Here is a 57,671-nt window from a genome sequence, read left to right as displayed (position 1 = left end):
GCACAAGATCGGCACTGCCGTTCACGCCTACAGGCGCCGGCGGAAGTTCCGCAGGTTCGGGGCTTTCCGGAAGGACCAGGCGATCCGGTCCGGAACTGCCCGAGCCGTCAACACGATCGTAAATCAGTTTGCCCGACTGGTTGCCATCTGCTGCGGCCACTTTTTCCGGATAGATCTTCAGGGGCTCCTGCAGGCCGCTGATCACCGGCGGCGGACCGCTGGGAACCTGGATCGCATCACCATCCATCATGAAGAACCCGACAGCCCCGATGACGGCGATGCCAAGAACGCCACCGGCAACAAACAGGCTGCGCCGCGACTTTTCCCGGGCATGTGGCATGGCGGCTTTTTCCGCCGCCGTATGCGGCGGCAACACCCCTGCCCCGGCAAGGCTCGGGTCACTTTCCTGCATCGCCCGTGCGACGGCATCAAGATCGTAACCTTCCGGCGGAGGAGGTGTTTCCTCCTCCTCGGTTTGCGGCACGGCTTCGACCGCGGCCGGCCAGGTCAGGTCATCAATTTCAGCAGCCGATACGCTGGCGGTTGCCGAGTTTGCTTCACCCACCACAGCGGCAGATTTGCGGTTCGCCGGGTCGGGAAAGTCCAGATCGGCAAACAGGGAATCTATTCCTGCCGGATTTTCGCCCTCCGCTCCCGCCCGGACAGAAGGTGCCCCATCGGCTTCGGCATGCGTGTCGTTCAACGCTGCAAAGAGATCGTTTTCGTTGATCGCCGGACGTCTGACAGGAGCAACCGGCTCAGGTTCGGCAGCGCCTTCAGACTGACGGCCTTCCGAAAACGCGGATGCTTCACGGAGAGCCTCGCCCATACCGGCAACAGGGTCTGAGGGAAAAGCGCCGACGGCATGTCCAACAGCAGGCGCTGCACTCCACTGATCCACATGGTCCGTTTCATCACTCTGGCCGGTTTCAACGCCGACACCGAGTTCCGGTTCCCTGTAACCGGTTTCCGGATGAACGGCATAGGCAGTGAGGTCTTCGGACCGGTAGCCGGGTTCTTCAAAGTGAGCTTCCGGCGCGGTGGCCGTGGCCGTCTCGTCGACGGACTGACGCAGGGCACCGATCAGCTCATCCTCAAGTTCCGCGGTTAGATTCTGTTCAAGATGCAACGATACGGAGGGGGCCAGACCTGTCCGTTCATCGACTTCCGACGCTTCCGGAGAAGCCGTGTCGTACTGATAGCCCTGATAGGGATCTGCGGGATTGACAGGCTCGTGCTCCGCATGGACGGAGGCCTGAGAGACCTCCGGTTCGCCGGAGACCCGCACATCCGGCTGCTGCGGCCAGAGAGCCGAAACATCGGCTTGCCCGTCCATGGACATTTCGCCGGCAGCCGGGATGGTTAGCCCGTGAATTTTCTCCGGTTCCGATGGCACCGCACCGGCGGCTTCCTGGTAGAATCCTGCCTCGGCGCCGGAATCCGAATGCGCACGGGGTGTCGCCGCGTCGCCGAAACTCGGTTCGATCCGTCCTTGCTCAGCATCCGGACGGACCTGCGGCTCCGCCGCGACATCATCCAGTGCAGCAAAATAGTCGGTATTTTCAACCCGGCCGCTCACATGTGCCCCCGATTGCTTGTTCCTGTTGACAATCCGGGCCAGTTCCACCAACGGATCTTCCACAGACGGGCGTTCATTGCCGCGAGAATCATCGGGCACTAGCGATTCCGTTCGTTTTGCTTCGTAATCTTCTGACATGAGCCTTACGAAAACCGGTCCCGTTTCATTACCTGGTACTGACGTTTCGCCAGCCGCGGCAATATGTTTAAACTAGCGCATTTCCTCAGGAGCATTGACGCCAAGAATCGACAGACCCGAAGCGAGCACCAAAGATATTGCACGAACCAATGCAAGACGTGCCAGGGTTAATTTGGCGTTACTGCCGTCAATAAAGCGTAAATGCGGCAATTCCTTGCCTCTATTCCAATGGCCGTGCAGAGAACTTGCCAGCTCATGCAGATAAAAAGCGATTCTATGCGGCTCATGTGTTTCGGCCGCAGCCTCCACCACCTTCGGCCATTCGGCCATCCTGGCGATCAGCTCGAGCTCGCCCCTGTCTTCGAGCAAGGTGAAGTCCGCCTTTGCGAACTCGGCATCATCCAGCGTGATCCCGGCAAACTCCTCCGCCGCCTGGCGCAGAACCGAACAACAGCGGGCGTGGCCATATTGAACGTAGAAGACCGGGTTATCCTTTGACTGTTCGGTGACCTTCTTGAAGTCGAAATCCAGAGGCGCATCGTTCTTGCGGAACAGCATCATGAAACGGACAGGATCGGAACCGACCTCATCGACGACTTCGCGCAGGGTGATGAAATCCCCCGAACGCTTGGACATCTTCACCGGCTCACCGTCGCGCATCAGTTTCACCAATTGGCAGAACCGCACGATCACTTCGGTTTTTCCGTCCGATATGGCCTTGCCCACAGCCTGGAGCCGCTTTGCATAGCCGCTGTGATCGGCCCCCAGGACATAAATCACTTCCTGGAAACCGCGCTCGAACTTGTCCTGGAAATAGGCGACATCCGCAGCGAAATAGGTGTAGGAGCCATCGGACTTCTTGAGGGCCCGATCGGTGTCGTCGCCGAAATCGCTGGCCCGGAACAGGGTCTGCTCCCGGTCTTCCCAGTCATCCGGAACCTGGCCCTTCGGTGGCGGCAGGGTACCCTGGTAGACAAGGCCCTTGTCGCGGAGTCCATCGAGCATCAGATCGATTTTCGAACCGTTGCCTTGCTCGCGCTCATGAAGGGACTTTTCCGAAAAGAAGACCTCATGTTCCACGCCGAGCGCCGCCAGGTCCTCGCGGATCAGGTCAAGCATCGCGGCTATCGCCCGTTCCCTCACGAGCGGCAACCACTCTTTCTCGTCCATGTCGGTCAGGGCCGCGCCGAATTCCTGCTTGAGGCGCTCTCCGACCGGCTTGAGATAGTCCCCCGGGTAAAGCCCCGCCGGAATCACGCCGATATCGTCACCGAGAGCCTCGCGATAGCGCAGGAAAACGCTGCGAGCGAGGGTTTCGATCTGCGACCCGGCGTCATTGATGTAATATTCCTTGACCACATCGTTGCCGGCGAATTGCAGCAGGTTGGCCAGGGCATCGCCGACAACGGCGCCCCGAATGTGCCCGACATGCATCGGTCCGGTCGGGTTGGCGGACACATATTCCACATTCACCTTCGGCGCCGGAGACTGCTCGATTGACCCGAAGGCCGTGCCCTCCTGCAGCACACTGCCCAGGATGCGCTGCCAGACGACCGGTGCGACCCGCATGTTGATGAAACCGGGACCGGCGATGGCCGTTTCGGTGATTTCCGGATCCCCGTTCAATTGTTCGGCCAGTTTTTCGGCCAGATCGCGCGGCTTCATGCCCAGGGGCTTGGCAAGCACCATGGCGGCATTGGTGGCCAGATCGCCATGCGCACGATCGCGCGGAGCCTCGACAACCACGCGTGACAGATCCGGGGCTGCTCCATTTGCATCTTTGAGATCAATTGCCTGGAGAGCTTCTTTGACACGCTGAGTGAAGTCCGCGAAGATATTCATTGAACACCGATCAGATTTTCTGGCTTTAAAACACAAATCCCCCGCGCGCTGCAAAGACAGAGCCTTCGGCGTCGAGGGGCATGTCGTAATTCGTTCCTGCGCCTACCCCAAATCGGGGGTGTCGTCAAACAATCTGCGATGTTCCTCTATGGCGTAGCGGTCCGTCATTCCGGCAATGTAGTCGCAGACCCGTCTGGCAACGTCGTCTTCGCTCAACTCCTGCAGCCCCTCGTTCCAGGGCGACGGCATCAGGGCGGGGTCTTCCTTGAAACCGCTGAACAGGTCCCTGACCACACGGGCGACAAGCCTGCGGACGGCCAGAACATCCCGATGGCGGTATACCCGGGCGAAGAGGAATCGCTTCACGTCCTTTTCGGCAACTGCCATTTCCTCGGAAAACCCGACAAGACAGCGGCCCGCCATGCGGATGTCCTCGGCGCTGCCGGGATTGACCCGGGCAATGTTGCGAACGGCCTCATGAATCACATCCTCCACCATGCGGGTGATGGAGCGGCGCACGATCTCATGGATGCGGCGGCTTTCCTCCAGACCGGGATATTTCGCATCCACCTCGGTGAGAATGTCAGCCAGAAACGGCACGTCCCGCATGTCGTCGATCGCGAACAGGCCGGCCCGCAGGCCGTCATCCAGATCGTGGGCGTCATAGGCTATGTCATCGGCGATCGCCGCCGCCTGCGCTTCCCCGCCCGGCCATGTGCCCAGCAGCAGATCCTGCTGCCCGGCATATTCCCTGATGGCGAACGGCAGCTCCGCGCCCCTGAATTTTCCGAGCGGTGCGCCGTCGGCAGCGACAAGCGGTCCATTGTGCTTCACAAGACCTTCCAGGGTCTCCCAGGAAAGGTTCAGTCCGTCGAATTCCGCATAGCGCTGCTCCAGATGGGTCACGACCCGCAGGGACTGGGCGTTGTGGTCGAAACCGCCGAAGGGAGCCATGGATTCATGCATGACATCCTCCCCTTCATGACCGAAGGGCGTATGTCCCAGATCGTGGGCCAGGGCCAGGCTTTCGGCAAGGTCCTCGTCCAGACGCAACGCTCGCGCCAGAGACCGGGCAATCTGCGAGACCTCGATCGTGTGGGTCAGCCGGGTGCGGAAGTGGTCGCCTTCATGATAGACAAACACCTGGGTCTTGTGCTTCAGCCGCCGGAAGGCGGAGGAATGGATGATGCGGTCGCGATCCCGCTGGAAGGGCGTGCGGGTCGGGCTCTCTGATTCCGGAAACAACCGGCCCCGGCTGTTTGCCGGGTTTTCCGCGTATACGGCGCGGGACTGCGCCCCAAAGCCTATTTCCGCCGTCATTTGCTTCCAGCCTCCGCTCACGGTGTCACCGTGTCTAACTTGGATACTTCCCATGCCGCTCATTGACGGGAGCGGCGGCAAACCATACTTAAACCTTTAAATCAGGTTTAAAGCTCTGCCACGCGGCAGACGCAAAGCGAGTCGGCGGACCATGACCGAAACACTTGAAAATCGAGTAACAGTCAGCGACCGCGCTGCCAAGCGGATCGCGGCAATATTGTCGAAAGAACCGGACGGAAGCATGCTTCGCGTGAGCGTGGAAGGCGGCGGCTGTTCGGGGTTGCAATACAAATACGACGTTGTCGACAGCAGGGAAGACGACGATCTCGTGATCGAAAAGTCGGGCGCCACGGTGCTGATCGATTCCATTTCGCTGCAATATATGGGCGGAGCGGAGATCGATTTTGTCGACGACCTGATCGGACAGGCCTTCCAGATAAACAACCCGAACGCGACTGCCGGCTGCGGCTGCGGGACCAGCTTTGCGGTCTGACCGGGCCTGCGGCAACGGCAACCGGCCGGTCGGCCCGGCATGTTCAGAAATCGAGGCAACCGGCTCATGAAAATCGCGACCTGGAACATCAACGGCGTCAAGGCCCGTATCGATACGGTGCTTGAGTGGCTCAAGGAGACCTCCCCGGAGGTCGCCTGCCTGCAGGAAATCAAGTCGGTTGACGAGAATTTCCCCCGCCAGCCCTTCGAGGATCTCGGCTATAATGTCGAAACCCATGGCCAGAAGGGTTTCAATGGCGTCGCGATTCTGTCGAAATCGCCGCTTGAAGACGTGCAGCGCGGCCTTCCCGGCAATGAAGCCGACGAGCAGGCTCGCTATATCGAAGCCGGTGTTTCCACGACAGACGGAGCCGTGCGGTTCGGATGCCTCTATCTTCCCAACGGCAATCCGCTCGGCACGGAAAAATTCCCCTACAAGCTGGAGTGGATGGACCGTCTGATCGCCCATGCGCAAACGCGACTGGCGGAAGAGACCCCCTTCCTGCTTCTGGGCGACTTCAACGTCATCCCCGACCCCATCGATGCGAAAAACCCCGAAAACTGGCTCGATGACGCGCTCTTCCAACCAGAGAGCCGGCAGAGATTCAGAACCCTGACACATCTAGGCCTGACCGAAGCAGTCCGCTCCTGCAGCGATGCAGCCGATATCTACACGTTCTGGGACTATCAGGCAGGTGCCTGGCAAAAGAACAACGGCATCCGCATCGACCATATTCTCCTGTCGCCCCAGGCCACCGACCGGATGACCGGTTGCGGAATCGACAAGCATGTTCGCGGCTGGGAAAAACCTTCCGATCATGTGCCGGTCTGGGTGAAGCTCGCCGCGTGAGCGGTGAGGGATAGATACGTCCCCCTCTTCTTTTCTGCAACGCGTCCCAGGCGCAATGCGCCAGTGCCGTCACCATGGCACGAGCTTGCAGTTCCCCGGGGCCATGGTAAGCTTTGGGGATCATGGGATGACGCCTCGCCGCATTTCGTCCGCACAGGCTGCCCGCGGACATGCCTTATCGCTCCTGCGCAAGCGTGCAGGCGGCACATGTCCTGTTCGCCGACTGGCGTTCTTTTCCGCTCTGATGGTTGTGTTCGGTTCCCTTGGCGGCAGCCTCGTCAAGGCCCAGACCGTCTCCTGCACCTGCAGATACAAGGGACAGGACTACAGTCTTGGGGAATCGATATGCCTCAATGGATCGGACGGTTCGCGCATGGCGACCTGCAGCATGGTGCTGAACAACACCTCGTGGCAATTCAGCAACGCGCCCTGTCCCGTGACCCGGCTTCAGCCGGCCGGCTCGAAGCAAGGTGACAGAACCGTGCCTGTGGTGCCGGAGCAAGCCTCGCGGGGATAGCCCGTCTCGAGAGCTCCTGACAGTCTGTCGACTGTGGAAGGCATGTGGCCCATCATTGATGTCAGTGGGAATTCACGGCCGTCACTGCGGCAGGGGAACCTGCTGAGCGGTCTGCATGTCCGGCCGGTTCTGCTGCAGCCAGCCATCGGCCAGCGATCGTGCCATCTGCCTGACCGGTTCCGGTGACACGGCAAAATACTGTTCGTGCATGGAATTGATCCAGCCGGCATCCGGGCCGGCGGCCTGTTCCCGTGCCACGGTCAGCCACATGAGACCGCGGGCCTTCTTCTTGTCCGAGGAGCCGAGGGAATAGAGCGTCTCGCCGAGCCTTGCCTGCGCGCCGACATGCCCTTTCAGGGCCGCCAGATTGTACCAGCGGACAGCCATCCGGCTGTTGGTGCTCTGGTACATCCGGCCCAGCTCATATTGCGCATCCGCATCGCCGAAATAGGACGCGGCATGAGTAAAGATCTGTCTGGCCCGGGATTCGTTTTTCGGCACCGCCCCATCGATACCGTTCAGATAATAGGAGCCAAGCGCAACAAAGGCACTGGACACGAAAGGCGCATCGGGTGCGTCCGGCCGGTCTTCCCCATGCTCGCGCACAATCTGGCTGTAATACTGGAACGCCTTCAGGTCATCTTCCTGAACGCCGTCGCCCTTGGCGTACATTTCGCCGAGCTTCCAGGCCGCCATGGGCTGCCCGTTTTCAGCCGCATACCGCAATGAGCCGAGAGCCCCGGTCTTGTCGCCTGAGTAATATTGCCGGGCCCCTGCCCGGAGAGCTTCCATCGGCGACAGGTCGTCCGGGCCTATCGCCCTGGTGGATGCCGGCTGGCCATCGAATGCCAGAGCCGGTCCGGCCGCGGTCATCATTGCCAGAAGGCCGAGCGCAAGTCCTGTCATGCCAAGACGTTGACGCATTGAGCTGTTGTTTCGCATCCCGGTCACACTATTACCCGCCGGCCAAATGACATTGATCCGGCGGACGATCTTTCCGATCTCGTTTTTTGTCCGCGCCAAGCGCATCTTCAAGTCTCTATCATCCCGCCGAGCCCGGCTCCTGCAGGTTTCCCGTTTCGGTTCGTCCTGCGGCATCCCGGTTCAACTGAACACTGAATGCGCCGGCACATAAGGGCCGATCGACCCGTCTGCTTTCCCGTCAGTTCACACGAAAGCCGGTCGATCTACAGTGGCCAATCAATTCGGCCTTAGTTGGGCCGCAGCGCGTCCAAATAAGACCATTTGTTGGTTCCCTGCGTCTCACCCGGACAATCGAACCGGAGGGCTGCAAACGGCGCCGGATCAGACAATACTCAAGGATAGGCGGGCAAACATGGCCGAACCTTGGCAGCTCGATCAATCCGGGGCCGCGTGAATGACTCTCTCGGCCAGTGTTGCGGAATAGGCACATTTTCCCACCCTTGCTTCCTTCATCAAGCGCGGGCTATTAGATCACCTCCGGGTTGACGATGTGTTTCCGGATCGAATTGTGCCCGCGGACTCTGTTGAAAACGGGGGCTTCGCGCCAAAACCCTTTGCCGTTCTATCTTTGTCCTTCAAACTGGAGCGCGATTCGGTGTAGGTAACGGCGCCAGGTGCCGGCAATTCGCGCACAAGGAGCCATCAGGGAAACGGAATGAGCGCAAAAGACGATCTATTTGCAGGCAACGCGGCGATTTCAACTCCGGCAACCGGAGACACCCCCGCCCCTGCGCCGCGAAAAACCCGTCCGGTTGCAGCCGTTGCCGTTCCCGATGACTATTCGGCCGCGGATATCGAGGTTCTGGAGGGGCTGGAGCCTGTTCGCCGGCGCCCCGGCATGTATATCGGCGGCACCGACGAAAAATCGCTCCACCACCTGTTTGCGGAAGTCATCGACAACTCCATGGACGAGGCGGTTGCCGGCCATGCGACCTGGATCGACGTGACCCTGTCCGCCGATGGATTTCTGTCCGTCACCGACAACGGACGCGGCATTCCGGTCGATCCGCACCCTAAGTTCAAGGACAAGTCCGCGCTCGAGGTCATCATGACCACACTGCACGCCGGCGGCAAGTTCGACAGCAAGGTCTATGAGACTTCCGGCGGTCTGCACGGCGTCGGCATTTCCGTCGTGAACGCGCTGTCCGAGGAACTCGTCGTCGAGGTTGCCCGGAGCCGCAAGCTCTATCGTCAGACGTTCCGCCGCGGCCACGCGCAGGGTCCGCTGGAGTTTGTGGGCGACACGCAAAACCGCCGCGGTACCCAGGTGCGCTTCCGGCCGGACGAGCAGATCTTCGGCAAGGGCGCGAAATTCCAGCCTGCCCGACTACTGAAGATGGCCCGCTCCAAGGCCTATCTGTTCGGCGGCGTCGAAATTCGCTGGCACTGCGACCCCGAACTGCTGACGGAAAAGGACGAGACACCGGCAGAGGCCGTCTTCCATTTCCCCGGCGGCCTGAAGGACTTTCTGGCCGAACGGCTGACCAAGGAGCGCCGTGTCGTCGATGAGATCTTTGCCGGACGGACAGACAAGACGGGCAAGCACGGTTCTGTTGAGTGGGCGGTCAGCTGGTTCGCGGGCGACGGGTTCGTCAATTCCTACTGCAACACGGTGCCCACACCGGAAGGCGGAACGCACGAAGCCGGCTTTCGCTATGCGCTGCTGCGCGGTCTGAAAGCCTATGGCGAACTGACGAACAACAAGAAGGCGGCCATCATCACGGGTGATGATGTCATGACCTCCGCTGGCGGGATGCTGTCGGTCTTCATCCGGGAGCCGGAATTCGTCGGCCAGACCAAGGACAGGCTTGCGACCAACGAAGCCACGAGAATTGCCGAGACTGCGGTCCGGGATGCATTCGACCACTGGCTGACCGCCTCGCCGAACCAGGCCAACAAGATCCTCGAATGGGTGATCGACCGTGCCGAGGACCGGCTGCGGCGCCGGCAGGAAAAGGATGTGGCGCGCAAGACCGCCGTCCGCAAGCTGCGCCTGCCGGGAAAACTCGCCGATTGTTCCGCCAATCAGGCCGAAGGCACCGAACTCTTCATTGTCGAGGGCGATTCGGCTGGCGGGTCAGCCAAGCAGGCGCGTAACCGCGCCAATCAGGCGATTCTGCCCCTGCGCGGCAAGATTCTCAACGTCGCCAATGCCGGCCGGGACAAGCTGGTCGCCAACCAGCAGCTCGCCGATCTCATCCAGGCCCTCGGCTGCGGCACACGTTCGCAATACAGGGAAGCGGATCTGCGCTACGAGAAGATCGTCGTCATGACCGACGCCGACGTCGATGGCGCCCATATCGCTTCCCTTCTGATCACCTTCTTTTTCCGCGAGATGCCTGAGCTGATCCACGGCGGACATCTTTATCTTGCCGTTCCTCCTCTTTATCGGCTCAGCCAGGGAGGCAAGACGCTCTATGCGCGCGACGATGCGCATAAGGACGAATTGCTGGCAACGGTTTTCAAGGGCAAGTCAAAGGTCGAAATCGGCCGGTTCAAGGGCCTCGGCGAAATGCTTCCTTCCCAGCTGAAGGAAACGACCATGGATCCCTCGAAACGGTCTCTGCTGAAGGTCGGCGTTGATGAAGTGTCGGAAGGCGAAACCAACGACACGGTTGAACGGCTCATGGGCAACAAGCCTGAAGCCCGCTTCCAGTTCATCCAGGAGAACGCGGAATTTGCGGATGACCTTGATATCTAGCTGCGGAAACGCGTAACTTGTAGCCTGGATTTCAGTCCCTGGAGCGCAATACGGAGCGTTTGATCCTCGGCTCCGCCCCCAGGAATGCCTACCGGACCAGTATTATGTTAAACCGGGTTTATACAATTTTCGACAAGCGCCGCCGTCCGTTGCGTAATCATGTGTATCTGGCCTTTCCCGAGCATGACATCGCCTTTGCGAGGATCGCGGAACCGGCATTTCATGCGCTTGCACCGGTTCTTCACCGTCTGGCGGGCAACGATTTCAACTTCCCCTCAACGGCCAGGTCAGCCGAAGCCAATGAGATTTCGGACAGAAGCCTGTTCCACGGAAACGTGGAACTGCTCACGGCGCGTGAGCTGAAGCGGCGCCACCCGGACATGAAGATCGTGGCCTGGGTGCAGGATCCGCTGCACAGGCTCGCCTATTGCTACGAGAAGATCATTCTTACCGACCTCCCGCTGCCCTCCTACTATCAGGAAAGCTATTTCGACAAATCCATGTCGCCACCGGATTTCGTCGCGCATGTGGCTTCCATCTCCGATCTGGAGGCGGATAATCTCTTCCGCAGCCAGACCGCGGCTCTGACCTACAAGGGGGCACTCACGGCGGACCTTATCCTGCTGCTGGAGCATTTCGAACAATCCCTGGATACCTTTCTGAGCGCCAGCTCGCTGGACTACCAGCCCACTCCGTCGCTTACCTACAGGGCGCTGGATCATGTGTCGGCCGCGACCCTGCGCTCCTTCGAGGACGAAGACCTGTGCCAGAAACTCAGGCGCCGATACAAAGCAGACTATGAATTGTTCTACGCGCAAGCGGCTGTCTCTGCGTAACCGGGCTCAGCTTCGCCCGCGATATATTCGCAGGATTTCGGCATGCTTTTGCAATACGGTGGCCAGCGGATAGGCCCTGCCCCGGACTTCGGACGGATCGTTCCTGGCGGGAATTTCTGTAACCTGTATTGAAACTTGCTGCCTATTTCATGAGCTTGATGCCGCTGTATTAACTGAGATGGCAAAACATGCGCAGAAATACTCGCTTTTCTTTACATTTTACCTCTTCGACGCATTGACACCGGAGCGCATGGTTGTAGGGTGCGCACGTTGGCTGCGACGGTTCCCACCTCGCCGCCAGACAATTCACGACATCTGAAATAACATCCGGGCAAAGCGCTCCATGGCATTTGATACTCTCGGTCTTAGCGAGAAGGTCCTCGCTGCAGTTGAAGCAGCAGGTTATAAGGAACCCACGGCAATCCAGGCGGGCGCAATCCCACAGGTTCTGGAACGGCGTGACGTGCTGGGCATCGCACAGACGGGCACCGGCAAGACCGCGAGCTTCACGCTGCCGATGCTGACGCTCCTCGAAAAGGGGCGCGCACGGGCGCGCATGCCGCGTACACTCATTCTCGAACCGACGCGCGAACTCGCTGCGCAGGTCGAGGAGAATTTCGAAAAATACGGCACCAATCACAAGCTCAATGTCGCTCTGCTCATTGGCGGCGTCTCGTTTTCCGAACAGGACAAGAAGCTGGATCGCGGCACGGATGTGCTCATCGCGACGCCGGGGCGTCTGCTCGACCATTTCGAACGCGGAAAACTGCTTCTGCAGGGTGTTGAAATCCTGGTGATCGACGAAGCCGACCGCATGTTGGACATGGGTTTCATTCCCGATATCGAGCGTATCTGCAAGCTGATCCCCTTCACACGCCAGACCCTGTTTTTCTCGGCAACCATGCCGCCGGAAATCCAGCGGCTGACGGAAGCCTTCCTGCAAAATCCTGCAAGGATCGAAGTCGCGCCGACGTCCTCCACCTCCGACAATGTGACCCAGCTGCTCAAGGCGACGGGCTCCAAGGATTTCGACAAGCGCGCGGTGCTGCGCGAGTTGCTCGAAGGCGCGGAAGATCTGCAGAACGCGATCATCTTCTGTAACCGCAAGCGCGACGTCACGACGGTGTTCCGCTCTCTGGAACGCCACGAGTACAATGTCGGCACCCTTCACGGTGACATGGACCAGCGTACGCGCATGACAATGCTCGACAACTTCAGAAAAGGTAACATCAAGATTCTTGTTGCCAGCGATGTTGCCGCGCGCGGCCTGGATATTCCAGAGGTCAGCCACGTCTTCAATTACGATGTTCCGATCAATGCCGAAGACTATGTTCACAGGATCGGCCGCACCGCCCGTGCAGGCCGGAAAGGCACGGCCTACACTCTTGTGACCGAAGACGACCACAAATATCTGTCCGCGATCGAAACCCTGATCAACAAGTCACTCACCTGGGTGGGCGAACCGATCGATTTCGAAACCGCGAACAAGGAACGCAAGGCCCGTCGGAAGACCGGGAAAGCGGCGAAAAGCGTCAAGTCGAGCAACGACAACGAGGCCGAAAAGCCGCCCGCACCAAGCCGCAGGCGTTCGCCGCCCAAGCCCCGACAGGTGGTTGAAAGCAGCGTTGAGGAAGATCAGGACGCTCTTGCCCCGATCCCGGTTCCCAAAAATCCGGAGCCTTCGGGAAACAGAAAGTCCAGAAACGAGAAGCAGGAACCGGCATTCAGCCCGGGCGTTCACATTCCCGCATTCCTTCTGCGCGAACCCCGGCCCAAGAAAGCCTCCTGACCAAAAGTCCCCTAAAGGATTCCGCCCGGATTTAACGGCTCCTTAAACCTTCCGGCAGAATCTGGAACCAGTTCTTGCAGCCGTGTGGGGCGGTTCGCGGGACTTAGGCGAGAGTAGCTTGATGTCGGATTCTGACGACCATAAGCGGACCATCGGGTATGGTGCGTCCGCCATCAATTACATCAAGAAAAACACGCTGCCGGCTTACCCGCGTTGCTATGAGCTGTGGTACACTTATTCCGCCGGATACAATCAGGGCCTGAACCGGGCCATCAACGAGACCATCAAGGCAAACGGTCGGGTCAGCACCGAGGAAATGCTGACGCTCTACGGCCGCTTCCTGTCCCCCATCCGTCTGGGCGACCGGCTTGATGAAGTCGGCACCAAGGTGTCCCGGGAAGTCGAGGAGCTGGTCGATTCTCTCAAACTGAGCGCCGACGCGACCTCCGACTATGGCACGGCGCTGGAACGGGCCGTCGACAAGATCAAGTCCGTCTCGGATCCGAAGAAACTCCAGCATTACGTAACGCATCTGGTCAAATCGACCCAAAGTGCGGTCGCCTCCAACCGCAAGCTTGAAAGCCAGTTGCTGGAGTCAAAAAAGCACATCGAAAACCTTCAGTCTTCCCTCGAAGCGATCCGGTACGAATCGCTGACAGATGAACTGACAACACTCAGCAACAGAAAACACTTCGACAACGCGATCGAACGGGCCATCGAAAAGGCACAGACGGGCGGGGCCGGATTTGCGTTGCTGATGACCGATATCGATCATTTCAAGAAATTCAACGACACCTACGGCCACCAGACCGGTGATCAGGTGCTGCGTCTCGTCGCCCTGGCGGTGAAACAGAACATCAAGGCCCAGGACGTCGCCTGCCGGTATGGCGGTGAGGAGTTCGCGATCATTCTCCCGCAGGAAACGCTGGAATCAGCCTCTGAGATCGGTGAGCGTATTCGTGTGGCCGTGATGTCCAAGGAGTTGGTAAAGCGGTCCACCGGCGAAAATCTCGGCCGGGTCTCCATATCCGTGGGCATCGCCACATATCAGGGCACGGACAACGTCCACTCCATCGTTTCACGGGCGGATGAAGCCCTTTATGCGGCAAAGAACGCCGGCCGCAATCTCGTGAAGAGTGAAAAGGATCTCGCGTCCGAGCAGACCGACGTTGCCTGATGCTGCTTGAGTCACATTGAATTCAGGCAGTGCGCGAACGGACACGCTCGCAAAGCCGGTGGATGCAAAGGTTTGCGTGCACCGCAGTCCTTCGGTACCGACCACATAGCTGCCCGGAAATCCGTCGCGATATTATCAGAGTGTCAGAGAAACCGCTTCCCTCAGGATTCGCTCTGCGCAACATCCAGCCCCATCTGCCAGAAATCGGCTTCCAGGCGGCAAGCCTTCTCGAATATGGACAGAACACGGGGATAGCGGTTTTCGGTCAGGACCTGATCCGCGGTCCCATCCAGCCAGGCGGCAAATCCGCCTGCGAGCTCCTGATAGGCCTCACCGGCGTATTCCCGGATCCAGCTCCGGTACGGATTTTCCGCATGATCCGCGCCCTCCGTGTGAAGACGCGCGCCGATCTCCGCATATCCCATGACACAGGGCGCAAGGGCAGCCTGAAGATCCAGAAGATCACCGGACATGCCCGCATCGAGAACGAACCTGGTGTAGGCCATCGTCGGCGTGTCTTCCGGGGCGTTTTCGATCTCGTCCCTGGACATGCCCCAGCCGGCGCACAGGCTGACATGAAGATCGAGTTCGGTATCGAGAATCGCCTTCACGCCGGCCAGAGACTGACGCATGTCGGCCATGGTCGGGCTCTTGTAGACCCCGAGCGCATAGGCTCGGGCGAACTGGATCAGAAACAGATAGTCCTGCACCAGATAATGCCGGAAGCATTCCTGCGGCAGGGAGGCGTCGCCAAGCTGCGTTACGAAGTCGTGTTGCGTATAGGCCGCCCATTGCGGCGCCGCATCGGCCTTCAGGCGTTCAAACAGTGTCATGAAGGATCCGTGGGAACAGAGAGAGAGGCAGAGGCTGTATCGCGCCGCGTTCAGCGGGCGGCGGCATTCATGTCGGCGGCCTGAAGCGACACGGATTCACCACAGCCGCAGGCGGACACTTCATTCGGGTTGCGGAATACAAACCCGGATCGGAATTTGGTGACCTCGAAGTCCATCTCCGTGCCGAGAAGGAAAAGAACCGCGGAAGGGTCGACGAACAGCTTGACGCCCTTGTCCTCGATCACATCGTCTCCAGCCCTGGCCTCTTCCACCAGATCCATCGTGTATTCCATGCCGGCGCAACCGCCCGTCTTGATTCCGACACGCAGGCCGATCGCCTTGCCGTCCGAATTCTCGACGAGTTCCCTCACCCGCCCGGCAGCGGCATCCGTCAGAGTCATAACCTGGAATTTTCCAGCAGAAGCCATGTCGTCCTCATTCCGTTCCGGAAGCTCAAAACCTGATATGGGGTTTCAGCTTATCGGATTAAAGGTTGCCAACTCAATACCAGTTCAGGGCGACCTTTGCTTCGTCGGACATCCTGTCCGGCGTCCAGGGTGGATCGAAGACCATATCGACATTGACCGGGCCGACGCCGGCCACCGACGATACCGCATTTTCCACCCAGCCCGGCATTTCACCGGCGACCGGACATCCCGGAGCGGTCAGTGTCATGTCGATATTGATCGACCGGTCATCCTCGATATCGACCTTGTAGATCAGGCCGAGTTCATAGATATCGCAGGGAATTTCCGGATCATAGACCGTCTTCAGGGCACCGACGATATCGGTCGTCAGCCTGTCGAGTTCTTCCGCAGGGATAGCGCTTCTGGCCGAGACTTCGGTCTGCAGCTCTTCCCCATCGGCGTTGGTATCAATCGTTGTAGCGTTGTCCATCGTGGGTCCGTCCTTACCCGAAAAAGCTCTGCGCCTTGAGCAGCGCCTCGTAGAGCGCGTCCACTTCGGCGCGGGTGTTGTAAAGCCCGAAGCTTGCCCGACATGTAGAGGTCACGCCGTATCTTGCCAAGAGTGGCTGGGCGCAATGGGTGCCGGCACGAACGGCGACCCCTGCCCTGTCGATAATCGTTGCCACATCATGGGCATGGGCGCCTTCTATCTCGAAGGAGACGATCGCCCCCTTCTCCGGCGCATCCCCGAAGATCCTGAGGGAATTGATTTCCTTCAGTTTCTGATGAGCATATTCCTTCAGATCCGCCTCATGACGGGCAATGTTTTCCCGGCCGAGCGCATCCATATAGTCGAGCGCCGCTCCCAGCCCGATTGCCTGAACGATCGGCGGTGTCCCCGCCTCGAACCTGTGCGGCGGATCATTATAGGTGATTACGTCTTCGGTGACATCCAGGATCATCTCGCCGCCGCCATTGAAGGGGCGCAGCGCCTTCAGCCTGTCGGGCTTGCCCCACAGCACCCCGATCCCGGACGGGCCGTAAACCTTGTGGCCGGTGAAGACGTAATAGTCGCAATCGATATCCTGCACATCGACCGGCAGATGGACCGCCGCCTGACTGCCGTCAACCAGCACCGGAATGCCGCGCTCATGCGCGATCCGGCAGACCTCCTTGACCGGGACCACGGTGCCCAGAACGTTGGACATATGCGTGATCGCCACCAGTCTGGTCTTGCTGCTGAGCGCATCGGCGAAGGCATCCAGATCGAAGGAACCGTCTTCGCGGACATAGACCCACTTCAGACTGGCACCATGACGCTCGCGGTGGAAATGCCAGGGCACGATGTTCGAATGGTGCTCCATGATGGACAGAACGATCTCGCCACCGTCGGCAAAATAATCCGGTCCAAGACCATAGGAGACAAGGTTGATCGCTTCCGTCGTCGACTTGGTGAAGACGACCTCGTCAACGGAGCCGGCATTCAGAAAGCGGCGCACTTTCTCGCGCGCGGCTTCGTAATTGTCGGTTGCGGTATTGGACAGGAAATGCAGACCCCGGTGCACATTGGCATATTCGTTCGAATAGGCGTTCGTGACCGCATCGATCACGGCCTGCGGCTTTTGCGCCGATGCGCCGTTGTCGAGATAGACCAGCGGCTTGCCATAGACTTCCCGCGCCAGAATCGGAAAGTCCTTGCGGATCGTTTCGACATCGTAGTCCGATGCCCGCGAGGTCTCGTGAGCGGTTGCAACCGTCATGCGCCGCTGCTCCTTGTTTCCAGATCGCCTGTCCGGCACACCGTGAGGCGGCTTCGGCGTCCATTCCCGTCACAGTCCGCCCACGACCCCGTGGCCGGGTGCTGAATGGATCGCCGCAAGACCCGGCTACGATGGCCGTCTTGTCTCCGGAGAATCGCTCGCGCGGCTGGGCGCGGGCAAGATACCCCGACATTTTGAATCCGATCGGCTTTCAAACCCCAGTCGCACCGGACTGGCAGCTCGCCGATCTAGTGACCGGTGAGCCAGTCGCGCACGCGCGCTTCAAGGCCTTCGGTCACGTCATCCTCGCCATATTCCTCGATCGCCTCGGCAAGGAAGGCAAGCACCAGGAGCGTTCTGGCCTCGTCTTCCGGGATACCGCGGGCACGCAGGTAGAACAGCAGGTCCTCGTCGATCTGGCCGCTGGTTGCCCCGTGAGCGCAAATCACGTCGTCGGCGAAGATTTCCAGTTCCGGCTTGTTGGCCATTTCCGCCTCCTCGGAGAGGAGCAGCGCCTGGGTCATCATTTCGCCATCGGTCTTCTGGGCGTGCGGGGCAACGTTGATGCGCCCCTGGTATACGCCCTTCGCCCGACCGTCGAGAACCGTCTTGAAGAACTCGCGGCTGTTGCAATTGGGAACCGCGTGGTCGACGATCAGGGTCTGGTCCGCCAGATCCTCATCGCGTGCCATGGTGACGCCATAGATCCCGGCGTTGGAATTCTCACCGGCGAAATTGACGAATTGCTGGTTCCGCGTGAACCGCGGGCCGGCGATGAAACCGAGGGACTTGAACTCGGCCTTTGCACCGATGGTCGTGATCGACGTGAACAGACGGGCGGCATGGGACTGGCCGACGATCAGCCGCGTCGTCGCAAGCGAGGCACTGTCGGCGACGTCATAGTCGAACACCGTATTGATTTCACCATCTCCGCTGTCGCCGGCAAAGGTTTCCAGCAGGGACAGTTTCGCCCCCTTGGCGACAACGATCCTGTTCCGGCTGATCTGCGCGCCGGCCGAGGCCGCCACGTGAATCAGTTCCACCGGCCTGGAGACCTCGGCCCCCTCCTTCACGGTCACCACCACGCCGCCCTGAACGAATGCGGTGTTCAGGGCCAGGACCCCGTCATTGGCCGCGGATTTGGGCGAGGCAAGTAATTGTGCGCCATGCGGGCCGGCGAGCTCTTCCGTCAGGCTGGCGACGCTTACGCCTTCGCCTGCCAGGGCCTCGATATCCGAGAGGCCGGGAAGAAAGGCCCCATTGGCAACAACGATCCGGTAGCGCTCCAGGCCATCAAAGGCATCATGGCTGTCCAGAAGGGTTCTGACCGTGGCTTCATCTGCTGCGGCGGCCATTGGTGCCGCCGCCTTCATGAAGGCGCGCAGGTCGGTGTATTTGTATTCCTCGACGCGCCGGTGCGGCAGACCCTTGTCGCGGATCTGGCTGACAGCGGCTTCCCTGAGGGCGGTAACCGCCACGGAACCGGTCAGAGCACCCCTGGCGGTGTCGAAGCGACCGATCAGATCGCTTTCCGCCTGGGTGTGCTTGATGGGGACGCTTGCATTCATGTCGGATTGCTCCCTCAAGCCGCGGCGTCGACGTAGTCGGCGTAGCCGTTCTTTTCCAGTTCGAGCGCCAGATCCTTGTCGCCGGTCTTGACGATCCGGCCTTTCGACAGGACATGCACCACGTCCGGGACGATGTGATCCAGCAAGCGCTGGTAGTGGGTGATCACCACCATGGCCCGGTCCGGTCCGCGCAGCTTGTTGACGCCGTCGGAGACGATGCGCAACGCATCGATGTCCAGGCCGGAATCGGTTTCGTCGAGCACGCAGAGCTTCGGCTCCAGCAGGGACATCTGCAGGATTTCGGCACGTTTCTTCTCGCCGCCGGAGAAGCCGACATTGAGCGGCCGCTTCAGCATGTCCATGGACACGTTGAGAAAGCCGGCGGCTTCCTTGACCCGCTTCATGAAGTCGGGAATGGAAAGCTGGGGCTCACCGCGCGCCTTGCGCTGCGCATTCATGGCCGTTTTCAGGAATTCCATGGTGGCAACACCCGGGATCTCGATCGGGTACTGGAACGCCAGGAACATGCCGGCAGCGGCGCGCTCGTCCGGCGACATGTCCAGCATGTTGCGGCCATTGAAGAGCACTTCGCCTTCCGTGACTTCGTAGTCGTCCTTGCCAGCCAGGACGTAGGACAGGGTGGACTTGCCGGAGCCGTTCGGCCCCATGATGGCATGCACTTCGCCCGCGTTGACCGTCAGGTCGACGCCATGCAGGATTTCCGTATGGTCTTCCGCGATGCGGGCGTGCAGGTTCTTGATCTCAAGCATGAGATAATCCTCGTAAATTCAGCGGCCCTTCGGCCCAATTCATGTCGTTCGATGCCGGGATTTACCCGACGGATCCTTCCAGGCTGATCGAAATCAGCTTCTGCGCCTCGACGGCGAATTCCATCGGCAACTGCTGGATCACGTCCTTGACGAAACCGTTGACGATCAGCGCCACCGCTTCTTCTTCGGTCAGGCCACGCTGCAGACAGTAGAACATCTGGTCGTCCGAGATCTTCGAAGTGGTCGCCTCGTGCTCGAACTGGGCCGAGGCGTTCTTGCTCTCGATGTAGGGCACCGTATGCGCGCCGCAATCCTGCCCGATGAGCAGGGAATCGCACTGGGTGAAGTTGCGCGCGTTGGATGCCTTCCGGTGCGCCGAAACCAGGCCACGATAGGTGTTCTGCGACTTGCCGGCGGAGATGCCCTTGGAAATGATCCGGCTGGACGAATTCTTGCCCAAATGGATCATCTTCGTGCCGCTGTCGATCTGCTGATAGCCGTTGGCCACAGCGATCGAATAGAATTCACCGCGGGAGTTTTCGCCGCGCAGGATGCAAGACGGGTATTTCCAGGTGATCGCAGATCCGGTTTCCACCTGGGTCCAGGAAATCTTGGAGTTCTTGCCGCGGCAGTCACCCCGTTTGGTGACGAAGTTGTAGATGCCGCCTTTGCCGTCCTTGTCTCCCGGGAACCAGTTCTGGACCGTGGAATACTTGATTTCCGCATCGTCCAGCGCGACGAGTTCGACGACGGCCGCATGCAGCTGGTTCTCATCGCGCTGCGGTGCCGTGCAGCCTTCCAGATAGGAGACATAGGCCCCCTTTTCGGCGATGATCAGCGTACGCTCGAACTGCCCGGTGTTCTGTTCGTTGATACGGAAATAGGTCGACAGTTCCATGGGGCAGCGCACGCCTTCGGGAACATAGACGAACGAACCGTCCGAAAAGACCGCCGAGTTCAGCGTGGCATAGTAATTGTCGGTGACCGGAACAACCGAACCGAGATATTTCCGCACCAAGTCAGGGTATTCGCGCACGGCCTCGGAGATGGAGCAGAAGATGACGCCTGCCTTCTTGAGCTCTTCCTTGAAGGTGGTGACCACGGAGACGGAATCGAAAACCGCATCGACGGCCACGCGGTTCTTCGGTTCCACCCCTGCCAGAACTTCCTGTTCACGAAGCGGGATGCCGAGCTTTTCATAGGTGGCCAGCAGTTCCGGATCGACCTCATCAAGGCTTTTCGGGCCCTCGACGGATTTCGGCGACGCCCAGTAGTAGAGCTCGTCGAAGTCGATCTTCGGATAAGAAACGCGCGCCCAGTCCGGCTCTTCCATCTGCTGGAACCGGCGCAGCGCATCCAGACGCCACTCGGTCATCCATTCAGGCTCGTCCTTCTTGGCCGACAGAAAGCGGACTGTCTCCTCGGAGAGCCCCTTGGCGCCTCTTTCGGAGTCAATATCCGTCACGAAGCCGTATTTATACTGGTCGACATCGATGGCTTTCACCCTGTCGATGGTTTCCTGTACAGCTGGCATATCTTGCCTCCAATCAGCGGGCGCCCTGCCCGCAACTCGAACAATCAGGCAGACAAGGAAGACTTGTCTGCTGTTTTCCTGCCGGTGGGGATCCCACCGAATTCCGTTTTCAGGCCGCCCTGTGGCGAGCCTCCGGGTTGAGCCGGTCGACAATCCGCGGCCATAGCTCGAGAACCCTGTCGATCTCGGGGCCCGTCGTGTTCCAGCCCATGCTGACTCGAAGGGCGCAGCGGGCAAGCTCTTCCCTGATACCCATTGCCGTCAGAACATGCGATACTGACACTTTTCCCGAGGAACAGGCAGAACCGGACGACAGGGATACGTGATCGAGATCCAGCGCGATCAACGCGGTTTCCGCCGCAACGCCCGGTACGGCGAAACAGCTTGTGTTATCGAGACGATCCGCGGCTTCTCCGAAGATGACGGTGGCCGGACACACGCTCCGCAGCCCTGTCTCGAGCCTCACCCTCATCTCTGCGAGATGGCGTGTTTGTGACGCTTCTTCAAGAGCCGCTTCCGCCGCAGCTCCAAATCCGGCAAGCGCGGCGACATTTTCCGTACCGCCCCGCCGCCAGTTTTCCTGCCCGCCACCAACCATCAGGGGAGACGGCACACGCGCGGTCGACCTGACGACCACGGCGCCGCAGCCTTGCGGCCCGCCGAACTTGTGGGCCGACACGGTGATGGCATCCGCCCGCCAGGCGTCCATGTCGATTTCCATCCGGCCTGCGGCCTGAACCGCGTCCACGTGAAAGAAATGACCATGTTTCTCGGCAAGCGCGCCGATTTCCGCCAGCGGCTGGATCACGCCGGTCTCGTTGTTTGCGGCCATGACCGAGATCAGACCCGGGCTGGCATCCTTCACCACCGTCTCGAGCGCATCCAGCAAGAGGCGGCCGTCGGAATCAACGGGGACAACCACATGGTCGGCAACGGGAAACCGTCCGCCGGAAGCGACCGAGGGGTGTTCGACCGCACTCATGAACAGCTTGTCGAGGTAGACCGGCGCGCCCCTGTCCTGCCAGGCGGGCGACAGCGCTGTCATATTGGCTTCCGTGCCTCCGGAGACGAAGGTCACGGCCCTGCTGCCGGCGCCGCAAAGACGGGCAACCTTCTCTCTCGCGGCTTCTATCCGGCCACGCGCCCTGCGCCCATGACCATGAACGGAAGAGGCGTTGCCCGTGTCTTCCAGCGCCTCGATCATGGCCGCACGCGCGACGGGTCTGAGCGGCCCGCCGGCGTTGTGGTCAAGGTAGATCGGATCGAAGCGGCGCTGCATGACACCTATTCTGCCTGAGACTGTGCTTGTTTAGGGTCGAAATTTCTCTTTAAAGTCAAACACATGTTCGAAAAACTTGAAATTTTCCGCTGTGATGACGATAACACCCCCCAACCGGTCGAACCGAGCGTCGTCTGCAACTGAGTGGGTGGCGCGAACTTTCGAATAATTCTAAACAAGGTTCTAGAAACTCGGAGCCAAAGAGTCAAGTTTAGAGTTACGGGAAATCACGTAACACGACTCTGAAAATCCAGCGCCAATCACCTGGCGCGACAATTTGACAAGGACACAGCGCTTCATGCCCGAAGTGATCTTCAATGGTCCCGCCGGCCGGCTCGAGGGCCGGTTCCATCCCGCAAGAAAACGGAACGCGCCCATCGCGCTGGTTCTGCACTTGCATCCCCAGTTCGGCGGCACGATGAACAACCAGATTGTTTATCAGATGTACTACATGTTCGCCCGGCGCGGGTTTGCCGTATTGCGCTTCAATTTCCGCGGTGTCGGCCGTTCCCAGGGTACCTTCGATCACGGTCAGGGCGAATTGTCCGACGCAGCGGCCGCGCTCGACTGGGTGCAGACCGTTCATACGGATGCCCGCGCCTGCTGGATCGCCGGCTTTTCCTTCGGCGCCTGGATCGGCATGCAGCTGCTGATGCGTCGCCCGGAAGTCGAAGGCTTCATCTCCGTCGCACCGCCGGCGAACCTGCACGACTTCTCCTTCCTGGCCCCCTGCCCGTCATCCGGCCTGATCATCCATGGCGACAACGACAAGGTCGTGCCGCAGAAGGATGTCCAGACACTGGTCGACAAGCTGAAAACCCAGAAGGGCATCGTGATCGATCACGAAACCATTCCCGGCGCCAACCATTTCTTCGAAAACGATCTGGATGAGCTGATCGAGCGCTGCGGCACTTATGTCGACGGACGGCTCGGGTTGACCCCGGCGGATTACCTCAACGTCGACTGATCTTCCGAACCTGTGAAGCCCGCTGTCTCAGCGGGCTTTTTTTACAAGATTTTCCGGACATGTGAGAGCTGAACGGGGATTTCCCCCTAGGCAGAACCGCTGTTCACAGCGTTTGCCCCTGCCGTTACCGGCATTCTGCCTCTCTTGCCAGCTCAGCCATCAAAGGGCTTCGGCCTGGGGATGCCCGGTCCGCTTTCAACACCGTCATCGGGACCGGCCAACGGATCCTCGCCCTCGGCCACAACGCCGGTGATCGGCGGGCCGTCATAGTCTTCGGGAGGTGGTACGCTCGACGCGAGTTTGCAGTCGGTCAGCCAGATATCGTAGACCGGATGTTCCACCGCATGCAGGCCGGGGCTGGCGGCGTACATCCAGCCGGAAAAGATCCGCCGGACTTCGTTGTTGAGCGTGATCTCGTCCACCTGGACAAAGCCGGTGGTCAGCGGCGACTCGGTCTGAGGGCGCGTGTGGCAGACGCGGGGCGTCACCTGCAGGGCCCCGAACTGGACCGTCTCGCCGATATAGACATCAAAGGAAATGATGCGTCCGGTGATCTTGTCGAGACCGGAAAAGACAGCAACGGGATTTTCGATTTTTTCCGCATGTGCGGATGCGCTCACCGCCGTCACGGCAATCGCCGCGACACCCAGTCCCTTCAGGATGCGAATTGCCGCTTTCATTGTCTCACTCAAGTCAGCCATCAACCTCATACAGATTCCATGCCGCCAGAGCATGTGGACGTTCCCGCTAGCACCGAATTGCGGCCCCGAAAAGACAATTCCCTCTCGAAACCGCAAGCCCGGTTCAGCCGATTTCAGCCAGCCGCTTCAGGGCAATGCCCACCTTCTCCAGCTTCTCGCTCGCAACTGCCACCTTTTCCCGCTCTCCCTCGACCACATCTTCCGGAGCTTTCTCGACGAATTTCGGATTTGAGAGCTTCTTCGAGATCTTGGCGATCTCATCTTCAAGCTTGCCGGCTTCCTTCTGAAGCCGCGCCTTTTCGGCGCCGAGATCGATGACACCGGCCAGCGGCAGACATACGGTAGCCTCACCAACGATGATCTGGGCTGCGCCGGAAGGGGCCGCATCGGCGGTCTCGATCGTCTCGGCACGGGCCAGGCGCAAGATCGCGGCCTCGTGGGATTTGAGCCGGCTGCGGGTCAGATCATTGGCTCCGGCGACGACGACAGCCACCTTCGCTCCCGCAGGCACGTTCATTTCCGCGCGAACCGACCGGATTTCGGAAATCAGAGTCACCAGCCAGTTGATTTCTCCCGCCGCGTTGTCGTCGGCAACTTTCGGCTCGGGCCAGGCGGTCTGCATGAGCAGGGAACCGGTCTTCACGCCGTTGTCGCCGAGGCGCTCCCAGAGTTCCTCCGTCAGGAACGGCATGAAGGGATGCAGCACCTTGAGGATCTCGTCGAGGGCCCATGCGGCGGTCGCACGCGTTTCGGCTTTCGCCGCCTCGTCATCGCCATTGAAGATCGGCTTGGCGAGTTCCAGGTACCAGTCGCAGAAGGTGTTCCAGATGAACCGGTAGGCAGCACCGGCCGCGTCATTGAAACGGTAGCTTTCGATCGCGGAGGTCACGTCGGAGATGCACCGGCCCATTTCGGTCGCGATCCAGCGGTTGAGTATGTGTTGCGTGGATGCAGGATCGAATCCCTCCACCCGGACACAGCCGTTCATTTCGGCAAAGCGGGCCGCGTTCCAGAGTTTGGTGGTGAAATTCCGGTAACCGGCCACCCGGCTGGTCGCCAGCTTGATATCCCGTCCCTGCGCGGCCATGGCCGCCAGCGTGAACCGCAGGGCGTCTGCGCCGAATTCCTCGATCAGGGCAAGCGGGTCGATGACGTTGCCCTTGGACTTGGACATCTTCTGCCCTTTCTCGTCCCGAACGAGAGCATGAATATAGACGTCCGCGAAGGGTTCTTCCTTCATGAAGTGCTTGGACATCATCATCATCCGGGCAACCCAGAAGAAAATGATGTCGAATCCGGTGATCAGCACCGATGTCGGGAAGTATTTTTCAAGTTCCGGCGTTTCTTCGGGCCAGCCCAGGGTGGAGAACGGCCACAGTGCGGAGGAAAACCAGGTGTCGAGTACATCCTCGTCACGGTAAATCAGGACCGCGTCTCCGGCATTGCCTTCCCAGGAGGCCAGCGCGGTCTCGATATCGGTGACCTCGATGTCCTTGCCGTAGTGCGCCCTGGCAGCTGCAATCGCCGCATCTTCGCTTTCTTCAACGAACAGGCCGCCGTCAGGTCCGTACCAGGCGGGGATCTGGTGTCCCCACCAGAGCTGGCGGGACACACACCACGGCTGGATGTTTTCCATCCACTCGTAGTAGGTCTTGTCCCAGTTTGCCGGAACGAATCTGGTACGGCCCTCGCGAACCGAAGCGATCGCCGGTTTGGCAAGCGTCTTGGCGTCCACATACCACTGGTCGGTCAGAAGCGGCTCGATCGGAACACCGCCCCGGTCGCCGTGCGGCACCATGTGCTTGTGGTCCTCGATCCTGTCGAGCAGGCCGGCCTCCTCGAAGAACTCGACGATCCGCTTGCGCGCGGCAAAGCGGTCCTGGCCTTCCAGCTGCTCCCATAGGGCGCGCTGTGTCGCGTCCGGGGTCAGACCGTCGAGGAATTCCGGATTGTCCTTCAGCGTGACATTGGCCTCGCGATCGAGGACGCTGATCATGGGAAGTCCGTGCCGTTTTCCGACCTCGAAGTCGTTGAAATCATGGGCAGGCGTGATCTTGACGGCACCCGAACCGGCGTCCGGATCGGCGTAGTCGTCGGCAACGATCGGAATCAGGCGACCGACGAGCGGCAGAACGACATGCTTGCCGATAAGATCCCGGTATTTGGGGTCCTCGGGGTTCACCGCGACAGCGGTGTCGCCGAGCATGGTTTCCGGCCGGGTCGTTGCGACAACGATATAGTCCCGCGTTTCAAACGCAGTCGGTTTGCCTTCGTCATCCCAGTCGACGGGCGCTTCATAGGTCGCGCCGCCTTCCAGGGGATAGCGGAAATGCCAGAGATGACCGTTCAGCTCTCTTTGTTCGACCTCAAGATCGGAAATTGCGGTCAGCAGCGCCGGGTCCCAGTTGACGAGGCGCTTGTCCTTGTAAATCAGATTTTCGCGGTAGAGCTGAATGAACACCTTGAGAACGGCGCTGGACAGGCCGTCGTCCATGGTGAACCGTTCCCGGCTCCAGTCGCAGGAGGCGCCGAGACGCTTGAGCTGATTGAAGATCATGCCCCCGGATTCGTTCTTCCAGGACCAGACCTTCTCGACGAATGCCGCACGGCCGATGTCCCGGCGTCCGGGCTCCTGGCGCTCCATCATCTGGCGCTCGACGACCATCTGGGTGGCGATGCCCGCATGGTCCATGCCCGGCTGCCAGAGAACATCCTTGCCGCGCATGCGCTCGAAGCGCACGAGGATGTCCTGCAGCGTGTTGTTCAGCGCGTGGCCCATGTGCAGCGAACCTGTCACATTGGGCGGCGGAATTACGATGGAATAGGTGGGCGCGCCGTCCTTGGCGCCGGCACCGGCCTTGAAGGCCCCCGCCTGTTCCCAGGTTTCGTAAATCCGCGGCTCAACACTGGCCGCGTCGTAGGTCTTATCCAGCATCAGGGTCACTCAATGGGAGGATGAATCTCGGTATTCGTGAGCCATCGTGTAAATCGGATGCGTCGGCGCAAGTCAACCGGGTAAACCCGTGAAACCATCGTCACGCCCGCACTGAAGGCCCTGAAATCGCGACTTTTCAGCCCGGAACCGGGATCCGGTGCGGCTCTAGCCATGCCGGAGCCGGAAAGGAACAATTCCAGACTTGGGTTGCAGCGGGTTTGCTGCGATAAGAACGGGATGACCGTCTCGTTGCGCCCGCATCACCTCCTGTGCCTGCTGACCTATCTCGGCAAAGGCTACACGGCGAATTTCGTGCGCAACTATGACCGTATCGTCAGGAGGCTGAACTCCGGCGAAGCGCTGCGGCTCGTCAGTGGACCGGATGACATCTGCCGACCGATGCTCAAGGAAACAACCTGTCACTGCCGCCGCAGCAGCGTGGTGGAAAGAGACCGGCTTGCGGTTGACGAAATCTCTGCAGTACTGGGCTGCAAACTGGAGACCGGAGGACGTCTTTCACTCAGCAGCGCCCAGATATGCTCCCTCAGAGAGGCATTCCGGGCCGGCTCGATCCGGTCCGCCTGCGCGGGCTGCGAATGGCAGGAACTTTGTAGCGATATTGCCCGGACCGGTTTCAGGGACTGCAGGCTTTCGGCCTGCCCGACGGACAATGGCGCAGCCGCGCGGCAGATCAAAAGCGGCCAACCTCAAATGTAAAAGCACTTCTCATTCCCGCGAATGCGAAGTGCCTCCTGGCTGGTCTTCCTGACCGAATTCAACGGCGTCGGGTGACCCGCTGAATTTCCTTTTGAACCATCTGTTCCACCATCGGCGGCAAATTCTGGTCCAGCCAGGCTTTCAGCATCGGCCGCAGCATGTCCTTGACCAGCTCTTCCACCGTCTGTGCCTGAGACCCGACGAACATGTTCGTCAGATTATCGAATGCGGCATGAACCGCTTCGCCGGTGTCTTCCGATGTCAGCGGACCTTCGTCCACGACAGGAGGAAGATCGTCCGGAATGGGCATGGAGGCGATCGCCGGAGCAGGCTCGGGATCAAAGTCCTGCGGTTCGGCAAAAGAGACGTCGCTTTCGGGACTGTCGAAATCCTCGGCAAGTCCTTCGACCATCTCCAGCGGTTCTTCATCGGGAACCGCGAGCTCTTCCGTCAGTTCCAGAACGTCGTCTTCCGTTCCGTCCGCGTCCCCATCAGCATCAGCATCGGCTTCCATGGCCGCAGCCATGTCGTCCAGATCCTCATCCTCCGCGACATCTTCAACTTCGCTGTCCATATCGAACAGCTTGTCGAGATCGTCCTGGGACATTTCTGAGGCATCGCCCATGTCGTTTGCCGCCTCTTCTGCAACCGGTGTTTCAATTTTTTCGCTGACGTCGGCTGCACCGGCATCAGCGCCCTGGGAGTCCTCGTCAGATATGATCCGGCGGATCGATGCGAGGATCTCCTCCATCGACGGCTCTTCAGCCTTTTTCGCCTGTGCCATGACTTCCCCCGTACTTTTCGGCTACGCGACGGAACACCCAGTTCGATCTGAATGATTCGTTAAAGGGAATTATGCGGGTCAACCAGAAACGAGCAAAGCGAGCGCACTGCCAACAAACGTCTTTTCCCCTTTTTAGTCGGAAAATACTGGTTTGCAGTGGTGCCCTGTTTGTCGTTTTACGTCAACATGAGCGAATTTACCGATATTCGGACCGGCAAGGCAAAAAAGCAGCCGCAGATCATCGATCTGCGACTGCCATCGTGAAGTACAGAGGTTACCGTGATCTTACCGGCCGTCGGGTGTCCGCAGGCCGAACCACTTGTCCCGCACCGCCTTGTAGTGTTTGGCCGGATCGTAGCGCGCGACATTCAGCCCGAGGGAGCCGGCATCAAGGTGCCCGATCGCTGCCACAAGCTGGTAGCCACCGATGATGCGATTTCGCTGCGCGGTCACCAGATTGGCCTGCTGGGTAACCAGTTCCCGCTGCGCATCAAGAACGTCCAGGGTCGTCCGTTGTCCGACCCGCTGTTCCTCGATCACGCCTTCCAAGGCCAGTTGCTGTGCCTCGACAGCGGCCTGTGCTGCAACGATGGACGCTTCCGCCGCCTGGTAGTTTCCCCAGGCCGAAATGACGTTTGCCCGAATTTGATCGCGTGTGACATCCAGCTGCAACCGCGTCTGGCCGAGATCTTCCTTGGCCTGCCGAACCTGCGATGAAACACTGCCGGCCTGATAGAGCGGGATGCTGACATTACCGAAAATCTGGGCGCTGTCGCTGATGGCCGTGCTCGAAGACGGATTCCAGTCCCGGGACACGCTGCCATCCAGAGTGACCTGCGGCAGCAGTTCACCTTCGTTCTGCTTCACGTTGAACAGAGCGGCATCGACCAGATGCTGGGCCTGACGGATCAGAGGCTGTTGAGCCTCGCTGATCTGAAGCGCCTCTTCCAGAGATTTCGGCACGTAGCGGCTGATCGACGTATCGGCGGAAAGCTTTCTGGCCTCGATTCCCACGACCTGCCGGTAAATGGCACGGCTGGTATTGAGATTTGCAAGTGCGGTGTTCAGATTGGCACGGGCCTCGGCCGCACGGGCCTCGGCCTGGCTGACATCGGTCCGGGTTCCCTCGCCCACATCGAAGCGGTCGCGAGCGGCGCGCACCTGCTCCTGCAGGAACTTGAGATCGCTGCGCTGGAGCGAAACAAGCGCGCTGTCCCGGATCACATCGACATAGGCACTGGCAGCGTCGAGGAGCGTGTCCTGTTCCGTGGCCATCAGGCCTTCGCGCTGTGCCTGCACCAATGCTTCCGCCTGCCGTGTGGAATTGACAGTCTGGAAGCCATTGAAAAGCGTCTGGCTGATCGACAGCGATATGGAGGCGTTGTTGGTATAGTAGGTGCTGCTGCGACTGCCCGTATCGACGGCTACGCGTCCGGCCGAGCCGGAAGCCGTTATCGTCGGTCGCCAACCTGCCAACGCCTGCGGAACACCTTCATCAACGCTGCGCAGCTGGGCGCGAGCGGCATTCAGGGTCGGGTTGTTGGCATAGGCGAGCGCCAGGGACTCAGCAATGGTCTCAGCTTGAGCAGTCGACAGGGCCCCCCCTGTCAATGCGCCGGCAGAAACGCCACCCAGAAAGCCCAACGCAACGGCCACTGCTTTCAAAGTTGAACGACCAGACACTCCACACTCCTTCCGGACCAACCCTCTTGAACAAGTTGAGTAAACTGATGAGTGTTTTTCTTCAACCATCTGAACCGGATAAAATCGGAAAATCCGCAAGTGCGACATCTGGGCAACAAGTTTCCGGCCACTGCCGGAAGACTGCCGCATTTACGCGCAGGCAGCGGCATTTCTGCCGCCGTTTCATGCATCGCCGCGTGGCTGGTTCTGCAGCGTGAATTCATTCCGATGCGCCTTTGCCTCAGAAAACGAATTCCTCAGCTTTTGCGAATCCCGGCAGAAGACTCACCGAAGCATTGAAGCCGAAGCGGCTGCTGACCGCGCTGCCCGATTTCTGGTAGAGTTTCGCAGCTCCGGCGCCGCCACGGCCCTCGATAACCGCAAGGCGTCCATCCGGCTTCAGCTGCTCCGTCAGGGTCGCAGGCAGAACCTCAACGGCACCATCCACCAGAATCACGTCGTAAGGCCCTTCGCTGGCGTAACCTTTCACCAGCGGTCCTTCCACCACCACGGCGTTTTCGATTCCCAGATCGACAAGCACCTCGGTTGCGGTTTTGGCAAGGTCCGGATTTTCCTCCAGGGCGACAACGGAGGCTGCGAGTTTCGAGACGACCGCTGCGCTGTAGCCCGTACCGGCTCCGACCACCAGCACGACGTCATCCGCCCGGATTTCCGCAAGCTGCACGAGCTTTGCGAAAATATGCGGCTTCATCAGCACCCTGCCGGTATCGTCGCTGCCGATCGGGAGGTCCTCGTCGATATAGGCGATGACCTTTTTCGAGGCCGGCACGAACCTCTCCCGCGGGATCAGTTCCATGGCATCAAGGATCCGGTGATCGGTCACATCGTTTGTGCGCAGCTGGTTGTCCACCATCTTGCGGCGGGACTGTTTAAAGTCCGTCATATCGGCCCTCACTTTGACTTGCCGGACTTCCGGCGCCTCTTGAGAACCGTTCATTAACGAGGCAAAGGCTGCCTGACAAGCATCTCCTGCATCTGTTTGCCGGAAGGGTCCGGATTCCTCCCGGATTTCACGGCCTGTGAACCGGGATTCAGCAATCACGCCTTGCAGCGGTGGAAATCCGCAATGCTACCAATTCAGGACTTGACCAAATCGCGCAAGTGATTGATAAGGCGCGGCACACCACCTTGGGGCCCTGTGGCGGAGTGGTGACGCAGCGGATTGCAAATCCGTGTACACCGGTTCGATTCCGGTCGGGGCCTCCATATCGCTGCATGCCTTTCCCTGAAATCCGCATTACGACCACGCTACGGCATACGCTCGTCTTGAGCCGGAGGCTGCGGTACATCCACGTTCCGGTCTCCTCCCCTTCATGCCCCGCAGGCGGAAAGTCGCCAGACCGGACAGTCGTCCGAAGGCCGGGAGATCAGGATTTCCGCGCGGGCGTTCCATGCGCCTTGAGGTGGAAATAGTCCTCTGCCCCAGTCAGAAGAAGCGCGAACTCGTCGATTTCGGATATAAGCGCGTCGACAGACCGCGACAGTCCGGACTTCGGCCGCATGGCGCGTTTCGCCGACACGAGCGACAGCCTGGCCCCACCCAGTGCGCCAAGCAGTTCTTCCCGGTCAAGGTCATTCAGCGATCTGCTGCTGCGGCTTGCGGTCATCTTGCACGCTCCACTCGGGTCATATTCATTTGTTCCACTTTTGTTCTTTTTGCTTTTCCCGCCCTGACCCGTCAATCGGCAGATCTGACAAGACGGTGTCGTTTCCGCCGGTGACCTTGCCTGCCAAATCGGCTAAGCCTCCAGAAAAGAGCATCACGGGGGCCTCTTCTGGCCACGAAAGGACGTTTTCATGGAGCATGGCGGGGACCTGTCGCTGGCGATCGAACGCTTTGGCGGCACGCGGGAAGACTGGATGGATCTGTCGACCGGAATCAACCCCTACAGCTATCCGCTGCCGAAGGACATTTCCTCCGACGCGTGGACGGCCCTGCCTGCCAAGGCCGCTGAGGAACGTCTGAGCTCCGCGGCCCGTCATGCCTACCGGGTGCCGGAGCATTCAGGCCTTGCGGCCGGGCCGGGCACGCAGATCCTGCTTTCCTTGCTGCCTTCGGTCCTGCCGGATGGTCCCGTCGCCCTCGTCTCGCCCACCTATTCCAGCCACGCGGCGGTCTGGACGCGGGAAGGCCGGTCACCGGTCGAGATTTCCAGCATCCACGCCGTTCCGGCCCATGCCAAGATCGTGGTTCTTGTCAATCCGAACAATCCGGACGGACGGCTGGTCGATGTCAGGAGCCTGCTCGACATCGCCCGCACCCTGTCGGCGCGTGGCGGCTATCTGGTGGTCGACGAGGCCTTCGCCGACGTCGTTCCCGGCTCCAGTGTCCTGCCGCATCTCGCCCAGGAGAACGTTCTGGTGCTCAGGTCCTTCGGCAAGTTCTTCGGTCTCGCCGGCCTGCGGATCGGCTTTCTCGCCGGCCCGAAAGCGGTCACCGACCAGCTTTCCGCCAAGCTGGAAAGCTGGAGCCTGAGCGGCCCGGCACTGGAAGTCGGTGCCACGGCGCTGCGGGACGACGCCTTTCGCGAACGGATGAACCGCCGGCTCGCGGACGAAATGGCCGATCTCACCCTGGCGCTTTCCGAAGGCGGTCTGAGCGTTTTTGGCGGAACGCCGCTTTACGCACTGGCCGGGCTGAGGAATGCACGGGCCCTGCACGAGGCCCTTGCCCGCCGCCGAATCTGGACACGAATCTTCGACTATGCGCCGACATGGATCCGGTTCGGCCTTCCCGGCGGGCAGGCGAAACTCGCGCAGCTGTCGGAAGCGCTTGCCGAGGCGCAAAAAGAACTCTAACCAGAAATCATGCTGTTCTTCGACAATGCACTGTGGGTGCTGCTGGCTGCGCTGCTGCTCGATGCGGTGATCGGCGATCCGGGCTGGCTGTGGAGGCGCCTGCCGCATCCGGTCGTGGGAATCGGCAAGGTGATTGCCGTCTTCGACAGGCATTTCAACAGGACCGCCCACGCTCCCGTCCTGCGCAAACTCGGTGGCATCCTTACCCTGGTTTTGCTTGTGGCGGGCAGTCTCCTGATCGGCGCCGGTCTCCAGGCACTCGCGGCCAGCCTGCCGCTCGGCGAAATCCTGACCGCCGTCATTGCCGCCGTCTTCATCGCGCTCAACAGCCTCTACCGGCATGTCGCGGCTGTGCGCGACGGGCTCAAGGACGGCGGACTGGAAGGCGGACGGAAAGCCGTTGCGATGATCGTCGGACGGGATCCCGACCAGCTTGACGAGGCTGGCGTTTCCCGGGCAGCCATCGAATCCTGCGCGGAAAATTTCTCCGATGGCGTGGTCGCACCCGTTTTCTGGTTCGCCGTGCTCGGCCTGCCGGGCCTGATCGCCTACAAGGCGGTCAACACCGCAGACAGCATGATTGGCCACAGGAACGAGGTGTATGCCGATTTCGGCTGGGCCTCGGCGCGGTTCGACGACCTGATCAATCTGCCTGCCGCACGGCTTTCCGCCCTGTTCATCGCGCTTGCGGCACCGCTTGCACGCGGTTCCATCCGCAAAAGCATCCGCTGCACCCTGGACGACGCCGGAAAACACCGCTCTCCCAATGCCGGCTGGCCGGAAGCGGCAATGGCCGGGGCACTGAACCTGTCACTCGCCGGTCCGCGTGTCTATCCGGGATATACAGTCAACGACCGCTTTCTCAACGCCTCCGGACGCAAAGACGCCTCTGCGGCCGATATCTCCAGGGCCCTGACGGTGATGACCGGAGCGTTCGCTCTGCAAACCGTGGTCGTGGCCCTGCTTGCGGCGCTGTCGGCGTCCTGACACGCACATGCCTATCGATCCCGGGCGATCTCCAGCACCTTTTCCACATCGAGCGACTGCTCCAGATGGGCCGCCAGATCATCCAGAATCCGGTCGATGCTTCGATCGTAGGCAAGACCGGTACTTGCTCCAAAAGTCCGCAGATAGGCCGCGCGGAACGCGTCGTTGGTGAAGAGACCGTGGACATAGGTTCCCGAAACGAGACCATCGGGTGACACGGCACCGTCCGCACGGTCTCCGTCCAGCCGCATCATGGGATTTTCGCAGTCCGGCCCTGTCGTGTTGCCGATATGGATTTCGTATCCCGAAACCGGGGCGCCGCTGGCAACATGGGTGCCCGTTGCCGCGACCGTGGACTTCTCGCGCGTCAGGACGGTCTCCACGTCCAGAAACCCGAGGCCTTCGACTGTGCCGGAAGGCCCTTCCATACCGTCCGGGTCGGAAATCGTGCCGCCGAGCATCTGATAGCCACCGCAGATACCGAGAATGTGCCCGCCGCGCCGTTGATGGGCCTTCAGATCGATGTCCCACCCCTGGGCGCGGAAGAACGCGAGGTCGCCAACGGTCGACTTCGAGCCGGGCAGCAGCACGATATCCGCGTCGCCCGGCAGGGGCTCACCGGGCCGAATCAGCTCCAGGACAACACCGGGTTCCAGGCGCAAGGGATCCAGATCGTCGAAATTGGCTATTCTGGATGTCACCGGGACGACAATCTTCACCCCGTCCCCACCGAAACCATCGGCCAGACCCAGCGCATCTTCGGCCGGCAGCCTGGCCGCGTCGGCGAACCAGGGAACGACGCCCAGCCCCTGCCATCCGGTTCGCGCCTCGATTTCATGCATGCCCTGGTCAAAGAGCCCGGGATCGCCGCGAAACCGGTTGATGAGAAAGCCCCGGATACGGAGCTGTTCCTGCGGATCAAGAACCGCATGGGTACCGACAACGGAAGCGATCACCCCGCCCCTGTCGATATCCGCGCACAGGAGAACCGGGAGGTCCGCCGCTTCCGCGAACCCCATGTTGGCAATGTCACCGGCGCGCAGATTGATTTCCGCCGGACTTCCCGCCCCTTCGACGATCACCAGATCCGCTTTTGAGGATACGATTGAAAAACTCTCCATAACCTTCGGGAGAAGCGCTTCTTTCTGCTTTCCGTATTCCCGCGCGCGCATGGTTCCATACCGTTTCCCCTGCACGATGACCTGGGCGCCTGTGTCCGTTTCCGGCTTGAGAAGCACCGGATTCATGTGCACCGACGGCCGCACGCGGCAGCCCTGCGCCTGCAACGCCTGTGCCCGGCCGATCTCCCCGCCGTCCCAGGTCACCGCCGCGTTGTTGGACATGTTCTGGGGCTTGAACGGATGCACGACGAGCCCGCGATCCGCGAACAGACGGCAAAGACCGGCCACGATAAGGCTCTTGCCCACATTGGAGCCGGTGCCCTGGATCATGATGGCGGGCGTTTTCACCCTGTCACCCGTCACGGCGAGCATTTTTCTCAGGGCCGGCGCCGTAGGGGCGGAATTCCTCCGGCACCGGCAGATTGGCCAGACGAAGTTCCAGCAGCAGGCGGATGCCGGGGCGAACGGCAAAGAACACCGAGCCGATCAGAAACAGCCAAGTTCCGGCATAGATCAGGCGTTCGTAGAAAAAAAACACGCTGCCGACAATGAACGCGAGCGCCGCCATGAATTCGATCAGGGTTCGGTAAAGCTCAAAGCGGCGGACAAGCTCCGCGTGATCCGGCGTTGCCGTGCGCCGTCCGGTCTCAAAAAGCCTTGCCATCATCCCCCAACACCTTTTCGAATACCGGAAAGGTCATTCCCCTTCCGGTGTGGGTCTCACCCGCCTCGGCATAGCCGATGGAAAGGTAAAACCTGCGGGCCGTTTTCGTACTTGCAAGACGAACCCTGTCGAGCCCGCGGTCACGGAAGTAGTCCTCCAGGGCCCGCATCAGCATCTTGCTGATTCCCATGCCGCGGACTTCGGGCAGCACATAGTTCAAAAGCACTTCCCCGTCCGGGGCTCCCATGGCCACGCCCAGCACCTTGCGGTGCGGGTCCACGGCAGTGAAAACACCGCCCTGGCCATGTATCCAGTTTTCAATATTGGCCGCCGTCTTGTTCCTGAGCCAGGGCTCGTATTTCTCAGGATCGTTGCCGTGGTCGGCAGTGCACAGTTCCAGGATAGACCGGCGAAGCACCGCCGCGATTTCATGAGAATCCGCGCTGTTGGCGGCGGTGATCGTGAACGGCATGTATCGGTTTCCGCTGTTAAAACTCGATGCCTTCCTGTGGTTTCACCCCGGACCGGAAAGGGTGCTTGACCTGGGTCATGTCGGTGACGAGATCGGCGATCTCGATCAGCTCATCCTTGGCGTTGCGGCCGGTGATGACCACATGCACGCCCTCGGGCTTCTCGTTTTCCAGAAAATCGACGACCTCGGCAATATCCAGATAGTCGTAGCGAAGAACGATGTTGAGTTCATCGCAAAGGACCAGACGGTAGTCCCCCGAGGTGATCATTTCCTTGGCCGCATCCCAGGCCTGATTGGCCGCGTCGATATCGCGCTGACGGTCCTGGGTTTCCCACGTGAACCCCTCCCCCATGCGCTTGACGGTCACCAGATCGGAAAACCGTTCGAGCGCCATGCGCTCACCGGTCTCGATACGGCCCTTGACGAACTGGACCACGCCCACCTTGTGGCCATGACCGAGTGACCGGAACACCATGCCGAAGCCTGCTGTCGATTTGCCCTTTCCCTTGCCGGTATGGACAATCAGCAAGCCCTTCTCGATGGTCTTGGTGGCCATGATCTTGTCGCGCGCGGCTTTCTTCTTGCGCATCTTTTCCGCATGGCGGGCGTTCAGTTCCTCGTCGGACAGTTCCGGCTTGTCGTTATCGGCGGTCACGGCGTTTCGGTCCCTTCCAGTGTTGTTTTCAGCTCGTCGAGCGCAGCATGGGTCGAATTGCGCCTCGGCGTCCAGAGGCCGCGCTCGATTGCTTCTTGAAATCTTGCCAGCATTTCCTTCAGCCCGGCCGGATTGGCCTCCTTCAGGAAATCGCGAACGGTCCCGTCGTCCAGATAGGCATCATAGAGCTGGTCGAAATGATGGTCGCCCACAGCCCGCGTGGTGGCGGCAAAGGCGAAGAGATAGTCCAGTGTTGCCACCATCTCGAAGGCGCCCTTGTAGCCGTGGCGCATGACGCCCCGGATCCATTTGGGATTGGCGGCACGGCCGCGCACCACACGGCCGATTTCCTCCGACAGCGAGCGCACCACCGGGCGTTCCGGACGCGAATGGTCGTTGTGATAGACCTTCGGGGCTTCCCCCTTCAGCGTTTCCACCGTCGCCGCCAGGCCGCCTTCGAACTGGTAGTAGTCGTCGCTGTCAAGCAGGTCGTGCTCGCGGTTGTCCTGATTGTGCAGCACCGCGTCGACCGATGTCAGGCGGGTTTCCAGCGCAGCCCTTGCGGGAGCACCGTTTCCGCCTCCGCCATAGGCATAGCCGCCCCAGGTGAGGAAGGCTTCGGCAAAGTCCCCCCGTTCCGACCAGATCCCTTCGTCGATGAGCGCCTGCAACCCGGCACCATAGGCCCCCGGTCTGGAACCGAAGACCCTGTATCCGGCTTTCTCCCGGGCTTCCTGCGCGGTTGCTCCACTGTCCTCCAGCGCCCTCGCATCAGCCTTCATGCGCGCAGCCACCGGGTTGGCCGTTGCGGGCTCTTCCAGCGCTCCGACAGCGCGTACGGCGCTGTCGAAGAGATCCATCTGGTGCGGAAAGGCGTCGCGGAAGAAGCCGGACACCCGCAGGGTGACATCTATGCGTGGCCTCCCGAGCTCGGAAAGCTTCAGGATCTCGAACCCGGTCACCCGGCCCGACCCCTGCTCCCAGACCGGACGCGCGCCAATGAGAGCCAGGGCCTGGGCGATATCATCACCGCCGGTGCGCATGTTGGCCGTGCCCCAGCACGTGAGTACCAGAGACGTGGGCCAGTCGCCTTCTTCCTGGAAATACCGCTCGGCAACGAGGGTCGCCGATTGCCGGCCGAGCCGCCAGGCGGTTTCGGTCGGAACCGCGCGCACATCCACGGAATAGAAATTCCGGCCGGTCGGCAGCACGTCCGGCCGGCCGCGCGTGGGGGCCCCGGATGGCCCCGGTGCGACGAAACCGCCGCCGAGAGCGGTCAGGACCGCACCGGTCTCCGCCTGTCCCGATGCCGTCACCGCCGGACGCAGGCGCTCGGCAATCTCCGTCAGGACGGCGTGAACCCGTTGCCACGCGGCCGGTGCGATCTGCTCGCCTGCGATCAGTCCCCGTGCAAGCAATTCGATTCGTTCCACCGTGTCGCCGCTGGAGCGCCAGGGGACATCGGACATGCTCTGCAGAATTTCCGGTTTCGGCCCCGCCCAGTGCTGCGAAAAGTCGCAATCGAGAGGATCGAAGGCCCCAAGGTCGAGATCGGCGGCGATCGCCCGCTGAAGGCTTTCCTGCGACGCGTCCCTGCCCCTGGGCACGCGCACCAGCGCGGCCAGGAGATCCGTCAGGAGGTCACCTTGCGGGCTTTCCCCGAGAATATGCAGCCCGTCACGGATCTGCAGCTCCTTCAGGTCGCATAGATGGGCGTCCAGCCGGGCGAGCCGGGTTTCCTCATCCATCGCGTCGTCAAGGCCGATGTCCTTGTCGAGCCCGTGCCGGACCGCCGCATCGAGTATTTCCCGCGTCAGCGCCTTCAGGCGGCGCGGATCGACACCGCTTGCCAGGTAATATTCGTCCAACAGGGTCTCCAGCTCCTCCGCCGCGCCATGGCTTTCGGCACGGGTAAGCGGCGGTGTCAGATGATCGACGATGACGGCGGACGTGCGCCGTTTCGCCTGCGCGCCTTCGCCCGGATCGTTGACGATGAACGGATAGATATTGGGAACCGGTCCGAGGACCGCTTCGGGAAAACAGGATTCGGACAGGGCCAGAGCCTTGCCCGGCAGCCACTCCAGATTGCCGTGCTTGCCCAGATGAACAACCGCATGGACGCCGAACCGTTCCCGCAGCCAGATATAGAAGGCGAAATAGTGATGCGGCGGCACCAGAGCCGGGTCGTGATAGGTTTCCTTCGGGTCGATATTGTAGCCGCGCGCCGGCTGAATGCCGACCACCTGGCTGCCGAAGCGGTGCAGTGCCAGGCGGAAATCCCCGCCGGACACATGAGGGTCGTCCTCCGGAGCGCCCCAACGCTCCAGAACCGCCGATTTGACGTTCTCCGGCAACCTCGCGAAGGCCTGTCCGTAAGCCTCCAGGGAAAGAGCCTGATAGCCGCCCCTGGTTTCGCGGCCCTCCGTCGCATTGGTCACTCCAGACGTCAGAACGTCCATGAGCGCGGCGGAAGACTGCGGGGCGTTGCCGACATCGTAGCCGGCGGCCGCCATCGCTCTCAGGAGCGACACGCAGGATGCGGGCGTGTCCAGCCCGACCCCGTTGGCAAGGCGGCCATCCCGGTTCGGATAGTTGGCGAGAATCAGGGCCGTTTTCCTGTCACCGGTCCGCAGATGTCCCAGGCGCGCCCAGCCTGCGGCCAGATCAGCAACAAAGCGCACCCGGTCCGGAACCGGTGTGAATTTCACCGGTTTCGACTGGGTCGCCGCATCGACACCACCTTCTTCCTTGAAGGAGACGGCGCGCGTCAGGAGACGCCCGTCGATTTCCGGCAGGACCACATGCATGGCAAGGTCGCGGATCGATAGGCCCTGGTCGCTCTCCTCCCAGCCCTCCCGGGAGGAAGAGGAAAACACCACCTGAAGCACCGGCTTTCCGGGCCGGTCCAGCGGCGTCGGCTTATGGGCGACTCCAGCCCTGGAAACCGCGAATGCGGTACCGTTCAGAATCACATCCGGTGCTGCGCCCTCAAACAGACTTTCCAGAACGGCGACGGATTCAGCTTCCTTGAGGCTGGAGACGAAGACCGGAAGCGCATTGATGCCGGCCCGGTCGAGTTCCCTTACCAGCGCATCGACGGGTGCCGTCTGCGCGCCCTGCACCAGAGCCCGATAGAAGGTGATTGCCGCCACGGGTCGCGCCGGGTCGCGCCAGGTGGCCTTCAACGCGGCAAGATCCGGTGCTGCATGGCCGGGCAGATGAATGCCGGCGCGCGGCAGGGGAACGGGATGGGCAGGCTCCTCGGCCTGCCCCAGCAGGAACGCGGCGAAGCGCAGGGCATTGGCATAGTTTTCAGCACCGCCCTCAACACAATAGCGCCAGAACCGATGCACCTCTTCCACCGGACGTGTCGACCGTCCTGTCAGGTCCTCATCCCATTTGTCGTCGCCGGGAATGACGATCAGCTCGACGCCACTCGCGCGGGCTTCCTCCTCGAAGCGTTCCAGACCGTAACGCCAGTATTCCACACCGCCCAGAATACGCAGGATCACCAGTTTCGAGCCGCGCACCGTCTGTTCGGCGTAAAGATCGACCGAATAGGGATGCGCAAGGGCCATCAGATTCGCGAGGCGCAGACCGGCCCGGCTGTCGCCCAACCCCGCATGGGCGACAGCAAAGCTGCCCAGTTCGGTATCTGCCGCGGACAGAAACAGAATGTCGGCCGGTGACTGGCCGAGATCGACCGCGTCACCGCCGTCATCGATACGGCGCGTCTGACTGGCGAGAATATGCATCTAGGGCGTCACGCGTTCCATGAAGGCGGCCTGTCTGGCGGCAGAGAAATTCATCGCTCAGGCCGCCGCTTTCAGGCCGCCGAGAAGCGTACGCGCGGCGTCCAGATCCATGCCCTTGAGGCCGATCACCACAAGCTTGCCGGCACTTTCCGCCCCGGCGGCAAACCAGGTTTCCACACGCGGGCCGACCGCCTGCACCATGGCCGGCGCCGCCTTGCCCTCGATCCGAACCGCCCCCTTGATCCGCAGCACACCTTTGAGCGCCATTGCCTCCAGCACCCTGGCTTCCGCGGTCTTGATAGAGTCGAAAGTGCCCACTTCCAGAACGTGGCTTTCGAAATCATCATGATGGTGGTGGTCGTGATGATGATCATCCTGCTCGTCATGGTGATGGTCGTCATCGTGATCATGGTCGTCGTCATGATGGTGGTGGTGATGCTCGTGCCGGGAGGCCATGTCGTCCTCGGCGGCGGAACCGCGGCCAAGCAGCACCTCGATCGGCAAGGTACCCTTTTCCGAGGCAACGATATGAACCGCCGGACGCACCTCCGCGGCGATACTGTCCTGCACGGACTTCAATGCCCCGGCCGACACCAGATCCGCCTTGTTGAGAACAACCAGATCGGCGCAGCGCAGCTGGTCGTGAAAAAGTTCTTCTACCGGGCTTTCATGATCGAGGGCTTCATCGGAGGTGCGCTGGGCCTCCAGTGCCGCCTCGTCGAGCACGATCCGGCCTTCGGCGAGCGCAGCCGCATCGAGCACCGTTACCACACCATCGACGGTGACCTTCTGCCGGACGCTCGGCCAGGAGAAGGCCCTGACCAAAGGCTGCGGCAGCGCCAGGCCGGAGGTTTCGATGACGATATGCTCGGGCGGCGTGTCTCGGGACAGCAGCATTTCCATGGTCGGCAGGAAATCGTCGGCCACCGTGCAGCAGATGCAGCCGTTGGTGAGTTCCACCACTTCCTCGGCGGCGCAGTCCGGATCGGCACAGCCGTTCACCAGCGAACCGTCGAAACCCATGTCGCCGAATTCATTGACGATCAGCGCGATGCGCCGTCCGTCGGCATTCTGCAGCAGATTGCGGATCAGCGTTGTCTTGCCCGCCCCCAGGAACCCGGTGACGATGGTTGCGGGGATCTTGCGGCCCGGCTGCATGGACGAAGTGGTCATAATCGTATTTCCGGTTGAAGGTTGGGTTTCAAAAGCGTGGGCAGGCTGGCGGCGACGAACACCACCTGCCGGCAGACCTGCGCCATATCCTGATTGAGCCGTCCCTGCGCGTCACGGAACGACCTGGAAAGACCGTTCTCCGGCACGATGCCCAAGCCGACCTCGTTCGACACGAAGATGCACGGCCCCTGAAGGGCGGCGACAGCCTGACAAAGGCTCGCAGTTTCGGAGCTTACGTGTTTTTCGGCGAAGATCAGATTGGAAAGCCACAGGGTCAGGCAGTCCACCAGGACAACCCTGCCCGGCCGGCATTCCCGTGCAAGAACGCCCTTCAGGTCAAGCTGTTCCTCAAGGGTGATCCAGCCCGATCCGCGACGACTGCGGTGAACGGAGATCCGGTCCGCCATCTCCGAATCGAGGGCGGCCGCCGTCGCGACATAGATTTTCTCAAGGCCGGAGTTTTCCGCCAGGTCTTCCGCGAACCGGCTTTTTCCGGAGCGGGCGCCGCCGAGAACGAGCGTGGCCCCCGGGCTGTCTGCTTGCGTCATACAGTCTCCCCGCCGTCCGCCCGACAGCGCCACTGGGTTGCTTCGATGACGGCCGGTCTCCTGGCTTGCGGCTCACCGCGCCCCGCACCCCTTCCCGGCCGATCCGGCCAGTGGTCATCGTGCAGACGCTCACCGCTCACAGTTGCGGGGGCAGCTCCGGATTGTGGCCGATTGACCCGTACCGGATTCCCGTTTCATCCGGATCGGGCAAAGCCCTTTCCGGAACCGTCACAGCCTTCCTAGCCACATATTGAGCCGGAAACAAGCAGGCGACAGACTTCCCGGCGTTTTTCTCGCCGAACCGGCGGCGTTTCCCGGTTTCGGAACCCACCGGTTTCCCGCCCTGTTCAAGATGCTTAGCGGTATGAAAAATATACCGTTTTCCACATGCCGGATAAAAAAGTGAGGGTGGGATGAAAAAAACATCGCCGGGGGCTTGGCAAAGGGATCACGCCTTTGATATACGCATCTCCATCGACGGGACAGGCCTTGGCCGAGCCCGTACGTGGTGATCCCCAGTAGCTCAGTTGGTAGAGCAAGCGACTGTTAATCGCTGGGTCGCTGGTTCGAGTCCGGCCTGGGGAGCCATCACCACCTTTCAAGCGTGATGATAGAAGAACAGCTTCTATCGGGTTTCAACGCTTCAGACTTTCCCTCTTCCTGTCACCTGCCATAGCCCGCCCTCACGTCTCCAATGTCTGGAACTGTCGTTGGGTGCTCCTCCGCCGGACCGCATGCGGAGGTGCGTCCGGGAGTTTTTCCGTGTCTGCTTTCCGCAGGCCAGAAACCTTGCCGCGCTGCAGGGTCAGCTGTTCGACGTGGCATTCAGCCGCTCCAGGTCCCGGAGCGCACGTCTTTCGAAAATCGTGGCTTTCTGTTTCCGGGCCAGGGCGATTGCGCGCCTCAAGGCCAGGGGGGCATTTTTCGGTCGACCGGTCTGCAGCGAAAGAGAAGCCCACAATCGGCAGATCTCCGGCTCGTACCAGCGTTCTCCTGTCTGCCTTGTCAGATGCAGCGCCGCCCCCAGTGCCGAAAGGCCTTCGCCAGGGTCGCCGCAACGGCCCGCGGTTTCGGCAAAGAGCGCCAGCCCGAAGGGGCGAGTCAACTTGACGTCCATGGCCACATAGTCGTCCAGACCTTCACGCAGCAACCTTAGCCCGGCCGGGTCGCCGAGTGCGACATTCGCCCAGCCGGCAAGCATCCTGCCGTAAGGAAGCCAGTACGGAATGGCGGCGGTTTCGCAGATCTCGGTCAGTGCAACGGCCCTTTCCAGGACCCGTTCCGGTTCGCCGCGCTCGCGGGCAATCAACGCGCCCGCCCAAAGCATCTGCGCCTGACCGAAGGGCTGTTCATGCGCGATCGCCAACTGCATGCCTTCGGAAAAATGCTTTTCGGCCATCTCGTCCTGATCGAGGATCTGCAGGACACAGGCAGCATATTGCCGGCAAACGATGCCCGGATCCTCTCCGAACAAGATCGATGCTTCGGCAAACTGTTGCGCATCATAGGCGTCGCACACCGCTTCGATGTGCGGAAGGCAGGCTGCGGGATCGCCACTGAAGAAACTTGCCTGACCGACCGCATTATGCGTGACCAGTTCATAAAGCGGCGGGACCTTCCCTCCAAGGGCATTCAGCCCTTGCGACAATTCATTGGCGGCGGCCAGGTTGGCCTTGGAAACATGATGGTTCCACAATCCTGCGAGCGCAGGCACGATCGATGTCGCGTCGTCCGTCTGGCGCGCCAGCGCGGCGGCTCGTTCACAGACATCTCTCAGTTCCGGCGCGGAAAAACTCTCTCCGACAATCAGCGCCGCACCAAGGCCAAGGAGCGTCCGGCATTCCGCCGAACGCAACTCGAGATCGGGCGGGCATCCGGCATGCAGTTCCAGCGCCTGCCGGAACTGTTCCTTCGCATCGCTGACGGCACCGCGTTTCAGCGCGGAATGACCTGCCAGCCCGCGATAGATCGCGGCGCGCCGGCGGTCGGCGCCGCGCTCGAAATGATCCGCCATAACGGGAACCAGATCCACAGCCTGTCGACCAAACGCGCGTTCCAGACGGCTGCCGACCCGTTCATGAAGCCCCTGGCGGTTGGCCGCAGGAATGGCGTCGTACAGCGCCTCCTGATAAAGCACATGCCGAAAGACATATCGCGTAGCCTGCGTTCCGTCCGGCCAGGTCGCCGTCCCTGCGCGTTCAATGAACCGCCTCACGGCCGCAAGGCGATCCAGCCCCATTTCGATTCTTTCAAGCTCCGGCCGGCTGTCACTCAACATGGCTGCGGAGAAACGCAATCCCGCGACACTCGCAGCCTCGAGGATCTGGCGCTCGTCCGGTTTCAACCTGGCGATTTCGCCGTCGATGAAATCCCGGGCGCCCGCAGTGATTGCCGAAAGCAGCTCTTCAACGGATCCGTCAAATTTCCAGCGTTCGCCGGCCTGTTTCACGACCCCTTTGCTGAGCCATTGCTCCACAACCGCATCGACCAGAATCGCGTGACCTTCGGTTCTGCGCGCCAGTTCGGCGTCGAGCCCCTTCGGCAACCTGCTTCCGGGGAAGCGCCGATCCAGATATTCGCCCACGGCCGGCTGATCCAGCCCGCCCAATGTCATCATGGAGAAGCCTTCCGTGCGCTTGAGATAGTGTAGCGTCGCTTCCAGATCACCGGACCTGTCCATCTCATCGAAGCGGTAGGTCCCCACGACCAATACCCTGCCCGGACCGCGGCGCCGGGCCCAGGACAGAAGCCATGCCAGAGTGCTCTGGTCTGCCCAATGCAGATCCTCCAGCACGATCACGCCGGGATGTCGTTGCGAAAACTGCTCAAGGAAAGCCGTGAATTCCCGAAGCATGGTGTCAGGCGTCGCTTCAGCAAGATCCGCAGACAATGATGCCGGCGCCTTGTTTGGTCGTGGCTGAGGAAGGAGATATCCAAAGGAAGGTGCAACATCCGCCAGCACCTGCCGGACCAGCCCCTCTTCAGGCCCCTGGATGAGCTGGGCGACGACTTCGACCAGCGGACCGTAGGGTTCCCTAGCCCCCGGATGGGGAATGCACTGTCCCTGAACCGACCATGTTGGCGCGGCACGGGGCAGCGCGGCGACAAAGGCGTCCACAAGCGTTGACTTGCCCGCACCCGTTTCTCCGGCAACAAGCATGACAGGCCGCTTTCCACCGCGCGCGGAGGCCGCACTTTCCGCAAGTCTCTCCAGTTCTGTCGTCCGCCCGACGCAAAGGGGCCCCCTGGGCGCCTCCCCCAGTCCGGAATTGAGCAGGCGGATCCTGCCGGCGAGACGGTACCCCTGCCTGCCGACCGTTTCGATAAACTCCGACGTCTCGGCGCTGTCACCGAGAAGGCGTCTCAATTCGCGAATGCACTGTTTCGGCCCCGTCTCGCGGCCGTACCGCTGCCCCCAGACGGCATTCCTGAGTTCGCTCTGGCTGACGACCTCTCCGGCTCTCTCATGAAGTTCAACCAGTACGGCCAGGGTCTTGGGACGCAGACGCACCGGCACGCCGTCCCGAACCAGTTCTCCGCGAGCAATATCCAGTTCAACTTTCGGCACAGAGATGCAAATTCCGATGTTCGAGCGAAGCGAAGGGCATCGCCCTTACTTCAATTCCTATTGACTGACAAATTACTTATACCAAATTTGCACCGTTTCCGACTTTGTTTGCTCTCTCGATTTGACTAGACAAATTTGCCAAGGGATTCGCCAGGAACGACTGGCCTCGCCCTTTCGCGTTTCCCGGTGTCCGCAAAGTCGTCCAAGGAGCACATCAATTGTCTGCATCCGTCTCCCCCGCTCGTCCAAAGCGGCGAACCCTGTTCCTGTTGGCGCTCCTGCTGATGACTGCAGGCAGCATGGAAGCCGCCTCTGCTGCCCAGACATGCGTGCACAATGTCGAACGCGCCCTGTCGGCGCCGGCCTCTGACGCGGCGAATACGCAAGCTCTTTCCGAGGAAATCGCGTCAAAGCTCGACGCTGCGGTGACAGCAGCGCTGCCTCAGTCTGCCGCGCCAGGCGTCATTGTCGGCGTTCGCACACCGGAAGGCGCCTGGAAGAAGGGTTTCGGCATCGCAGATCCCGAGACGGGCGCCCCGATGGAGCCGGGCATGCATACGCGCATCGGTTCGGTCACCAAGACCTTTACGGGCACCATCATTCTGAAACTCGCTGAAGACGGCCGGCTGTCACTGGATGACACGATTGCCGAATATGTCCCCGGAATTCCGAACGGCGAGAAAATCACGCTCCGCCATCTGGCGAACATGACGAGCGGCATCGCAAGTTACACGGCTTCGGAGAAGTTTGTGGAGCTATACCTTACGGAGCCGGGCGTCGCATTTCCCCCGGAGACTCTGGTGCAATATGCCGTCGAGATTTCACCAATCTTCGAACCCGGTTCGCAATACGACTACTCCAACACCAACACGATTCTGCTGGGAATGGTCATCGAGAAGGTTACCGGTCAGCCCGTCGAGACCGCGCTGCGTACGATGATCTTCGAACCGCTTGATCTTGAAAATACCTTCTGGCCTGGCAAACAGACCGAGATCCCCTCTCCTTATGCCCATGGAATCACCCTGCAAAGCTATGCGGCGACGCCCGAGGCCCCGCTCAACGCCACGAACTGGAACCCGGCATCGCTCTGGGCTGCCGGCGAGATCATTTCCGACATCGACGATCTGCTGACCTATGGCCGGGCTCTTGGAACCGGTCAGGGGCTTCTGAAAGCGGCTTCGCAGGAAGAGCGGCTGCGCTCCTTCCAGGGACCGGAAGCGTATGGTCTCGCCCTGCGTTGCACAGGAGAATGGGTCGGACATACCGGGGAAGTGCCCGGATACACCACGGTCGTTTACTACAATACGCAAACCGACACGACAGTGGTCATACAGACCAACAGCGACATTCCCTCGGGCGATTGCGGCAGTGCGGACGTTCTGCCCTCAAATCCGAAAGGCATCTCGTGTTCCCTTCCCGCCATGCGGATCTTCAACGCCGTCGCGCCCCTTCTTGGTGGCACTGCCCTCCCGAAAACTGAGCAATAGAGTCGGAGCTGTCCGTGAAACACCAAGCGAGTGCGCCCGCCCGTTCCGTGACCGTAACAAGGACATCCTCCGTCCTATCTCTCCCGGCATTGAAGCTTCGGTCTGCAGCATTGCTGTTCTGGCCGGTCCTCGCCACCGCCGTCTCCTTGACGCCCGCATCGGCCCAGACGATTGAGCAGATAGAACGGGCGGTCGCCGGGCAGTCGGTCATCATCGAGCGCTTCACCCCGCCCGCACGACCGGGAGAGATTGACATCAGGGTTGAGGATCAGCGCAAGCGCATTCCTGACGGCAAGGCACAGGATGTCCGCTTCAGGCTGCGTTCGATACAGGTGGACGGCGTCCATTCCATCCCTACGGGCCCGCTGACCGCGATCTGGAACGACCAGATCGGAAACGACATCAGCCTTGCCGATGTCTACAGGTTCGCCGACGCGGTGGAGCAGGCGTATCTGAAGGCCGGATTTTTCTCCAAGGCCGTTGTCCCGGTTCAGAACTTCGCCACAGGCGAGATCACCATCCGGGTATACGAGGGCTATATCGAGACGGTCGAGATCACCAGCTCCATCCCGCGCATCCATGAACGTCTCGCGCCCTATATCGAGCGGATGACCTCGATGCGCCCCATCCGGATCAAGGAAGCGGAACGCATCCTCCTGCTGATGAGCGATCTGGGCGGTTTGCAGATCGAGGGCACGCTCGTGCGGCCGGAGGCGGCAACGGGTGGCGGCACGCTCAAGCTCACCGTCGATTTCAATCGCTACAACGCCGGGGTCGGTGTCGACAATCTCGGCTCGGACGAAGTCGGACCGCTTGAACTTTCCGGACATGTGGCCATCAACGACATATTCGGCCTTTTCGAGACCACAAGCCTCGTCGGCGTCACCATTCCCGACGCTCCGCAGGAGATGGTGCTTCTCCAGGCTGCGCAAAGCATTCCGATCGGCTTTCATGGATTGTCCGCCGGTTATGACGTCACATACATAACCCAGAAGCCCGGAGGAGACCTGAAACCACAGGACATCGATATCCAGACCGTCATCGGTTCCGCGCATCTCCAATATCCGTTCCTGCGCACCATCAATGCGAGCCTCTACGGTAAAATGGAGGTCAATCTGCGCAATGACCGCATCGATGTGATGGGCATGCGTGCGAGCCGCGAACAGACCCGCTGGCTGACAATGTCCCTGAAATATGACCGGGACCTGGGACCGACTTCGATTTCAGCAGGCGCCGAGTTCGGACAGAGCCTCAATCATGATGACGAACAGCAAGGCGTGCCCGACAATTACCGTTTCGGCCGTTTCGATTTCGACATCACGCACAGCCTCGGCTCCCTTGCACGGATCAAACTTCAAACCACCGGCCAGTATTCCTCGACACCACTGCCCGGCGCGGTCCGTTTCGCACTCGGCGGCGATCCCTATGGCTGGGCATTCGATGGTGGCAGTATCTCCGGAGACAGCGGCGTGGCATCGGCCCTGCAGGTCAGTCACGACTTCGAAACCGGCTGGTCCGCGCTTCCCGGTCTGACGCTTACCGCATTCGCGGATTATGGCGTTGTCTGGAATGAAAATGAGGCCGCCGACTATTCCCGTGACGCTCTCGGATCGGCCGGGATCGGCGTCAGTGGCATGGTTGCCGAACGCGTCAACTTTCAGGTGCTCACCGCAACCCCGTGGCAACGGCCGGACAATGCGGAAGATCCCGGAACGCGTGTGTTCTTCCGAATGGGGCTGGCTCTCTAGCCATTTGGAAAACAAGAGCCGGTCGAAATGCCGCCGGTGTCATTCCGCGGTTCGCCGCGATTCAGAAGCATGATTGCTGATCGAGAGGTTTCACATGTCATCCCACAAGCTTACCCGCCGCCGTTTCCTGGCCACCGCCTCTCTCGCAGCCTTGCCTGTGCCGGTCCTGGCGCAGGACTTGCCGCCATCGAGAACTGCAGGAACCGAGGTCCCGGCCGGACAGATCGCGAAAGCCATCAGAGCGCTCGATGGCATCGTGGAAGACATAAAATCCCGCACCGGTGTGCCGGGCATCTCCGTTGCCGTGGTTCATCAGGGCGAGACCGTCTATGCCAAAGGCTTTGGGGATCGCGGGGGCGAAGGCGATCAGACGATCGACGCCGATACCGTTTTCCAGCTGGCCTCGCTGTCCAAGTCGGTGAGTTCGACAGTGGTCGCAAGACAGGTGTCGCGCGATGTGGTGTCATGGGACAGCCGGATGCGGGATCTGTTGCCCTGGTTCAACCTTTCGGATCCGGCAATCACCGATCTGCTGACAATCGGCGATCTCTTCAGTCATCGCTCCGGTCTGCCCGGCCATGCCGGGGATGATCTTGAGGATCTCGGTTTCGATCGTCAGACGATCCTCGAGCGGCTGAGCCTGCAGCCGCTGTCTGCCTTCCGCACCAGTTATGCCTATACGAATTTCGGTCTTACTGCCGGGGCCGAAGCGGTTGCCACCGCTTCGGGCGCCGAGTGGGCAGACCTGTCCGAAGAGGCCATTTTCCAGCCTCTCGGCATGACCAGGACGAGCGCCCGCTTCGATGACTATATCGCACGAGACAACCGCGCTGTTCCGCATGCAAGAAGCGGTGACGGCTTCGAGGAACTGTATCAGCGCCAGCCTGATGCACAGGCACCTGCCGGTGGTGTCAGCTCCTCGGCAAACGACATGGCCAAATGGATGAAGATGGTGCTGGCCGACGGGGCGGATCTCATTTCCCCGCAGGCGCTGCAACCGGCAATCAGCCCCCAGAGCTTTTCCCACCCCCCGCATTTCCCGGACGAGCGAGGCGGTTTCTACGGTTATGGTTTCAATGTGGGCACGGATCCGACAGGGCGGATTATCCTCAGCCATTCCGGTGCATTCGTCCTCGGGGCGGCAACCTACTTCGCGCTGGTGCCCTCGCTCGATATCGGGATCGTGGTCCTGACAAACGCCGCTCCTGTCGGCGCTGCCGAATCCATCGGCATCTCCTTCACCGACATGGTGCAGGTCGGCCAAATTACCCGTGACTGGCTCTCCGGCTACGAACGCCTGTTCCAGGCCTTCTATGAACCGGTCGGCGTCACTGCCGGCGAAGCTTTCCCGAACGCCGCAGCCCCGGCTCCCGAAGCCAGCTATTGCATCGGCCGGTATGGGCACCCCTATTTCGGAACGATCGAGGTTCAAGAAGAAGGTGGAGGCCTTGTTCTGCTTGCGGGACCTGCTCCCATGAAGCTGCCGCTGCTTCCCTGGGACGGGTCGACAATGGTTTTCGATTTCACCAATGAAAACGCCGTGAAGGGCTCGCGTTCGATGGCCACATTCTCAGGCCCATCCGGGCAAGCAGACACTCTGGAGATCGAGCTTTTCGTGCTGAACGGACCGGCCAGGTTCAAGCGATACTAGATCGATACCAGGGCACCTCCGGCATCAGCCACACACGAGCGCTCGTGTGTGGCTGATGTGCGAAACCGACCTTTGTCCGAAGACATGCTGAAGAGACATCCGATCCGAACCTGGTTCGAATCGCAGCGATTTCTCTTTCCCGAAACCTACAGGGCCGCTTTTCCAACTGCTGCGTTTCTCTGACGCGACGGTCGGTTAAATCATGGATGTCATTGCGTATTTTACCGTTTGAAATTACCGTCGCGTGAGTCACGATCCGATTTTCCGTTCCGGGTGTTCTGCCTCCGGTCCAGTCTGAAGAGCCTCCCATGCCATCTGCTCCCGTCACGACCTACCTGCTGCTGTGCGGTGCCATCGTTGCGGAGGTGATTGCGACCTCGGCGCTGGCGAGAACCGAGAATTTCACGCGGCTGATCCCCTCGGTGATCACCGTTCTCGGCTACGCCCTGTCCTTCTGGCTGCTGTCCTATCCGATCCGGGTTCTGCCGACCGGCATCGTCTATGCAATCTGGTCCGGCACGGGTGTCGTGCTCATTACCCTCGTCGCCTGGCTGGTCTTCCATCAGAAGCTCGATCTGCCGGCAATTTTCGGACTGGGGCTGATCATTGCCGGTGTTATCGTCATCAATGTCTTTTCGAAATCGGTCGGACATTAGACCGATCGGGTATTACCGGTTACGCCTGTTGACATGCCGGACGCCCTTCACGAGGGAGATGGAAAGACTGGGCCGTTTCGGGTAGACCGGCCCGAGAGCCCGTTCGACACACTGGGGGATGCATGAGCGTACTCATTACCGGCGGCGCCGGCTACATCGGCTCGCATTGTTGCGTCGCCTTTCTGCAGGCAGGTCACGACATCGTTGTTCTGGACAATCTGTCCAACTCCAACAGTGTCAGTCTTGACCGGATCGCCGCGATCACCGGCCGGAAAGTCGCCTACGAACAGGCCGACATCCGGGACCAGACGCGGCTGGAAGAAATCCTGAAGCAGTATCGCTGCAACGCCGTGGTGCATTTCGCCGGTCTGAAGGCCGTGGGGGAATCCGCGAAGATGCCCCTCGCCTATTACGACAACAACGTGGTCGGTACCCACCGCCTTCTGTCGGCCATGGCCGCATGTGGGGTGAAACAGATGATCTTCTCGTCCTCGGCCACCGTTTACGGCGAACCGCAGTTCCTGCCGCTGACGGAGGATCACCCGACGGGACCGGTCAACCCTTACGGGCGCACCAAGCTGGTCATCGAGGACATGCTGCGTGACCTCGCCGCCAGCGACAGTTCCTGGCGCTTCGGTATCATGCGGTATTTCAATCCGGTCGGCGCCCATGACAGCGGCCTGATCGGCGAGGATCCACTCGGCATTCCCAACAACCTGATGCCGTTCATTGCTCAGGTCGCCAACGGTCGCCGTGAACGGCTTTCGGTGTTCGGCAACGACTATGACACCAGGGATGGAACCGGCGTGCGCGACTATATCCACGTCACCGATCTGGTCGAAGGCCATCTGCGCGCCCATGAAGTGCTGGCGTCCGGCGCCGCGCCATCCAACTGCTTTGCCGTCAATCTGGGGACGGGAAACGGCTACAGCGTCCTGGAAATGGTGCGCGCGTTCGAGCGCGCCTCCAACAGGGAAATCCGCTACGAATTCGCAGCGCGCCGCGAAGGGGATGTGGCGGAATGCTATGCTGACACGGGGCTGGCGGAAAAACTGCTCGACTGGAAGGCCGGACGCGATCTGGACAACATGTGCAGGGACACTTGGCACTGGGTCTGCAAGAATCCGCGCGGATATGTCACCGACGCCAATTAGCGGAACGACAGCCGAAGATCCCGGACCGGCCCCTGTTCCCGAGGATTTCCCGATTTATCGAACAGGCTTGCCTGACAGCCAGACACCCTCCACCGCCAGTGCGGCATTCAGGTGCACGAAGTCGGCCGCATGGCCCTGCCTCAACCTGCCGAGGGGACGCCCCAGGACATCCGCCGGTCCGCTTGTGGCCATCGCCAGCGCGGTATCCAGACCGATATCGAGTTTCTCCGTCAGATATTTCAGCGCGGAGGGGAGATCAATATCGGCCCCGGCGAGCGTGCCGTCTTCCAGGGTCAGCATGCCGTTCCCGCGGTAGATCTCACGTCCCCCGAGCCTGAAGGAGGTGACGTCGGTCCCCGTTGGCGACATGGCATCGGTGATCAGAAAGATCCGACCAGGCCCGGTCTTGGCTTTCAGGGCGATCCTCATCGCGACCGGGTCGACATGAATGCCATCGGCGATCATTCCGACACTGAAGGCGCCCAGATCCAGCGCGGCGCCAACGAGGCCCGGTTCCCGGTGACGCAGGGGGCTCATGGCGTTGAAGAGATGGGTGATGCAGGTGGCCCCCGCCTCCGCAGCTTCCCGGCACTGGACGTAGGAGGCGTCGCTGTGACCGAGGCTGACGTGAATGCCCGCCCCCGCCAGCCTGGCAATCTGCTCGCGGTCTACCGTTTCGGGAGCAATTGTGATCATCAGGCTCGGCAAATGCCGAGCCGCTGCCAGATAAAGCGCGATATCATCGTCCGTCATGACGCGGATCAGGCCCGCATCGTGGGCGCCCTTGCGGCCAGCGAACAGGTGTGGCCCCTCCAGGTGGAGCCCGTGGAATCCTGGAACGCGGTCGGTCCAGGCCTTCATCGCAAGTTCGATCACCCGGGCGGTGGCTTCCGGCGTGTCTGTGATCAGTGTCGGCGTCAGCGCTGTCGTACCGAGGCGAACATGGGCGGCACAAATGGTCGCGATGTCCTCCACGCTCTCAACGTCCCCCAGCATCAGCCCGCCGCCACCGTTGACCTGCAGGTCGACCAGCCCGGGAGACAGAATGCCGCGGGCCAGGTCGACGACGGCAAATCCGGCAGGAATGTTAGGGCCCGGGCAGACGCCGGCCATGAGTCCGTCCTGCACCAGAAGAGCACCATCGTGGTGCATCGTCTCGCCGTCGAACACCCTGCTGCAGCGGTAGGCGGTCGCTCCGGTCATACGGTCTGGGTGACCTTGTTCAGGTGTTTCGGGACATCCGGATCAAATCCCCGGCGGCGGGCGAACCATTCGATGAACGCATAGAAGGAGACAATCTGGACAAGCGCATCGGTCAGAGGATGATCAGTTGCCGCGAAGGGCAGCCGGGACGCCTTTTGCACCTTGTCCGTTGTCGCAAAGACCGCACCACCCTGTGCCGCCATTCGATCGGCCGTGGCAGCAAGCCCTTCCTCTGCCGCATCCCGCACACCGAGGGCCAGGATAGGATAGCCGTTTTCGACAATGGACACGGGACCATGCATGACTTCTGCCGAGGAATAGGCCTCCGCATGAATCTGGCAGGTTTCCTTGAATTTCAGGGCAGCTTCATGGGCAATCGCCAATCCGGGACCACGGCCGATCACATAAAGGGAGCCGCGTTCCTCGACCGGCTCGGCAAGCGCCCGCCAGTCCACGTCGATGGCTCCCGCGAACTGGTCCGGCAACCTGGCCATGGCCTTCAGAAGATCCTCGTCTCCACCGATTTCCGCAAGCAGCAGCAGACCGGCAACGATGGAATTCACGAAGGTCTTGGTCGCGGCGACGCTGCGTTCCGGACCTGCGCAGATATCGACGGCGGCCCCGGACAGCCTGGCAAGCGCACTATCGGCCGTGTTCGTCAATCCGACGGTGAAGGCGCCCTGTCCGGATGCGCTTTCGACCGCGGACAGGATGTCGGGGCTGGCGCCGGACTGTGAGATTGCAATGACCAGAGCCCGGTCCAGCCGGACACGACCGCCATAGACAGACGAGACGGAAGGGCCCAGCGATGCCATCGCCAGCCCCAGATAGATCTCGGAAGCGTATTTCAGAAATGTAGCGGCATGATCGGACGAACCGCGCGCGACACTGGCCAGAAACACCGGAGCGCCGGCTCCCGCGGCAATCTGCCTGATGCGCGGATGCCCTTCGGCCAGCAACCGGCGCACAGCTGCCGGAATTTCCTCGATTTCCCGGCGCATATGCGTCGCGGAGCCCGCAGTTCTGAAGTCGTTCATCAAGTCAATCTTCCGAAATTTGGAGTTCGGCGATGAAGTCATAGGCATCGCCGCGATACACGGATCGGGTGAATTCAACAACCTGTCCGGAGGCAAGATAGGATACCCGCTCGATCTCGAGGCCGGCCTCTCCGGCAGGAACGCCGAGCATTTCGGCGTCGACCGGCATGAGGTTGCGCGCCGAAATACGCTGAATGGCGCGCACGGGCTGGTTTCCGGAGGCACGCAGGACCGCGTAGAGCGACGTGGTGACCCGTTCCGGATCCGGAAGGACGCTTTCCGACAGCGATGCGCGCTCGACCGCCATGGGCATGCCGTCCGCATTGCGCAAACGGTCCACACGGGCGACCCTTTGACCGGATGTGAGGCCGAGGGTGAAAATCTCCTGCGGCGAGGCTGGAAAGAGACCCCGGCGAAGCCATTCGCTGGTCGCAGTCAGGCCCCGGCGCTCCATATCCTCACTGAAGGACGTGAGGCTGGACAGACGCTGCTCGACCTTGCGTATACCGGGAGCCACAAAGGAACCGCTGCCACGTTTCTGCACGACAACCTTGTCATTGACCAGACCGGAGACCGCCTTGCGGACGGTAACGCGCGACAGACTGGTGGTCGCCGCGATTTCACGCTCGGACGGCAACGGTTCGTTTTCCTTGAGCACCCCTTCGTCAATGGCCCGCTGAATGCAGCTTCGAAGCTGCAAATAGCGGGGCCCGCCGGACTTGGCCAGCCAGTCGCGCTTTTCCAGCATCGAAATGAACTCGGTCATGAAACAGGCCACCCTGGGGAGACAAAAACAATACCTTTCTAACACCAATCTAAGCTTTATCGAATCCGAAGATCAAGTGACAAAAGACAGGACGCCTCCCGCCAGGCCCGGACAAAACGAAATTTCCGCCCGTATTCATCCTGATTTCTGCGAAACGGCCAGATCACAGACTCGGAGCTCCTCAAGCGAAATCGACATATCAAATTTTCAGGTTTACTCGCCTCCAACCTGGTTACATATTGGTATTATCCGCCAAGGCAGTCACATAACATCCGGAGGCGTTTGCGCAAGCGATGATCACCTGTTTCGATATCGGCGGCTCCTTTATCCGGCATGGCGCCCTTCAGGAGAATGGAAGCGTTGCCGAATCCGGCCGTGTTGCCACGCCTGGAGACGACTGGAACGCCTTCGTCGCGGCAATCTCGGCCTGCACGGAAGACAGCCACTCACCCATTTCGATCTCTCTGGCAGGTGCATTCGACGAACGGACCGGCTTCGCGGAGGTCGCCAATATTCCCTGCCTGGACAAACGACCCGTCCTCGAAGATCTGCAGACCGCGCTCGACCGGCCTGTGCTGATTATCAATGACGCCAACGCCTTCGCGCTTGCCGAGGCCACAGCCGGAACCGGCCGTGGCAAGGCCGTCGTGTTCGGCATTATTCTCGGCTCCGGTGTGGGAGGCGGACTGGTGATCGACGGAAAATTGGTCAAGGGGTTCGGCGGCATTGCAGGAGAATGGGGACACGGCCCCGTGGTGGACCCGACGGCCGGCGGACAATTGCAGGGACTTGAGCATTATCCCTGCGGCTGCGGCCAGACCGGCTGCATCGATGCCGCCTGTTCCGCACGCGGCATGGAACGCATTCATCTTTCACTCCATCGCAGGGCTGTATCCAGCACGGAGATCACCAGTGCCTGGCACGCGAACGACCCGGCAGCAACGGCAACCGTGGAGGCCTGGGCGACCCTGCTCTCAAGAGCCCTGTCGGTTCTGGTCAACACGCTCGGTCCCGATGTCATCCCGGTCAGCGGAGGCCTTGCAAACGACGGTGCGCTGCTTGACCTGATCGACAGAAAAAGCCGGGCACTCGTTCTGGCAGATTACGGCGGCCCTCTGGTGACCAAGGGCCGCTTCGCCGACAACGGCGGCCTGCAGGGCGCGGGCATCGCCGCGCGCCTGGCCTTTACGGAGACAGGCGCATGAGGTGAATTCCGTGGCTGGTTTGCGTGGACAGCATTGAGGGGGCCCGGAAGGCAGTGGAAAACGGCGCTGACCGGATCGATCTGGTCTGACCGACCAGGCATGTGCGCTCGCCTGGACACTGAGACGTCAAGGGCCGCAGTTCCCCGCATCCGGATCATCAACGCCTGACTGACCGCCGTAGTGTGTCAACGGATTGAACCCGTGTAACGTCGCCGGATAGCATGGATACGCTCCCCCTGACGCCTGTTCGCCGAGAGAGACGCGAAAGCTGCTCAGACGACCTTCCCCCGAGCCGCGACAGTTTCCATCCTCGTGACCACGCCATTGCGGTGAAAGACGAGTTTGTCGAAGAGGTTGGAGACCACACATGTGTGGTTGGGAATGATGCGCACCCGCTCGCCAATCTGCGGTCTGGCCACCGAACCGCTCAGGTCCACCACGGCATGTTCCTCGCTCAAGGAGACGATCGACGCGTCCGGATAGTCCACCATGAGACCGTGATCGGTGAAGCCGAGCAGATCCGATGTGAGCGCCTTGGAGCCGGCATCCAGAATGGCGCGTGTTTCCGTCGGACAGGAGGCAACAGTGGCGATCACATGCATTGCGCAATCATCAACATCACACATGCCGGCGCGCATCATGGCGCGGTCGTTGAAGATATAGGTACCGGCGCGGTGTTCCGTGGCGCTCGCCACCAGCGCGGAATCGAACAGGCTCGGCGATCCACCATGGGAGACAACGGGACACGCCAGACCCGCCTGATTGAGCATTTCGACCGCCTCGGCAAAAAAAGTTTCCACCCCGGCTTCGGAGGCCGGTTTGGGATAGGTCAGCAGAC

The 57,671-nt window shown here is 60.8% G+C and carries 47 protein-coding genes, 2 tRNA genes and 1 riboswitch (2 of these 50 only partly in view); of the genes, 18 read left to right on the top strand and 31 right to left on the bottom strand.

Features of this window, described 5'->3' with window-relative positions; genetic code table 11:
- The 3 genes from DCO57_RS02495 to DCO57_RS02485 all read right to left on the bottom strand — a co-directional run.
- Positions 1–1,678, bottom strand: partial view of an SPOR domain-containing protein gene (locus DCO57_RS02495; protein ID WP_165814607.1) — the 5' portion only. It extends 755 nt beyond the left edge of the window; only the first 1,678 of its 2,433 coding nucleotides appear in the window; it begins with the start codon at positions 1,676–1,678; its stop codon lies off the left edge, out of view.
- Between the two features lie 111 nt (positions 1,679–1,789).
- On the bottom strand, positions 1,790–3,559 hold the full coding sequence (gene argS, locus DCO57_RS02490) for an arginine--tRNA ligase (protein ID WP_116697231.1): 1,770 nt from the start codon (positions 3,557–3,559) through the stop codon (positions 1,790–1,792).
- A 102-nt stretch (positions 3,560–3,661) separates the two neighbouring features.
- Complete coding sequence (locus tag DCO57_RS02485; protein ID WP_116697230.1) at positions 3,662–4,879, bottom strand: deoxyguanosinetriphosphate triphosphohydrolase; 1,218 nt, start codon at positions 4,877–4,879, stop codon at positions 3,662–3,664.
- Between the two features lie 151 nt (positions 4,880–5,030).
- Here DCO57_RS02485 and erpA point away from each other — a divergent pair, with 151 nt between their 5' ends.
- Positions 5,031–5,372, top strand: coding sequence for an iron-sulfur cluster insertion protein ErpA (erpA, locus tag DCO57_RS02480; protein ID WP_116697229.1), 342 nt, complete (start codon positions 5,031–5,033; stop codon positions 5,370–5,372).
- 66 nt (positions 5,373–5,438) lie between these two features.
- Positions 5,439–6,221 (top strand): exodeoxyribonuclease III, encoded by a 783-nt coding sequence (gene xth, locus DCO57_RS02475; protein WP_116697228.1) that lies wholly within the window; start codon positions 5,439–5,441, stop codon positions 6,219–6,221.
- A 598-nt stretch (positions 6,222–6,819) separates the two neighbouring features.
- Here xth and DCO57_RS02465 read toward each other — a convergent pair.
- A complete protein-coding gene (locus DCO57_RS02465) occupies positions 6,820–7,662 on the bottom strand; it encodes a tetratricopeptide repeat protein (protein ID WP_208977743.1) in 843 nt (280 codons plus the stop codon).
- Positions 7,663–8,377: 715 nt separating this feature from the next.
- Here DCO57_RS02465 and parE point away from each other — a divergent pair.
- From parE to DCO57_RS02445, 4 genes are all read left to right on the top strand, one after another.
- Entirely contained in the window at positions 8,378–10,423 is a 2,046-nt protein-coding gene (parE, locus tag DCO57_RS02460; protein WP_116697226.1) for a DNA topoisomerase IV subunit B, read from the top strand.
- A gap of 104 nt (positions 10,424–10,527) precedes the next feature.
- Entirely contained in the window at positions 10,528–11,259 is a 732-nt protein-coding gene (locus tag DCO57_RS02455; RefSeq protein ID WP_116697225.1) for a sulfotransferase family 2 domain-containing protein, read from the top strand.
- A gap of 343 nt (positions 11,260–11,602) precedes the next feature.
- The gene (locus DCO57_RS02450; protein WP_116697224.1) at positions 11,603–13,048 is read left to right on the top strand and encodes a DEAD/DEAH box helicase; all 1,446 of its coding nucleotides are present in this window, start codon (positions 11,603–11,605) and stop codon (positions 13,046–13,048) included.
- A 121-nt stretch (positions 13,049–13,169) separates the two neighbouring features.
- A complete protein-coding gene (locus DCO57_RS02445) occupies positions 13,170–14,225 on the top strand; it encodes a GGDEF domain-containing protein (protein WP_116697223.1) in 1,056 nt (351 codons plus the stop codon).
- 161 nt (positions 14,226–14,386) lie between these two features.
- Here DCO57_RS02445 and tenA read toward each other — a convergent pair whose 3' ends face one another.
- The 8 genes from tenA to DCO57_RS02405 form a co-directional block, all read right to left on the bottom strand.
- Complete coding sequence (gene tenA, locus DCO57_RS02440; RefSeq protein ID WP_116697222.1) at positions 14,387–15,058, bottom strand: thiaminase II; 672 nt, start codon at positions 15,056–15,058, stop codon at positions 14,387–14,389.
- 50 nt (positions 15,059–15,108) lie between these two features.
- Complete coding sequence (sufA, locus tag DCO57_RS02435; RefSeq protein ID WP_244287858.1) at positions 15,109–15,459, bottom strand: Fe-S cluster assembly scaffold SufA; 351 nt, start codon at positions 15,457–15,459, stop codon at positions 15,109–15,111.
- Positions 15,460–15,559: 100 nt separating this feature from the next.
- On the bottom strand, positions 15,560–15,955 hold the full coding sequence (locus DCO57_RS02430) for an SUF system Fe-S cluster assembly protein (RefSeq protein WP_116697220.1): 396 nt from the start codon (positions 15,953–15,955) through the stop codon (positions 15,560–15,562).
- Positions 15,956–15,968: 13 nt separating this feature from the next.
- Entirely contained in the window at positions 15,969–17,225 is a 1,257-nt protein-coding gene (locus DCO57_RS02425) for a cysteine desulfurase (protein WP_116697219.1), read from the bottom strand.
- A gap of 248 nt (positions 17,226–17,473) precedes the next feature.
- Positions 17,474–18,793 carry a Fe-S cluster assembly protein SufD gene (gene sufD, locus DCO57_RS02420; protein WP_116697362.1) on the bottom strand — a complete coding sequence of 440 codons (1,320 nt, stop codon included), beginning with the start codon at positions 18,791–18,793 and terminating at the stop codon, positions 17,474–17,476.
- Positions 18,794–18,807: 14 nt separating this feature from the next.
- Entirely contained in the window at positions 18,808–19,563 is a 756-nt protein-coding gene (gene sufC, locus DCO57_RS02415) for a Fe-S cluster assembly ATPase SufC (RefSeq protein WP_116697218.1), read from the bottom strand.
- Between the two features lie 61 nt (positions 19,564–19,624).
- Positions 19,625–21,097: a Fe-S cluster assembly protein SufB gene (gene sufB / locus DCO57_RS02410; RefSeq protein ID WP_116697217.1), complete on the bottom strand. Its 1,473-nt coding sequence runs from the start codon at positions 21,095–21,097 to the stop codon at positions 19,625–19,627.
- A 109-nt stretch (positions 21,098–21,206) separates the two neighbouring features.
- A complete protein-coding gene (locus tag DCO57_RS02405; protein ID WP_116697216.1) occupies positions 21,207–22,376 on the bottom strand; it encodes a cysteine desulfurase family protein in 1,170 nt (389 codons plus the stop codon).
- Positions 22,377–22,674: 298 nt separating this feature from the next.
- On the opposite strand from DCO57_RS02405, the gene DCO57_RS02400 reads away from it, so the two are divergent.
- Positions 22,675–23,343 (top strand): alpha/beta hydrolase, encoded by a 669-nt coding sequence (locus tag DCO57_RS02400; protein WP_103224036.1) that lies wholly within the window; start codon positions 22,675–22,677, stop codon positions 23,341–23,343.
- 152 nt (positions 23,344–23,495) lie between these two features.
- Here the strand turns inward: DCO57_RS02400 and DCO57_RS02395 are convergent, their stop codons facing one another.
- Together DCO57_RS02395 and DCO57_RS02390 are read right to left on the bottom strand one after the other, a co-directional pair.
- Positions 23,496–24,023, bottom strand: a complete 528-nt coding sequence (locus DCO57_RS02395) for a DUF2155 domain-containing protein (protein WP_116697215.1) — start codon at positions 24,021–24,023, stop codon at positions 23,496–23,498.
- A gap of 124 nt (positions 24,024–24,147) precedes the next feature.
- Positions 24,148–26,979 carry a valine--tRNA ligase gene (locus DCO57_RS02390; RefSeq protein WP_116697214.1) on the bottom strand — a complete coding sequence of 944 codons (2,832 nt, stop codon included), beginning with the start codon at positions 26,977–26,979 and terminating at the stop codon, positions 24,148–24,150.
- A gap of 237 nt (positions 26,980–27,216) precedes the next feature.
- Between DCO57_RS02390 and DCO57_RS02385 the strand changes: the two genes are divergently transcribed.
- Positions 27,217–27,696 carry a DUF1284 domain-containing protein gene (locus tag DCO57_RS02385; RefSeq protein WP_116697213.1) on the top strand — a complete coding sequence of 160 codons (480 nt, stop codon included), beginning with the start codon at positions 27,217–27,219 and terminating at the stop codon, positions 27,694–27,696.
- 58 nt (positions 27,697–27,754) lie between these two features.
- On the opposite strand, the gene DCO57_RS02380 is transcribed toward DCO57_RS02385, so the two are convergent.
- The 3 genes from DCO57_RS02380 to DCO57_RS02370 form a co-directional block, all read right to left on the bottom strand.
- A complete protein-coding gene (locus tag DCO57_RS02380) occupies positions 27,755–28,480 on the bottom strand; it encodes a DUF2497 domain-containing protein (protein WP_116697212.1) in 726 nt (241 codons plus the stop codon).
- A gap of 285 nt (positions 28,481–28,765) precedes the next feature.
- The gene (locus DCO57_RS02375; RefSeq protein ID WP_244287857.1) at positions 28,766–30,163 is read right to left on the bottom strand and encodes a TolC family outer membrane protein; all 1,398 of its coding nucleotides are present in this window, start codon (positions 30,161–30,163) and stop codon (positions 28,766–28,768) included.
- A 241-nt stretch (positions 30,164–30,404) separates the two neighbouring features.
- Positions 30,405–31,067 carry a protein-L-isoaspartate O-methyltransferase gene (locus DCO57_RS02370; RefSeq protein WP_116697360.1) on the bottom strand — a complete coding sequence of 221 codons (663 nt, stop codon included), beginning with the start codon at positions 31,065–31,067 and terminating at the stop codon, positions 30,405–30,407.
- Between the two features lie 249 nt (positions 31,068–31,316).
- Here DCO57_RS02370 and DCO57_RS02365 point away from each other — a divergent pair.
- A tRNA-Cys gene (locus tag DCO57_RS02365) sits at positions 31,317–31,390 on the top strand.
- A gap of 161 nt (positions 31,391–31,551) precedes the next feature.
- On the opposite strand, the gene DCO57_RS02360 is transcribed toward DCO57_RS02365, so the two are convergent.
- Both DCO57_RS02360 and DCO57_RS23450 read right to left on the bottom strand, forming a co-directional pair.
- On the bottom strand, positions 31,552–31,791 hold the full coding sequence (locus DCO57_RS02360) for a hypothetical protein (protein ID WP_116697211.1): 240 nt from the start codon (positions 31,789–31,791) through the stop codon (positions 31,552–31,554).
- 25 nt (positions 31,792–31,816) lie between these two features.
- On the bottom strand, positions 31,817–31,990 hold the full coding sequence (locus DCO57_RS23450; RefSeq protein WP_165814606.1) for a hypothetical protein: 174 nt from the start codon (positions 31,988–31,990) through the stop codon (positions 31,817–31,819).
- Here DCO57_RS23450 and cobD point away from each other — a divergent pair.
- Complete coding sequence (cobD, locus tag DCO57_RS02355) at positions 31,982–32,983, top strand: threonine-phosphate decarboxylase CobD (RefSeq protein ID WP_116697210.1); 1,002 nt, start codon at positions 31,982–31,984, stop codon at positions 32,981–32,983. The two genes, DCO57_RS23450 and cobD, sit on opposite strands and share 9 nt — an antisense overlap.
- A gap of 9 nt (positions 32,984–32,992) precedes the next feature.
- Positions 32,993–33,970, top strand: a complete 978-nt coding sequence (gene cbiB / locus DCO57_RS02350) for an adenosylcobinamide-phosphate synthase CbiB (protein WP_116697209.1) — start codon at positions 32,993–32,995, stop codon at positions 33,968–33,970.
- A gap of 11 nt (positions 33,971–33,981) precedes the next feature.
- Here cbiB and DCO57_RS02345 read toward each other — a convergent pair whose 3' ends face one another.
- Genes DCO57_RS02345 through cobU form a run of 7 tightly spaced genes read right to left on the bottom strand, consistent with a single transcriptional unit; the run spans position 33,982 to position 42,358 of the window.
- Positions 33,982–35,463, bottom strand: coding sequence for a cobyric acid synthase (locus DCO57_RS02345; RefSeq protein ID WP_116697208.1), 1,482 nt, complete (start codon positions 35,461–35,463; stop codon positions 33,982–33,984).
- Positions 35,444–35,755 (bottom strand): YrhK family protein, encoded by a 312-nt coding sequence (locus tag DCO57_RS02340; RefSeq protein WP_116697207.1) that lies wholly within the window; start codon positions 35,753–35,755, stop codon positions 35,444–35,446. The genes DCO57_RS02345 and DCO57_RS02340 overlap by 20 nt, the downstream gene beginning before the upstream one ends.
- Entirely contained in the window at positions 35,739–36,227 is a 489-nt protein-coding gene (locus DCO57_RS02335) for a GNAT family N-acetyltransferase (protein WP_116697206.1), read from the bottom strand. The genes DCO57_RS02340 and DCO57_RS02335 overlap by 17 nt, the downstream gene beginning before the upstream one ends.
- Before the next feature lie 16 nt (positions 36,228–36,243).
- Complete coding sequence (cobO, locus tag DCO57_RS02330) at positions 36,244–36,882, bottom strand: cob(I)yrinic acid a,c-diamide adenosyltransferase (protein ID WP_116697205.1); 639 nt, start codon at positions 36,880–36,882, stop codon at positions 36,244–36,246.
- Entirely contained in the window at positions 36,879–40,637 is a 3,759-nt protein-coding gene (gene cobN, locus DCO57_RS02325; RefSeq protein WP_116697204.1) for a cobaltochelatase subunit CobN, read from the bottom strand. The genes cobO and cobN overlap by 4 nt, the downstream gene beginning before the upstream one ends.
- A gap of 57 nt (positions 40,638–40,694) precedes the next feature.
- Positions 40,695–41,810: a cobalamin biosynthesis protein CobW gene (gene cobW, locus DCO57_RS02320; protein WP_116697203.1), complete on the bottom strand. Its 1,116-nt coding sequence runs from the start codon at positions 41,808–41,810 to the stop codon at positions 40,695–40,697.
- The gene (gene cobU, locus DCO57_RS02315; RefSeq protein WP_116697202.1) at positions 41,807–42,358 is read right to left on the bottom strand and encodes a bifunctional adenosylcobinamide kinase/adenosylcobinamide-phosphate guanylyltransferase; all 552 of its coding nucleotides are present in this window, start codon (positions 42,356–42,358) and stop codon (positions 41,807–41,809) included. Before cobU ends, cobW begins: the two co-directional genes overlap by 4 nt.
- A 32-nt stretch (positions 42,359–42,390) precedes the next feature.
- Positions 42,391–42,603: riboswitch (cobalamin riboswitch) on the bottom strand.
- Between the two features lie 267 nt (positions 42,604–42,870).
- Here cobU and DCO57_RS02310 point away from each other — a divergent pair.
- Positions 42,871–42,946 (top strand) — tRNA-Asn (locus DCO57_RS02310).
- A 217-nt stretch (positions 42,947–43,163) separates the two neighbouring features.
- On the opposite strand, the gene DCO57_RS02305 is transcribed toward DCO57_RS02310, so the two are convergent.
- Complete coding sequence (locus DCO57_RS02305; RefSeq protein WP_116697201.1) at positions 43,164–45,926, bottom strand: AAA family ATPase; 2,763 nt, start codon at positions 45,924–45,926, stop codon at positions 43,164–43,166.
- A 284-nt stretch (positions 45,927–46,210) separates the two neighbouring features.
- On the opposite strand from DCO57_RS02305, the gene DCO57_RS02300 reads away from it, so the two are divergent.
- The 5 genes from DCO57_RS02300 (at position 46,211) to galE (ending at position 52,622) form a co-directional block, all read left to right on the top strand.
- Positions 46,211–47,413: a serine hydrolase domain-containing protein gene (locus DCO57_RS02300; protein ID WP_205756053.1), complete on the top strand. Its 1,203-nt coding sequence runs from the start codon at positions 46,211–46,213 to the stop codon at positions 47,411–47,413.
- Positions 47,414–47,523: 110 nt separating this feature from the next.
- Positions 47,524–49,161: a ShlB/FhaC/HecB family hemolysin secretion/activation protein gene (locus tag DCO57_RS02295; RefSeq protein WP_133192616.1), complete on the top strand. Its 1,638-nt coding sequence runs from the start codon at positions 47,524–47,526 to the stop codon at positions 49,159–49,161.
- Positions 49,162–49,255: 94 nt separating this feature from the next.
- Complete coding sequence (locus DCO57_RS02290; RefSeq protein WP_116697358.1) at positions 49,256–50,812, top strand: serine hydrolase; 1,557 nt, start codon at positions 49,256–49,258, stop codon at positions 50,810–50,812.
- Positions 50,813–51,120: 308 nt separating this feature from the next.
- Positions 51,121–51,468 (top strand): SMR family transporter, encoded by a 348-nt coding sequence (locus DCO57_RS02285; protein WP_116697199.1) that lies wholly within the window; start codon positions 51,121–51,123, stop codon positions 51,466–51,468.
- Between the two features lie 122 nt (positions 51,469–51,590).
- On the top strand, positions 51,591–52,622 hold the full coding sequence (galE, locus tag DCO57_RS02280) for a UDP-glucose 4-epimerase GalE (RefSeq protein WP_116697198.1): 1,032 nt from the start codon (positions 51,591–51,593) through the stop codon (positions 52,620–52,622).
- Between the two features lie 54 nt (positions 52,623–52,676).
- Here galE and nagA read toward each other — a convergent pair whose 3' ends face one another.
- From nagA to DCO57_RS02265, 3 genes are read right to left on the bottom strand one after another with little or no spacing between them, the layout of a single operon-like run.
- Positions 52,677–53,825 (bottom strand): N-acetylglucosamine-6-phosphate deacetylase, encoded by a 1,149-nt coding sequence (nagA, locus tag DCO57_RS02275; protein ID WP_116697197.1) that lies wholly within the window; start codon positions 53,823–53,825, stop codon positions 52,677–52,679.
- Complete coding sequence (locus DCO57_RS02270) at positions 53,822–54,862, bottom strand: SIS domain-containing protein (RefSeq protein WP_116697357.1); 1,041 nt, start codon at positions 54,860–54,862, stop codon at positions 53,822–53,824. The genes nagA and DCO57_RS02270 overlap by 4 nt, the downstream gene beginning before the upstream one ends.
- 4 nt (positions 54,863–54,866) lie before the next feature.
- Positions 54,867–55,628 (bottom strand): GntR family transcriptional regulator, encoded by a 762-nt coding sequence (locus DCO57_RS02265; protein ID WP_116697196.1) that lies wholly within the window; start codon positions 55,626–55,628, stop codon positions 54,867–54,869.
- Positions 55,629–55,921: 293 nt separating this feature from the next.
- Here DCO57_RS02265 and DCO57_RS02260 point away from each other — a divergent pair, with 293 nt between their 5' ends.
- The gene (locus DCO57_RS02260; protein ID WP_116697195.1) at positions 55,922–56,833 is read left to right on the top strand and encodes an ROK family protein; all 912 of its coding nucleotides are present in this window, start codon (positions 55,922–55,924) and stop codon (positions 56,831–56,833) included.
- 272 nt (positions 56,834–57,105) lie between these two features.
- On the opposite strand, the gene DCO57_RS02250 is transcribed toward DCO57_RS02260, so the two are convergent.
- A protein-coding gene (locus DCO57_RS02250; RefSeq protein WP_165814605.1) for an alanine racemase crosses the window boundary here: on the bottom strand, positions 57,106–57,671 show its 3' portion. It continues 502 nt past the right edge of the window; 566 of the gene's 1,068 nt are visible here — the last part of the coding sequence; its start codon lies off the right edge, out of view — the gene reads right to left on this strand; its stop codon occupies positions 57,106–57,108.

It is taken from the genome of Labrenzia sp. 011 (genome assembly GCF_003075075.1).
In the GTDB taxonomy this organism is placed as follows: domain Bacteria; phylum Pseudomonadota; class Alphaproteobacteria; order Rhizobiales; family Stappiaceae; genus Roseibium.
Note: the sequence above shows the minus strand (reverse complement) of the source record. Positions and strands in the feature narration are given on the sequence as shown.

What these genes read in the sequence shown, in the direction of transcription:
- argS (WP_116697231.1), bottom strand. Translation starts at nt 3,559, where the DNA reads ATGAATATCTTCGCGGACTTCACTCAGCGTGTCAAAGAAGCTCTCCAG.
- DCO57_RS02485 (WP_116697230.1), bottom strand. Translation starts at nt 4,879, where the DNA reads ATGACGGCGGAAATAGGCTTTGGGGCGCAGTCCCGCGCCGTATACGCG.
- erpA (WP_116697229.1), top strand. Translation starts at nt 5,031, where the DNA reads ATGACCGAAACACTTGAAAATCGAGTAACAGTCAGCGACCGCGCTGCC.
- xth (WP_116697228.1), top strand. Translation starts at nt 5,439, where the DNA reads ATGAAAATCGCGACCTGGAACATCAACGGCGTCAAGGCCCGTATCGAT.
- DCO57_RS02465 (WP_208977743.1), bottom strand. Translation starts at nt 7,662, where the DNA reads ATGCGTCAACGTCTTGGCATGACAGGACTTGCGCTCGGCCTTCTGGCA.
- parE (WP_116697226.1), top strand. Translation starts at nt 8,378, where the DNA reads ATGAGCGCAAAAGACGATCTATTTGCAGGCAACGCGGCGATTTCAACT.
- DCO57_RS02455 (WP_116697225.1), top strand. Translation starts at nt 10,528, where the DNA reads ATGTTAAACCGGGTTTATACAATTTTCGACAAGCGCCGCCGTCCGTTG.
- DCO57_RS02450 (WP_116697224.1), top strand. Translation starts at nt 11,603, where the DNA reads ATGGCATTTGATACTCTCGGTCTTAGCGAGAAGGTCCTCGCTGCAGTT.
- DCO57_RS02445 (WP_116697223.1), top strand. Translation starts at nt 13,170, where the DNA reads ATGTCGGATTCTGACGACCATAAGCGGACCATCGGGTATGGTGCGTCC.
- tenA (WP_116697222.1), bottom strand. Translation starts at nt 15,058, where the DNA reads ATGACACTGTTTGAACGCCTGAAGGCCGATGCGGCGCCGCAATGGGCG.
- sufA (WP_244287858.1), bottom strand. Translation starts at nt 15,459, where the DNA reads ATGACTCTGACGGATGCCGCTGCCGGGCGGGTGAGGGAACTCGTCGAG.
- DCO57_RS02430 (WP_116697220.1), bottom strand. Translation starts at nt 15,955, where the DNA reads ATGGACAACGCTACAACGATTGATACCAACGCCGATGGGGAAGAGCTG.
- DCO57_RS02425 (WP_116697219.1), bottom strand. Translation starts at nt 17,225, where the DNA reads ATGACGGTTGCAACCGCTCACGAGACCTCGCGGGCATCGGACTACGAT.
- sufD (WP_116697362.1), bottom strand. Translation starts at nt 18,793, where the DNA reads ATGAATGCAAGCGTCCCCATCAAGCACACCCAGGCGGAAAGCGATCTG.
- sufC (WP_116697218.1), bottom strand. Translation starts at nt 19,563, where the DNA reads ATGCTTGAGATCAAGAACCTGCACGCCCGCATCGCGGAAGACCATACG.
- sufB (WP_116697217.1), bottom strand. Translation starts at nt 21,097, where the DNA reads ATGCCAGCTGTACAGGAAACCATCGACAGGGTGAAAGCCATCGATGTC.
- DCO57_RS02405 (WP_116697216.1), bottom strand. Translation starts at nt 22,376, where the DNA reads ATGCAGCGCCGCTTCGATCCGATCTACCTTGACCACAACGCCGGCGGG.
- DCO57_RS02400 (WP_103224036.1), top strand. Translation starts at nt 22,675, where the DNA reads ATGCCCGAAGTGATCTTCAATGGTCCCGCCGGCCGGCTCGAGGGCCGG.
- DCO57_RS02395 (WP_116697215.1), bottom strand. Translation starts at nt 24,023, where the DNA reads ATGAAAGCGGCAATTCGCATCCTGAAGGGACTGGGTGTCGCGGCGATT.
- DCO57_RS02390 (WP_116697214.1), bottom strand. Translation starts at nt 26,979, where the DNA reads ATGCTGGATAAGACCTACGACGCGGCCAGTGTTGAGCCGCGGATTTAC.
- DCO57_RS02385 (WP_116697213.1), top strand. Translation starts at nt 27,217, where the DNA reads ATGACCGTCTCGTTGCGCCCGCATCACCTCCTGTGCCTGCTGACCTAT.
- DCO57_RS02380 (WP_116697212.1), bottom strand. Translation starts at nt 28,480, where the DNA reads ATGGCACAGGCGAAAAAGGCTGAAGAGCCGTCGATGGAGGAGATCCTC.
- DCO57_RS02370 (WP_116697360.1), bottom strand. Translation starts at nt 31,067, where the DNA reads ATGACGGACTTTAAACAGTCCCGCCGCAAGATGGTGGACAACCAGCTG.
- DCO57_RS02360 (WP_116697211.1), bottom strand. Translation starts at nt 31,791, where the DNA reads ATGACCGCAAGCCGCAGCAGCAGATCGCTGAATGACCTTGACCGGGAA.
- cobD (WP_116697210.1), top strand. Translation starts at nt 31,982, where the DNA reads ATGGAGCATGGCGGGGACCTGTCGCTGGCGATCGAACGCTTTGGCGGC.
- DCO57_RS23450 (WP_165814606.1), bottom strand. Translation starts at nt 31,990, where the DNA reads ATGCTCCATGAAAACGTCCTTTCGTGGCCAGAAGAGGCCCCCGTGATG.
- cbiB (WP_116697209.1), top strand. Translation starts at nt 32,993, where the DNA reads ATGCTGTTCTTCGACAATGCACTGTGGGTGCTGCTGGCTGCGCTGCTG.
- DCO57_RS02345 (WP_116697208.1), bottom strand. Translation starts at nt 35,463, where the DNA reads ATGCTCGCCGTGACGGGTGACAGGGTGAAAACGCCCGCCATCATGATC.
- DCO57_RS02340 (WP_116697207.1), bottom strand. Translation starts at nt 35,755, where the DNA reads ATGGCAAGGCTTTTTGAGACCGGACGGCGCACGGCAACGCCGGATCAC.
- DCO57_RS02335 (WP_116697206.1), bottom strand. Translation starts at nt 36,227, where the DNA reads ATGCCGTTCACGATCACCGCCGCCAACAGCGCGGATTCTCATGAAATC.
- cobN (WP_116697204.1), bottom strand. Translation starts at nt 40,637, where the DNA reads ATGCATATTCTCGCCAGTCAGACGCGCCGTATCGATGACGGCGGTGAC.
- cobW (WP_116697203.1), bottom strand. Translation starts at nt 41,810, where the DNA reads ATGACCACTTCGTCCATGCAGCCGGGCCGCAAGATCCCCGCAACCATC.
- cobU (WP_116697202.1), bottom strand. Translation starts at nt 42,358, where the DNA reads ATGACGCAAGCAGACAGCCCGGGGGCCACGCTCGTTCTCGGCGGCGCC.
- DCO57_RS02300 (WP_205756053.1), top strand. Translation starts at nt 46,211, where the DNA reads ATGACTGCAGGCAGCATGGAAGCCGCCTCTGCTGCCCAGACATGCGTG.
- DCO57_RS02290 (WP_116697358.1), top strand. Translation starts at nt 49,256, where the DNA reads ATGTCATCCCACAAGCTTACCCGCCGCCGTTTCCTGGCCACCGCCTCT.
- DCO57_RS02285 (WP_116697199.1), top strand. Translation starts at nt 51,121, where the DNA reads ATGCCATCTGCTCCCGTCACGACCTACCTGCTGCTGTGCGGTGCCATC.
- galE (WP_116697198.1), top strand. Translation starts at nt 51,591, where the DNA reads ATGAGCGTACTCATTACCGGCGGCGCCGGCTACATCGGCTCGCATTGT.
- nagA (WP_116697197.1), bottom strand. Translation starts at nt 53,825, where the DNA reads ATGACCGGAGCGACCGCCTACCGCTGCAGCAGGGTGTTCGACGGCGAG.
- DCO57_RS02270 (WP_116697357.1), bottom strand. Translation starts at nt 54,862, where the DNA reads ATGAACGACTTCAGAACTGCGGGCTCCGCGACGCATATGCGCCGGGAA.
- DCO57_RS02265 (WP_116697196.1), bottom strand. Translation starts at nt 55,628, where the DNA reads ATGACCGAGTTCATTTCGATGCTGGAAAAGCGCGACTGGCTGGCCAAG.
- DCO57_RS02260 (WP_116697195.1), top strand. Translation starts at nt 55,922, where the DNA reads ATGATCACCTGTTTCGATATCGGCGGCTCCTTTATCCGGCATGGCGCC.